This window comes from Plantactinospora sp. DSM 117369, from assembly GCF_053764795.1.
Window position 1 is genome coordinate 4,694,023 of sequence record NZ_CM132446.1, and the last position, 56,845, is coordinate 4,750,867.

Annotated in this window: 49 protein-coding genes and 3 pseudogenes (2 of these 52 running past the window's edge); 28 read left to right on the forward strand and 24 right to left on the reverse strand. The window is 71.6% G+C overall.

What is annotated here, in order from left to right:
• Positions 1–187, reverse strand: the start of a protein-coding gene (locus tag ACSMXO_RS20345) for a TOBE domain-containing protein (protein WP_455418960.1). It extends 239 nt beyond the left edge of the window; only the first 187 of its 426 coding nucleotides appear in the window; its start codon is at positions 185–187; the stop codon falls past the left edge of the window.
• 67 nt (positions 188–254) lie between these two features.
• Between ACSMXO_RS20345 and ACSMXO_RS20350 the strand changes: the two genes are divergently transcribed.
• Both ACSMXO_RS20350 and ACSMXO_RS20355 read left to right on the forward strand, forming a co-directional pair.
• Positions 255–479, forward strand: a complete 225-nt coding sequence (locus tag ACSMXO_RS20350; protein WP_455418961.1) for a hypothetical protein — start codon at positions 255–257, stop codon at positions 477–479.
• Positions 480–586: 107 nt separating this feature from the next.
• Positions 587–2,956: a hypothetical protein gene (locus ACSMXO_RS20355; protein ID WP_455418962.1), complete on the forward strand. Its 2,370-nt coding sequence runs from the start codon at positions 587–589 to the stop codon at positions 2,954–2,956.
• 192 nt (positions 2,957–3,148) lie between these two features.
• Here the strand turns inward: ACSMXO_RS20355 and ACSMXO_RS20360 are convergent, their stop codons facing one another.
• Genes ACSMXO_RS20360 through ACSMXO_RS20375 form a run of 4 tightly spaced genes read right to left on the reverse strand, consistent with a single transcriptional unit; the run spans position 3,149 to position 6,244 of the window.
• A complete protein-coding gene (locus ACSMXO_RS20360; RefSeq protein ID WP_455418963.1) occupies positions 3,149–4,333 on the reverse strand; it encodes an alpha/beta hydrolase family protein in 1,185 nt (394 codons plus the stop codon).
• Positions 4,318–4,476, reverse strand: coding sequence for a hypothetical protein (locus ACSMXO_RS20365; RefSeq protein ID WP_455418964.1), 159 nt, complete (start codon positions 4,474–4,476; stop codon positions 4,318–4,320). Before ACSMXO_RS20365 ends, ACSMXO_RS20360 begins: the two co-directional genes overlap by 16 nt.
• A 14-nt stretch (positions 4,477–4,490) precedes the next feature.
• Positions 4,491–5,336, reverse strand: coding sequence for a hypothetical protein (locus ACSMXO_RS20370; RefSeq protein ID WP_455418965.1), 846 nt, complete (start codon positions 5,334–5,336; stop codon positions 4,491–4,493).
• Positions 5,333–6,244 (reverse strand): ABC transporter ATP-binding protein, encoded by a 912-nt coding sequence (locus tag ACSMXO_RS20375; protein WP_455419266.1) that lies wholly within the window; start codon positions 6,242–6,244, stop codon positions 5,333–5,335. The genes ACSMXO_RS20370 and ACSMXO_RS20375 overlap by 4 nt, the downstream gene beginning before the upstream one ends.
• 47 nt (positions 6,245–6,291) lie before the next feature.
• Here ACSMXO_RS20375 and ACSMXO_RS20380 point away from each other — a divergent pair, with 47 nt between their 5' ends.
• The gene (locus tag ACSMXO_RS20380; protein WP_455418966.1) at positions 6,292–7,578 is read left to right on the forward strand and encodes a sensor histidine kinase; all 1,287 of its coding nucleotides are present in this window, start codon (positions 6,292–6,294) and stop codon (positions 7,576–7,578) included.
• Positions 7,578–8,246: a response regulator gene (locus ACSMXO_RS20385; RefSeq protein WP_455419267.1), complete on the forward strand. Its 669-nt coding sequence runs from the start codon at positions 7,578–7,580 to the stop codon at positions 8,244–8,246. The genes ACSMXO_RS20380 and ACSMXO_RS20385 overlap by 1 nt, the downstream gene beginning before the upstream one ends.
• A gap of 193 nt (positions 8,247–8,439) precedes the next feature.
• Here ACSMXO_RS20385 and ACSMXO_RS20390 read toward each other — a convergent pair whose 3' ends face one another.
• Positions 8,440–9,318, reverse strand: coding sequence for an alpha/beta fold hydrolase (locus ACSMXO_RS20390; RefSeq protein WP_455418967.1), 879 nt, complete (start codon positions 9,316–9,318; stop codon positions 8,440–8,442).
• A gap of 115 nt (positions 9,319–9,433) precedes the next feature.
• On the opposite strand from ACSMXO_RS20390, the gene ACSMXO_RS20395 reads away from it, so the two are divergent.
• Positions 9,434–11,410: a BTAD domain-containing putative transcriptional regulator gene (locus ACSMXO_RS20395; protein WP_455418968.1), complete on the forward strand. Its 1,977-nt coding sequence runs from the start codon at positions 9,434–9,436 to the stop codon at positions 11,408–11,410.
• A gap of 123 nt (positions 11,411–11,533) precedes the next feature.
• Positions 11,534–12,616, forward strand: a complete 1,083-nt coding sequence (locus ACSMXO_RS20400) for an aldo/keto reductase (protein WP_455418969.1) — start codon at positions 11,534–11,536, stop codon at positions 12,614–12,616.
• Here the strand turns inward: ACSMXO_RS20400 and ACSMXO_RS20405 are convergent.
• From ACSMXO_RS20405 to ACSMXO_RS20415, 3 genes and pseudogenes are all read right to left on the reverse strand, one after another.
• Positions 12,580–12,888 (reverse strand): annotated as a pseudogene (locus tag ACSMXO_RS20405) (NlpC/P60 family protein); the annotation flags it as partial. The gene ACSMXO_RS20400 and the pseudogene ACSMXO_RS20405 sit on opposite strands and share 37 nt — an antisense overlap.
• A 79-nt stretch (positions 12,889–12,967) precedes the next feature.
• Positions 12,968–13,321 carry a hypothetical protein gene (locus ACSMXO_RS20410; RefSeq protein WP_455419466.1) on the reverse strand — a complete coding sequence of 118 codons (354 nt, stop codon included), beginning with the start codon at positions 13,319–13,321 and terminating at the stop codon, positions 12,968–12,970.
• A gap of 440 nt (positions 13,322–13,761) precedes the next feature.
• Entirely contained in the window at positions 13,762–15,552 is a 1,791-nt protein-coding gene (locus ACSMXO_RS20415) for a bifunctional metallophosphatase/5'-nucleotidase (protein WP_455418970.1), read from the reverse strand.
• Between the two features lie 389 nt (positions 15,553–15,941).
• Between ACSMXO_RS20415 and ACSMXO_RS20420 the strand changes: the two genes are divergently transcribed.
• Positions 15,942–17,159 carry a M20 metallopeptidase family protein gene (locus tag ACSMXO_RS20420; protein ID WP_346262680.1) on the forward strand — a complete coding sequence of 406 codons (1,218 nt, stop codon included), beginning with the start codon at positions 15,942–15,944 and terminating at the stop codon, positions 17,157–17,159.
• A gap of 78 nt (positions 17,160–17,237) precedes the next feature.
• On the opposite strand, the gene ACSMXO_RS20425 is transcribed toward ACSMXO_RS20420, so the two are convergent.
• Positions 17,238–18,308 carry a hypothetical protein gene (locus ACSMXO_RS20425; RefSeq protein WP_455418971.1) on the reverse strand — a complete coding sequence of 357 codons (1,071 nt, stop codon included), beginning with the start codon at positions 18,306–18,308 and terminating at the stop codon, positions 17,238–17,240.
• Between the two features lie 135 nt (positions 18,309–18,443).
• On the opposite strand from ACSMXO_RS20425, the pseudogene ACSMXO_RS20430 reads away from it, so the two are divergent.
• Together ACSMXO_RS20430 and ACSMXO_RS20435 are read left to right on the forward strand one after the other, a co-directional pair.
• A pseudogene (locus ACSMXO_RS20430) lies at positions 18,444–19,457 on the forward strand (gamma-glutamyltransferase); the annotation flags it as partial.
• Positions 19,458–19,469: 12 nt separating this feature from the next.
• Positions 19,470–20,495 (forward strand): tetratricopeptide repeat protein, encoded by a 1,026-nt coding sequence (locus tag ACSMXO_RS20435; protein ID WP_455418972.1) that lies wholly within the window; start codon positions 19,470–19,472, stop codon positions 20,493–20,495.
• Positions 20,496–20,573: 78 nt separating this feature from the next.
• Here ACSMXO_RS20435 and ACSMXO_RS20440 read toward each other — a convergent pair whose 3' ends face one another.
• Positions 20,574–21,533, reverse strand: coding sequence for a hypothetical protein (locus ACSMXO_RS20440; RefSeq protein WP_346262684.1), 960 nt, complete (start codon positions 21,531–21,533; stop codon positions 20,574–20,576).
• A complete protein-coding gene (locus ACSMXO_RS20445) occupies positions 21,530–21,910 on the reverse strand; it encodes a hypothetical protein (RefSeq protein WP_346262685.1) in 381 nt (126 codons plus the stop codon). The genes ACSMXO_RS20440 and ACSMXO_RS20445 overlap by 4 nt, the downstream gene beginning before the upstream one ends.
• Positions 21,911–22,096: 186 nt before the next feature.
• Here ACSMXO_RS20445 and ACSMXO_RS20450 point away from each other — a divergent pair, with 186 nt between their 5' ends.
• The gene (locus tag ACSMXO_RS20450) at positions 22,097–25,864 is read left to right on the forward strand and encodes a CHAT domain-containing protein (RefSeq protein WP_455418973.1); all 3,768 of its coding nucleotides are present in this window, start codon (positions 22,097–22,099) and stop codon (positions 25,862–25,864) included.
• A 55-nt stretch (positions 25,865–25,919) separates the two neighbouring features.
• On the opposite strand, the gene ACSMXO_RS20455 is transcribed toward ACSMXO_RS20450, so the two are convergent.
• On the reverse strand, positions 25,920–26,666 hold the full coding sequence (locus tag ACSMXO_RS20455) for a CTP synthase C-terminal region-related (seleno)protein (RefSeq protein ID WP_346262687.1): 747 nt from the start codon (positions 26,664–26,666) through the stop codon (positions 25,920–25,922).
• A 75-nt stretch (positions 26,667–26,741) separates the two neighbouring features.
• Between ACSMXO_RS20455 and ACSMXO_RS20460 the strand changes: the two genes are divergently transcribed.
• Together ACSMXO_RS20460 and ACSMXO_RS20465 are read left to right on the forward strand one after the other, a co-directional pair.
• Positions 26,742–27,632 (forward strand): LysR family transcriptional regulator, encoded by an 891-nt coding sequence (locus ACSMXO_RS20460; RefSeq protein ID WP_455418974.1) that lies wholly within the window; start codon positions 26,742–26,744, stop codon positions 27,630–27,632.
• Between the two features lie 315 nt (positions 27,633–27,947).
• Positions 27,948–28,640, forward strand: coding sequence for a hypothetical protein (locus ACSMXO_RS20465; protein WP_455418975.1), 693 nt, complete (start codon positions 27,948–27,950; stop codon positions 28,638–28,640).
• Positions 28,641–28,750: 110 nt separating this feature from the next.
• Here the strand turns inward: ACSMXO_RS20465 and ACSMXO_RS20470 are convergent, their stop codons facing one another.
• Positions 28,751–29,638, reverse strand: coding sequence for a LysR family transcriptional regulator (locus ACSMXO_RS20470; RefSeq protein WP_455418976.1), 888 nt, complete (start codon positions 29,636–29,638; stop codon positions 28,751–28,753).
• 127 nt (positions 29,639–29,765) lie between these two features.
• Here ACSMXO_RS20470 and ACSMXO_RS20475 point away from each other — a divergent pair, with 127 nt between their 5' ends.
• The 3 genes from ACSMXO_RS20475 (at position 29,766) to ACSMXO_RS20485 (ending at position 31,884) form a co-directional block, all read left to right on the forward strand.
• Positions 29,766–30,113, forward strand: coding sequence for a YybH family protein (locus tag ACSMXO_RS20475; RefSeq protein WP_455419268.1), 348 nt, complete (start codon positions 29,766–29,768; stop codon positions 30,111–30,113).
• Positions 30,114–30,346: 233 nt separating this feature from the next.
• Positions 30,347–30,676, forward strand: a complete 330-nt coding sequence (locus ACSMXO_RS20480) for a nucleoside triphosphate pyrophosphohydrolase family protein (RefSeq protein ID WP_455418977.1) — start codon at positions 30,347–30,349, stop codon at positions 30,674–30,676.
• Between the two features lie 509 nt (positions 30,677–31,185).
• The gene (locus ACSMXO_RS20485; protein ID WP_455418978.1) at positions 31,186–31,884 is read left to right on the forward strand and encodes a hypothetical protein; all 699 of its coding nucleotides are present in this window, start codon (positions 31,186–31,188) and stop codon (positions 31,882–31,884) included.
• On the opposite strand, the gene ACSMXO_RS20490 is transcribed toward ACSMXO_RS20485, so the two are convergent.
• From ACSMXO_RS20490 to ACSMXO_RS20500, 3 genes and pseudogenes are all read right to left on the reverse strand, one after another.
• Positions 31,881–33,017, reverse strand: a complete 1,137-nt coding sequence (locus tag ACSMXO_RS20490; protein ID WP_455419269.1) for an MMPL family transporter — start codon at positions 33,015–33,017, stop codon at positions 31,881–31,883. The genes ACSMXO_RS20485 and ACSMXO_RS20490 overlap by 4 nt on opposite strands.
• A pseudogene (locus tag ACSMXO_RS20495) lies at positions 33,009–33,725 on the reverse strand (MMPL family transporter); the annotation flags it as partial. The pseudogene ACSMXO_RS20495 and the gene ACSMXO_RS20490, both read right to left, overlap by 9 nt.
• A 69-nt stretch (positions 33,726–33,794) precedes the next feature.
• Complete coding sequence (locus ACSMXO_RS20500) at positions 33,795–34,376, reverse strand: anthrone oxygenase family protein (RefSeq protein WP_455418979.1); 582 nt, start codon at positions 34,374–34,376, stop codon at positions 33,795–33,797.
• A 260-nt stretch (positions 34,377–34,636) separates the two neighbouring features.
• Here ACSMXO_RS20500 and ACSMXO_RS20505 point away from each other — a divergent pair, with 260 nt between their 5' ends.
• The 3 genes from ACSMXO_RS20505 (at position 34,637) to ACSMXO_RS20515 (ending at position 37,531) form a co-directional block, all read left to right on the forward strand.
• Positions 34,637–35,818, forward strand: coding sequence for a sensor histidine kinase (locus ACSMXO_RS20505; RefSeq protein ID WP_455418980.1), 1,182 nt, complete (start codon positions 34,637–34,639; stop codon positions 35,816–35,818).
• On the forward strand, positions 35,815–36,489 hold the full coding sequence (locus ACSMXO_RS20510) for a response regulator (protein ID WP_455418981.1): 675 nt from the start codon (positions 35,815–35,817) through the stop codon (positions 36,487–36,489). Before ACSMXO_RS20505 ends, ACSMXO_RS20510 begins: the two co-directional genes overlap by 4 nt.
• Before the next feature lie 343 nt (positions 36,490–36,832).
• Positions 36,833–37,531, forward strand: a complete 699-nt coding sequence (locus tag ACSMXO_RS20515; RefSeq protein ID WP_455414941.1) for a hypothetical protein — start codon at positions 36,833–36,835, stop codon at positions 37,529–37,531.
• A gap of 87 nt (positions 37,532–37,618) precedes the next feature.
• On the opposite strand, the gene ACSMXO_RS20520 is transcribed toward ACSMXO_RS20515, so the two are convergent.
• Positions 37,619–38,635: a DUF5937 family protein gene (locus tag ACSMXO_RS20520; protein WP_455418982.1), complete on the reverse strand. Its 1,017-nt coding sequence runs from the start codon at positions 38,633–38,635 to the stop codon at positions 37,619–37,621.
• A gap of 165 nt (positions 38,636–38,800) precedes the next feature.
• Between ACSMXO_RS20520 and ACSMXO_RS20525 the strand changes: the two genes are divergently transcribed.
• The 4 genes from ACSMXO_RS20525 to ACSMXO_RS20540 all read left to right on the forward strand — a co-directional run bounded on the left by ACSMXO_RS20525 (position 38,801) and on the right by ACSMXO_RS20540 (position 41,918).
• A complete protein-coding gene (locus tag ACSMXO_RS20525; RefSeq protein ID WP_455418983.1) occupies positions 38,801–39,199 on the forward strand; it encodes an ArsR/SmtB family transcription factor in 399 nt (132 codons plus the stop codon).
• Positions 39,196–39,855 carry an SRPBCC family protein gene (locus ACSMXO_RS20530; protein ID WP_455418984.1) on the forward strand — a complete coding sequence of 220 codons (660 nt, stop codon included), beginning with the start codon at positions 39,196–39,198 and terminating at the stop codon, positions 39,853–39,855. Before ACSMXO_RS20525 ends, ACSMXO_RS20530 begins: the two co-directional genes overlap by 4 nt.
• 51 nt (positions 39,856–39,906) lie before the next feature.
• Complete coding sequence (locus ACSMXO_RS20535; RefSeq protein WP_455418985.1) at positions 39,907–40,593, forward strand: DUF998 domain-containing protein; 687 nt, start codon at positions 39,907–39,909, stop codon at positions 40,591–40,593.
• Between the two features lie 626 nt (positions 40,594–41,219).
• A complete protein-coding gene (locus tag ACSMXO_RS20540) occupies positions 41,220–41,918 on the forward strand; it encodes a hypothetical protein (RefSeq protein ID WP_455414941.1) in 699 nt (232 codons plus the stop codon).
• Positions 41,919–42,016: 98 nt separating this feature from the next.
• On the opposite strand, the gene ACSMXO_RS20545 is transcribed toward ACSMXO_RS20540, so the two are convergent.
• From ACSMXO_RS20545 to ACSMXO_RS20555, 3 genes are all read right to left on the reverse strand, one after another.
• Positions 42,017–43,180, reverse strand: a complete 1,164-nt coding sequence (locus ACSMXO_RS20545) for a low temperature requirement protein A (RefSeq protein WP_346263330.1) — start codon at positions 43,178–43,180, stop codon at positions 42,017–42,019.
• Between the two features lie 129 nt (positions 43,181–43,309).
• Positions 43,310–43,969 (reverse strand): nucleotidyl transferase AbiEii/AbiGii toxin family protein, encoded by a 660-nt coding sequence (locus ACSMXO_RS20550; protein WP_455418986.1) that lies wholly within the window; start codon positions 43,967–43,969, stop codon positions 43,310–43,312.
• A complete protein-coding gene (locus ACSMXO_RS20555; RefSeq protein ID WP_455418987.1) occupies positions 43,966–44,322 on the reverse strand; it encodes a hypothetical protein in 357 nt (118 codons plus the stop codon). Before ACSMXO_RS20555 ends, ACSMXO_RS20550 begins: the two co-directional genes overlap by 4 nt.
• A 314-nt stretch (positions 44,323–44,636) precedes the next feature.
• Between ACSMXO_RS20555 and ACSMXO_RS20560 the strand changes: the two genes are divergently transcribed.
• The gene (locus ACSMXO_RS20560; protein ID WP_455418988.1) at positions 44,637–45,401 is read left to right on the forward strand and encodes a hypothetical protein; all 765 of its coding nucleotides are present in this window, start codon (positions 44,637–44,639) and stop codon (positions 45,399–45,401) included.
• A gap of 146 nt (positions 45,402–45,547) precedes the next feature.
• On the opposite strand, the gene ACSMXO_RS20565 is transcribed toward ACSMXO_RS20560, so the two are convergent.
• From ACSMXO_RS20565 to ACSMXO_RS20575, 3 genes are all read right to left on the reverse strand, one after another.
• The gene (locus tag ACSMXO_RS20565; RefSeq protein ID WP_455418989.1) at positions 45,548–46,576 is read right to left on the reverse strand and encodes a magnesium transporter CorA family protein; all 1,029 of its coding nucleotides are present in this window, start codon (positions 46,574–46,576) and stop codon (positions 45,548–45,550) included.
• 130 nt (positions 46,577–46,706) lie between these two features.
• On the reverse strand, positions 46,707–47,306 hold the full coding sequence (locus tag ACSMXO_RS20570) for a maleylpyruvate isomerase mycothiol-dependent enzyme family protein (RefSeq protein ID WP_346263325.1): 600 nt from the start codon (positions 47,304–47,306) through the stop codon (positions 46,707–46,709).
• Positions 47,307–47,431: 125 nt separating this feature from the next.
• Positions 47,432–48,700, reverse strand: a complete 1,269-nt coding sequence (locus ACSMXO_RS20575; RefSeq protein ID WP_346263324.1) for a cytochrome P450 — start codon at positions 48,698–48,700, stop codon at positions 47,432–47,434.
• Positions 48,701–48,947: 247 nt separating this feature from the next.
• On the opposite strand from ACSMXO_RS20575, the gene fdh reads away from it, so the two are divergent.
• The 5 genes from fdh to mmsA all read left to right on the forward strand — a co-directional run.
• Positions 48,948–52,310, forward strand: a complete 3,363-nt coding sequence (fdh, locus tag ACSMXO_RS20580; RefSeq protein ID WP_455418990.1) for a formate dehydrogenase — start codon at positions 48,948–48,950, stop codon at positions 52,308–52,310.
• A gap of 2 nt (positions 52,311–52,312) precedes the next feature.
• Positions 52,313–53,362, forward strand: coding sequence for a 4Fe-4S dicluster domain-containing protein (locus ACSMXO_RS20585; protein WP_455418991.1), 1,050 nt, complete (start codon positions 52,313–52,315; stop codon positions 53,360–53,362).
• Positions 53,363–53,402: 40 nt separating this feature from the next.
• Positions 53,403–54,494 carry an NrfD/PsrC family molybdoenzyme membrane anchor subunit gene (nrfD, locus tag ACSMXO_RS20590; protein WP_455418992.1) on the forward strand — a complete coding sequence of 364 codons (1,092 nt, stop codon included), beginning with the start codon at positions 53,403–53,405 and terminating at the stop codon, positions 54,492–54,494.
• 44 nt (positions 54,495–54,538) lie between these two features.
• The gene (locus ACSMXO_RS20595) at positions 54,539–55,828 is read left to right on the forward strand and encodes an L-lactate MFS transporter (RefSeq protein ID WP_455418993.1); all 1,290 of its coding nucleotides are present in this window, start codon (positions 54,539–54,541) and stop codon (positions 55,826–55,828) included.
• A 592-nt stretch (positions 55,829–56,420) separates the two neighbouring features.
• Positions 56,421–56,845: the 5' end (the start) of a multiple monosaccharide ABC transporter ATP-binding protein gene (gene mmsA / locus ACSMXO_RS20600; protein WP_346263320.1), read on the forward strand. The gene runs 1,123 nt beyond the window's last position; the window shows 425 of its 1,548 coding nt (coding positions 1–425); it begins with the start codon at positions 56,421–56,423; the stop codon falls past the right edge of the window.

Below are 56,845 nucleotides of genomic sequence, written 5' to 3' on the forward strand. Positions count from 1 at the left end.
CCTCCGTGCGCTCCGCCGGCTCACCTCCCTGCGCCTGGACGAATCCGGCGAGCGCCGCCCCGTCGATCAGCCGGTGCCCGTAATCGTCGCGCAGGGCGGGCAGGCGTCCGGCGTCGATCCAGCGGCGCACCGTGTCGACGCTGACGCCGAGCAGTTCTGCGGCCTCACCGATCCGGAACATCGTCACCCGGCCAGGTTACCGATCCGCATCTGCGATGTGAAGGTGGCTGAGCGGCCCGCGTCTGCCGTACTGGGTGGCGGGATGCCTGTGGCACCTGCTGCCCGCCTACGCCGCCGCGGTCGCGCAGGCGCGACTGCCGGCCGGGGGAGTGGCGGTGGACGTCGGCTGTGGCACCGGCCGCGCTGCCCGCGGTCCGGCACGCGGTCGGGCCCGCCGGGCCGTGATCGGCCTCGACCTCGCCCCGCAGACGGTGACCCGCCCCGCCGTCCACAGTGGTGGGGGCGACCCGGCGCATTGATCGTGATGGCTCTGTCGCTCTAGGATGGGCGGCGCACCGACGTGGGAGCGCTCCCGAGCCGGGTGGCGCCCGCGTCGACAGCGGAATACACACGGGGGAGGACGTCTATGCACGTCGGCAGAGCGGTGATGGCTGTCGCGGTTTCGTTAACGTTGAGTCTCGGCGGCGGCGCCGCATGGGCGAGCCCGGCAGATCCGTCCGGTCGAGCGACGGCCGACGCCCGCACCCCGTTGCCGGACGGCTGGAAGCTGACGCAGACCGCGTCCGGGTGGGAACTCGAATGGCGCCGGACGCAACCGGTCCGGACCGGCGACGCCGTGATCGAGTTCTACGCCGGCAACCGGCCGCTCGGCCGGCCGGGAGCAGCGAGCGACCAGCGCCGTTTCCACCTTCCCATCGACGACGTCACCGCACGGAACCTGACGGATCTCCAGGTACGCGCCAGCGGGCGGCGCCTCGACGTGCCGGTCGACCCGGGCGACGCGCGCGGGAGCGGCGTACCGCCGACGTTCGCGGCGACCCAACTGCCGCCGAACCCGGTCGACCCGGGCGTGCCCGGCCCGTACCCGACGATCAGCGGCGAGTACACGCTGCCGGACGTGCCGTTGCCGGGGCTGGCGGTACCGGTGGAGATGCGCGGCTACGTCGTGGCACCGCAGGGAACCTCCGGCCAGCGCCCGCTGGTGCTGATCCTGCACGGCCGGCACCCCACCTGCTACCAGGGCACCGCCGAGCCGACCACGGTCTGGCCCTGCCCGAGCGGCTGGAACCCGCTGCCCAGCCATCGGGGGTACGAGCGGATCCAGCAGGTACTGGCCTCGCAGGGGTATGTCACCGTCTCCATCTCGGCCAACGCCATCAACGCGCAGGATGGCGCCGGCCTGCCGCCGCAGGACGCGGGTGCGCAGGCCCGCTCCTCGCTGGTCCGGCTGCACCTGGGCCGCTGGGCCGACTGGGCCGGCACCGGTCGGCCCAGCGCGCCCGACGTGGTGCGGTCGGCGCCGGTGCCGAACATGTCCAACGTGCTGCTGGTCGGGCATTCCCGAGGTGGCGAGGGCGTCAGCCGGGCCGCCGTGGACAGCCTCACCCGGCCACCCGCCGGGCAGGACGGCTACCCGGGGACGGTGCGCTGGCAGATCCGCGGGCTGGCGCTGATCGCCCCGTCGATCTACAGCCACAACCCGGCTCCGGACGTACCGTCGATGACCATCCTGCCGAGCTGCGACGGTGACCTGTCCGACCTGGAGGGCCAGCTCTACGCGGACGCCACCCGTGGGGTGGGTCGCGGGTCCGCCCTGCACGGTGTCGTCTTCGCCGTCGGCGCGAACCACAACTACTTCAACACGGAGTGGACTCCCGGGCTCTCCGTCGCGAAGTCCTGGGACGACTACCCCAGCCCGCACGATCCGGTCTGCCGGACGGTCTCGCCGATGCGCCTGACCCCGGAGCAGCAGCAGAACGTCGGCGCCACCTACGTCGCCGCCGCCGCGGCCACCTTCGTGGCCGGCAACGACCAGGTACGCCCGCTGCTGGACGGCTCGGGATTCCGGGCACCCTCGACGGACCCGGCGACCGTGCTCAGTCACGCCGTGGGCGGCAACCGGACGCGTCTGCTCGTGCCCGACGCCTCCACCGTGCTCAGCGGCGCCGCCGCCCGGCTCTGCGAGCAGATCGCCCCGGCGAGTTCGCCCGCCTGGTGCGGCAACTCCAACTCGCCACACTTCGCGACCTTCGACCCGATCGTCCCCGAGCCGGGCCGGTACGCCATCGAGGTGGACTGGCGGGCACCGGGCAGCCCGGTCGGTCTCCGGCCCCCCGCCGCGGTCTCGCTGTCGACGGCGGAGTCGGTGGCGTTGCGGGTGGTGGTTCCGGGCGGATCCCCGGGTACCCAGTTCGACGTCGCCATCGCCGACTCGGCGGGCCGGCAGGCGACGCTCGGCACCACCACCCTCGACCCGATGCCGATGCCCACACAGACCTCGGACGACTGGGCCCAGGAGGTGCGGATGCCGTTGACCAACGCCAGAACGGCCGGGCTGGACCTCGGCCAGATCACCACTCTGGTGCTGGTACCACGGGCCGGTGAGACCTGGGCCAGGATCTGGCTGATCGACGCCTGGGGCTGGCGGCCCGGCACGCCCGCCCCGCAGCCGGTGTCGCTGCCCCGGGTCGACCTGGGCGAGCGGACGGTCCAGGAGGGCAACTCCGGGACGGTTACCTACCAGGTGCCAGCCCAGGTCTCCGGCAGCGGCAACGGCCAGGTACGGGTCTTCGTGGTGGACCCGCTGACCGGGCTCGCCACGACCAGCGTGCTGACCGTCACGCCCGGCAGCACCACCATCGCCATCCCGATCGCGGTGACCGGCAACACCCAACCCGGGGACGGCCGGCGCTACGTGGTCGCGGTGAAGGCCGTCCAGGGGGTCTCCGTCGGCGACGCCTACGGCCTGCTGACCGTCCAGGACGACGACGCATGACCTGACCCGCACGCCGACCTCCGCCGAGGGCGTCCCGCCGACCCGGGTACGCCCTCGGCGGGTCCGCGTCCCGGGACCGCGAGTTCGTCGGAAGCGAACGATCCTAACCGGACCCCCTACCCTTTGCGGGGCGGCCGGCGGCAACTCGGCCAGCGGGGAGTGGCTGGCTGAACATTCAGCTCGGAGTGGGGGTCAGGGGATGAATTGCGCCTCCGGGAAGGCCGGGTTCGGGCCTTCGAGCAGTCGCTGCCGCCGGTGGCGTAGGTGCAGGTCGAAGAATGCGAGTGGGTACGCCTGCCGGATCCGTACCGCCCGGGCCGGGTCGAGGGTGCCGATCCAGTTCGCGAGTTCCTCGTCGCTCATTCCGGTGATCCTGGCCAGTTGTGGGATCAGCCACTGATGATCGCAGTACGACCCGTGGGCTGCGCCGTCGGCGTGTACGTTGAGCCGCCATCCGCGCAGGTGCGACCAGTACTGGTCGACGCTCGGCTCGGCGGCCCGGGTGAACTCGGCGGTCATCAGCATGAACGGCCGGTCGAGGTCGGTGACCGGTGGTTGCGACTGCATCGGGCCGTCGAAGCCGAGCCCGGCCCGGACGCGCTGGTCGGTGTTCATGACGAGGGCGGTCGCGGTCGCGCCCTTCGACCAGCCGAACATGCCGATGCGGCGCGGGTCGAGCGCGGCGCCTAGGCCGGCCGGCAGCGCTCGGTGTTCGGCGTCGGGGTTGCGGCCGGCGGCGAGGTCCTCGATGCGGTCGAGGACGAACCGGATGTCGTGGGCGTGGTCCCATGGGGTGACCGGCAGATCGCCGGGGACGGTGAGGCGGCCGTCGGGGAATTCGCTGAACGCGTCGTACGTGTGATCCACCGTGACCACGATGTAGCCGTGACTGGCGAGTTCCTGTACCACGATGGTGGCTTCGGAACGGTGACCCCCGGCGCCGTGGGAGAACACGATCACGGGCAGCCGTCCGGGCGTCCGTAGCACCGCAGCGCCCTCGTGGCCGGCCGTGCGGGGTGCCGCCGCGGCATCGGCGTCGAAGCCGGCGGACCCGAGCAGCGCGCGCAGGGGCGCGGCAGGCACCCATGGTGCCACCGGATGACGCCCGGCGTGCCGGGCGGCCGGATACCAGATGCTGGCCATCAGTTCGCGGTGGCGCCCCGGGCCGGCGACCGGATCCGGGCGGGAGGTGTCGACGAGGTACAGCGACACGGTGCCGACACGGTGCGGCCCGGTGGGTGGCGGCAGCGTGAGCCCTGCCGGGCCGGGCGGCGCTGACGCCGGTGCCGCCCAGCCGCGGCCGGTGCCGAGCGGCACGGCGACCCCGGTGGCGAGCGCGGCTGCGAGCAGATGCCGGCGGGTCAGTTCGGTATCCATCGGTCCTCCGGTGGGTTGGTGGTCGTCTCGACTCGCGGGATGAGCAGCTTGAGCCGCCCGATCTCGTCGGCGAGCGCGGTGTCGCCGGCGGCGGTGAGGGTGATCCAGGTCCGACCGCGCTTGGCCTGCCGGAGGCCGTGCACGATGCTGGCGGGTTCTACGGGTCACGGCGGTGGACCGCGACCACGGCGACAACGACGGCCGCGACGGCCCAGGCTGTGAACACGATCCACGCTTCGGTGACGGTGACCGGGTACTTGGTCATGGCGACGAGCGCCGGCCGTCCTGGGTCTGGGTTGTGCCGTGCCGGGTTCTCGACCAGGGCCTGCCATGCGGTGTAGGGCATGGCGTTCCCTATCTCCTTGACCCACCGGTACGTTTCACCCTGGAATAGGGCCGGCAGGAGTAGGAGCAGCCCGATGGCGGCGACGATGGTGCCGGCGGCGTGCCGGATGACGGCGCCGAGAGCCATGCCTACCAGGGCGCACAACGGGGCCAGCAGCGCGGACGCGGTGACTGCCCGCAGCGCGCCCGGGGCGCCGATCGACAGGCCGATGCGGTGCTGGTGGTAGATCGCCTGGGTTACGCCGAACGACGCCACCGAGACGAGCGTGCCGAAGACGAGCATGACCGCTGACACGACGAGGACCTTGGCCGTAACCACCTGTCTGCGGGCCGGAACGGCCGCGAACGTGGTGCGGATCAGCCCGGTGGTGTATTCGCCGAAGATTGTGATGGCTCCCACGCTGCAGGCGATGATCCCGAGGATCTGAAAGGCCTCCGTGACGAAGGCGGCATGCATCGGGTCGATCGCGAGGCGCTGCAACGGGTTTGGGCTTCTGCTGATGAGCGCGACGTTGGAGCGGGCGGAGTTCGTGGTGATGCCGACGCAGATCAGCACGCCGACCGCGAGTACCCCGTAGGTGGAGCGAAGCGACCAGAGCTTGATCCACTCGGAGACGAGCAGGTCGTGGAACCTGGCGCGGGTGTCGATGGCCGTCACCGCTGTTCTCCTGCCAGGTATTCGACGCTGTCGGCGGTCAGTTCCATGAACGCCTCCTCCAGGGAGGCGGCGTGGGTGGTCACTTCGTGCAGCATGATCTGATGGTCGAAGGCGAGCTGGCCGATGCGGGCCGCGGTCAGCCCGGTGACGGTGCGGCTGCCGTCGTGGTGTTCGGTGACGGTGGCACCTTCGGTGGTCAGCACGGCTGTCAGGGCGCGGGGGTCGGGTGTGCGGACGGTGACCTGTTGCCGGGTGCTGCGAGCGGCGAAGTCAGTCAGCGGCTCTGCCGCGATCAGTTTGCCGCGGCCGATGACGATGAGCTGGTCGGCGGTGTTCTCCATCTCGCTCATCAGGTGGCTGGAAACGAACACGGTGCGTCCCTCGACGGCCAGCCGGCGGAACAGGCTGCGCGCCCACAGGACGCCTTCGGGGTCTAGGCCGTTGACCGGCTCGTCGAAGATCAGCACTGGTGGGTCGCCGAGTAGGGCGGTGGCGATGCCGAGCCGCTGTTTCATGCCGAGGGAGAATCCGCCGATCCGACGCCGCGCCACGCCGGCCAGTCCCACCTCCCGCAGCACCTCGTCGACCCTGCGGCGGGGCAGGCCGTTGCTGCGGGCCAGTGCCGACAGGTGGGCCCGCGCGCTGCGGCCGCCGTGCACGTCGCCGGCATTCAACAGCGCGCCGACGTGACGCAGCCCGCGCGGGCGGTCGCGAAACCGGCGCCCGTCGACGGTGGCGGTGCCGCTGGTGGCCTCGGTGAGGCCGAGGATCATCCGTAGCGTGGTGGACTTGCCAGCCCCGTTCGGCCCGAGGAACCCAGTGACCTGCCCGGTGCGTACCGTGAATGTCAGGCCGTCGACGGCCGTGACCTTCCGGTAGCGCTTGGTCAGTTCGTTGACTTCGATCATGCACTTAACACTGTCGCCGGGCGCGTCCGCACCGCATCCTGCTGCCGGTGACAATCGCGGCGGGAGGCTGTCGACCGTGGTTGTACAACCACGGGCCGACGCCCCCGTCGCAGCGGCAAGATTACGATCGGTGCGTGTCCACCGCTGCGAAGCTGCCGCTGCCCAAGGCCGTGCCGCCGGGCGTGTGGACGGCGTTGACCTGGTGTGCCGCCACGGCGTATGCCCTCGTCATGTTTGTCCGGTTGCCGGGCGAGGTGCCCACTATTCCGTTCAGGGATCCCTTTGACCGTTCGGCCGCGTCCTGGTCGTACCTGGCGGTAGCCACCGTGGTCGCGCTGGCCGGCAGCGCTCTGCTGCGCCGCCGGCCACTGGCGGCCGTCGCACTGCTGCTGGTCGGGTCCGTCGCGGCAGCGATGGCGCTGAACTCGACCCGGATCGCGTTCCTGCAGTTCCTGGCGGTCGACGTGGCGCTATGTTTCATCGCCGCGGCCCAGCCGCGCCGTACCTCGATCGCCGCCAGCGCTATGGCATTGGCTGTGCTGGCTGGCTACGCGGTCACCAGAGTGCTGCTTGGTTTCCCGATTGGTACCTCGACCCAGTTGGCCGTCGCCTTGAGCGCGGCCGTCGCCTGGCTGGTCGGCAACACGATCAGGCAGACCCGCGACCACGCCCACCAGGTGGCTGCCAGCCACACGGCTGAAGCGGTCACCGCCGAACGGCTGCGGATCTCCCGGGAGTTGCACGACAGCGTCGCGCACAGCCTTGGCATCATCGCCCTGCAAGCCGGCGCGGCCAGCCGGGTCATCGACACGCAGCCGACCGCGGCGCGCAGCGCGATGAGGGCAGTGGAAGCTGCCAGCCGGCAGACGCTGTCCGAGCTGCGGCGGATGCTCGGTGTGCTCCGGGAAGCCGAACCAGGCCATGACCGGGCACGGCTCGACGAGCCCACGCCCGGCGTGGCCGACGCCGAGCGGCTGGCCGCGACAACCAGCGCCGCCGGTGTCAGCGTCGATCTCCGGTGGCGCGGGGAGCACCGGCCGCTGCCGCCCGACATCGACATCGCCGCGTACCGCATCATCCAGGAGTCGCTCACCAACGTGGTACGCCACGCCCACACCACCAACTGTCGCGTCTTGATCGACCAGCGAGACGACTGGCTGTCCATCGTGATCGAGGACGACGGACACGGCACCGGACACACCACAGGCACCGGACACGGCATCGCCGGCATGCAGGAACGGGTCGACCTGCTGCACGGCCACTTCCACGCCGGACCGCGCCCAGAGGGCGGCTTCCGCGCCACTGCCCGCATCCCCATACCAGCGGCGCCGTGATGACCATCCGCGTTGTCCTCGCCGATGACCAACCCCTCGTGCGCACCGCCCTACGCATGGTCATCACCGACGCCCCCGACCTCGACGTCGCCGCCGAGGCCAGCACCGGCGCCGAAGCGATCCGGCTCACCGCAGACCTCCAACCCGACGTCGTCGTCATGGACATCCGCATGCCCGGCATGGACGGCATCGAAGCCACCCGCCTGATCACCACGAACCCCGGCACGGCCGCGGTACGCGTCATCGTGCTCACCACGTTCGACCACGACGAGTACGTCTACGCCGCGCTGCGCGCCGGCGCGTCCGGATTCCTCGTCAAAGACATGGCACTAGAAGACATCCTCGCCGCTATCCGCGTGGTCGCCGCCGGAGACGCCCTCATCGCACCCACCGTCACCCGCCGCCTGATCCAAGAGTTCGCCAGCCGACCCGAGCCCGCATCACCACCGCAGCCCGCGATCGAGGGCATCACGGAACGGGAACGCGAAGCACTGGCCCTTGTCGGGCGCGGCATGTCCAACACCGAGATCGCCGCCGCCATGTTCATCAGCCCCGCCACCGTCAAGACGTATGTGACACGACTCCTCGCCAAGCTCGACGCACGCGATCGGGTACACCTCGTCATCATCGCGTACGAAACCGGCCTCGTAGTCCCACGTCGCTCCTGACGACACCGCCACACGCACAAGGTCGGGCAGACCCGCCGGAAAGGCCACCCACCTCGCGGACCCGTCGGCGGCGGTGTCGCACAGCGACTGGTAGGCGTTCAGGGAGCGATCCCGCCGACGGATGCGGAACGGCGCGCCGGCTGCCACCCGCCAGTAGACCTCGGCGAACGCGTTGGCGCCGCCAGTCGGTGCGTTAGCGGGCGACGAGCGCGCGGAGTACCTTGCCGATCTCCTCCGGTGCCTCCTCGGCCATGAAGTGGCCGGCCGAGGTGGTGTGGTGCACCAGGTTCGGGGCCCAGGCCCGCCACAGCGCGGCGGCGTCGTAGCCGAGCGCCGCCCCCCAGTCCTGCTGGACGACCGTGACCGGCATGGCCAGCCGGCGGCCGGCGGCCCGGTCCGCCTCGTCGTGCGTGACGTCGATCCCGGCCGAGGCGCGGTAGTCGGCGACGATGGACGGCACCGCCTCGCGGGACGCCCGGAGATACTCTGCCCGCACCTCCGGCGGGATCGCCCGCGGGTTCCGGGCCCAGCCGTCCAGGAAGTAGCCGAAGAAGGCATCCGGACTGGCCGAGATCATCTGCTCCGGCAGGCCCGGCGGCTGGGCCATCAGGTAGAGGTGGAAGGCGACCGCGGCGCGGGCGCCGTGCAGGACGTCCCACATGTCGAGAGTCGGCAGCACATCGAGCGCGGCGAGGTGTGAGATCGCGTCCGGGTGGTCGAGGCCGGCACGGACGGCGACCAGGGCACCCCGGTCGTGGCCGGCGAGCGCGAAGCGCGGGTGGCCGAGTTCCCGGGCCAGGGTGACGACGTCGGCGGCCATGGTCCGCTTGGCGTACGTCTCGTCGTCGCGGGCGGCGGGCTTGTCGCTCGCCCCGTAGCCGCGCAGGTCGGGGCAGATCACGGTGTGCTCGGCGGCCAGGTCGGCGGCGACGTGCCGCCACATCAGGTGGGTCTGCGGAAAGCCGTGCAGCAGCACGATCGGGCTGCCCGCACCGCCCACCGCCACCGACAGCGTCACGTCGTCGTCGACCGTGACCCGACGGTAGTCGAAGCCGGAAATGGCAGCAGCCATGATGTTGTCCTCTCCTGGTCGGTCCTGCCCGGCTGGGCCCGTCCAGCGTGCCGATCGCCGATGAGCAACCGATGAGCGCGATACGTTGGTCGCCTCGGTGCGGAAGGGTGGATCGGTGCAGGTCAGCTTCGGGGTGCTCGGGCCGGTCGTCGTCTGGGACGCCTCCGGCGCGCCGATCGACGTGAAAGGGCCGAGACACCGCGCCGTGCTGGCCCGGCTCGTCGTCGCGCGCGGTCGGGTCGTCCCGGTCGACCGGCTCGTCGACGATCTGTGGCAGGAGCCTCCGACGGGTGCGGTGAGCGCGGTCCGGACGTTCGTGTCGGCGCTGCGGCGCGCGCTGGAGCCGCACCGGCCACCGCGCGAGCCGGCCCGGCTGCTGGTCACCGAGGGACCGGGGTACGCCCTCCGGGCCGCGCCGGACACGGTCGACGCCTGGCGGTTCGAGGAGGCGGTCGCCGCCGGCCCTGCCGGACCACCCCAACCGGCCCTCGATCGCCTCGACCAGGCCCTCGGCTGGTGGCGAGGGCCGGCGTACGCCGGGTTCGACGACGAGTCGTGGGCCCGCCCGGAGCGCAGCCGGCTCGAAGAGCTACGGCTGCACGCGGTCGAGTCCCGGGCCGAGGCGCTGCTGGCGCTCGGCCGGGCGGCCGAGGTCGTGGCGGACCTCGACGCCCATGTGGCCGAGCATCCCTGGCGGGAGGAGGCGTGGCGGCTGCTGGCCCTCGCCCTCTACCGCACGGACCGGCAGGGGGACGCGCTGGCCGTGCTGCGCCGGGCCCGCGGTCTCCTCCTCGATCAGCTCGGTGTCGACCCGGGTCCGCGGCTGCGCCGGCTGGAGACCGACATCCTCCGGCAGACCGACCCGGACGCCGGCCCCGCGCCGTGGGCGGCCGACCGGGTCTGGGCGGAGGCCACGGCGGCCTACGACCGGACGGTGGCGTCCAGCGCCCGGGTCAGGCTGGAGTCCACGGTCGGCCTGCTGCGAAGTCTCGCGGTGGCCGGCGCGGGCGGACTCGAAGCCGCCCGGGAACAGCGGTTCGCGGCCATCGCCGCCGCCGAGCAACTCGGTGACCCGGAACTCACCGCGCGGGTGATCGGCGGCTACGACGTACCAGCGATCTGGACGCGTTCCGACGACCCGGAACAGGCGGGCCGGATCGTGGCGGCGGCCGAACGGGCCCTGGCCGCCCTGCACCCCGGCGCGTCCGCCGCCACCCGAGCCCGCCTGCTCGCCACGATCGCCGTGGAGTCCCGGGGCACCCGGGCGGCACGCGGGCCCGAGGCGGCCCGGGAGGCGGAGCGGATCGCCCGCCAGCTGGGCGATCCGGCCCTGCTGGCCTTCGCGCTCAACGGCGTGTTCATGCAGAGCTTCCGGCGCGCGGGGCTCGCCCCGCAGCGCGACCAGGTCGGCGCGGAACTCGTCGCGCTCGCCACCCGCAACGACCTGCCGACCTTCGAGGTGCTCGGCCACCTGATCCGGCTCCAGGCCCGCGGCGCGCTCGGGGACTTCGCCGCCGCGGACGCGCACGCGGCCGAGGCGGACCGGGTCGCCGAACGGCACGAACGGCCGCTGGCGGCCGTCTTCACCGGGTGGTACCGGGCGATGCGGCTGGCCGCGACCGGGGCGCCCGCGCCGGAGGCCGAGGCCGGCTACCGGGCCGCGGCGGCACAGCTCGCCGGCGCCGGCATGCCCGGGGTCGAGCGGGGACTGCTGCCGCTGGCCCTGCTCTGCCTGCGGGTCTGGCACGGTCAACCCGCCTCCGCCGACCAGCACACCGACTGGGGCCCGTACGCGCCCTGGGCCCGACCACTCGTCCTGCTCGCTCAGGACCGCCCGGGCGATGCCGCGGTGGCGCTGCGCCGGACCCCGGAGCCGCCGCACGACCTGCTTTTAGAGGCGCTCTGGTGCCTTACCGGCCAGGCGGCGATCATGCTGGAGGACCGGGCGATGCTGGAGCGCGCCCACGCCGCACTCGCACCGGCGGTGCACGAGCTGGCCGGAGCCGGCAGCGGCATGCTCACCGCCGGCCCGGTCGCCCAGCACCTCGACCGCCTCGGCACCGCCCTCGGCCGTGCCAGTGGTGATCACTAACTCGATTCAGCAGCAACAAGCAGGATCGTGCAAGAGGTAGCGAGGATCGTTAAATCGGTGCGGCGGGTCGGGCTGCTGTAGTGGAGTGGTCCACTTCTGCGCCAGAACCTTGGGGAGCCACACATGTCGCTCGATTCCTACCTCACCCTCGGCCGCTCCGGGCTGCGGGTCAGCCCCTTCGCCCTCGGCGCGATGAACTTCGGCGAGGAAGGCGGCTGGGGCTGCTCGGTCGAGGAGTCCGAGAGGATCCTGCAGACGTACCTCGATCGCGGCGGCAACTTCGTCGACACCGCCAACTTCTACACCAACGGCCATTCCGAGGCGATCCTCGGTGACTTCTTCGCGGCCCGCCCGGGCCTGCGTGACCGGGTCGTACTGGCCAGCAAGTTCTTCGGCAACATGTACCCGGGCGACCCGAACGGCGGCGGCGCCGGCCGGAAGGCGATCGTCGCCCAGCTCGAGCAGACGCTGCGGCGGATGAAGACCGACTACCTCGACCTGTACTGGCTGCACAACTGGGACGCGCACACCCCGGTCGAGGAGACCATGCGGACCCTCGACACGCTGGTCACCGCCGGCAAGATCCGCTATGTCGGCTTCTCCAACACCCCCGGCTGGTACACCGCGCAGGCGCACACCATGGCACTGCTGCGGTCCTGGACACCGGTCATCGCCCTCCAGGTCGAGTACTCGCTGCTCGCCCGTACCGTCGAGGGGGAACTGGTCCCGCTGGCCCGGGACACCGGGATGGGGCTGACCCCGTGGAGCCCGCTGGCCGGCGGATTCCTCTCCGGCAAGTACCGTCGCGGCGTCGCCGAGGTCGCCGACACCCGGCGTGGCCAGATCACCGGCGGCCCCACCGAGGCCCAGTACGTCGTCATCGACGCGCTGACCGCCGTCGCCGCCGAGATCGAGGCGAGCGAGGCCGCGGTGGCCCTCGCCTGGCTGCGCGCCCGCCCCACGGTCACCGCACCGATCCTCGGGCCGCGCCGCGTCGCACACCTGGAGGCGAACCTGGCCGCACTGGACGTCCGGCTCAGCGAGCAGCAGATCGCCGTACTCGACGAGGCGTCGGTGCCGAAGCTGAACTACCCGTACGACCTCAACCGGCAGACCGGTGCGATGTTGCAGTTCGGCGGCGCCACCGTCGACGGCGTCTCCTCGGCCGGCTATCCGCCGCTGGTCCAGGACAGCACCCGGTACTGAGCCGGCCTCGCCGAGGCGCCCGGCCGGACCTGGCTACAGGTACCTGCGCGCTCCGGCGTACTCGTGGGCGTACCGGTGCTCGTCGAGCTTGACGTACTCGACGCCGCTCTTCTCGGTGTCGGTGTTGGTCGGCGCGCGTCGACCCGGTAGCCGTCACCGGCGTACATGCCGACGTGGTGCACCCGTCCGGTGCCGTTGGTGCGGGCGAAGAAGACGAGGTCGCCGGGGGCGAGCTGGTCCCTGGCGACCGGAGTGCCGGCGTTGGCCTGGTCCTGCGCGTCCCGGCGGTGGCCACCAGCACCGCCCGGTCGAGCCGGGCCAGCTCTGGCTACCGGGCGCCCCGGCGGACGGCTATCGCGACCCGGTCGCCCTCCGGGCCGCCGTCGTCTTCGCCGTACTCCTGCGGGCGCTCGCCGCCGTGGCCCGCTTCGCGGCGGCCTTCTTCGCGGTGGCCTTCCGCGGGGCGGCTTTCCGGGCCGTGGCCTTCTTCGCGGCGGCTCTCTTCGCCGGCTTCGCGGTCGTCGTCTTCGCGGCGGCACTCTTCGCCGGTACCCGCTTCGACGGCGCGGTCCGCTTGGCCGGAGCGGCCTTCTTCGCCGCCTTCGCCGCAGAGACCGCCCGCTTCTCCGGGGTCTTCGCGGCGGTCGCCCCGGTGGCCCGTCGGGTGGCGGTGGCGACCTTCTTCGCCCTCGCGCTGCTCTTCACCGGGGCCTTCTTCGCGCCGGTGGCCTTGCGGGCCGCGGCCGGCCTGGTGGGGGTGCGCTTGCTGCCGCCTCGACCGTCCGCCGGCCGTCTCCCTTGGGTGACGGTGGATCGGATCGGGCCTGCTCGTCGTGCGTCGGCCACCTCGACTCCTCCTCGTCCGGTACCACCCCGGCGGACCGGTACCGCCGCAACGGCGGATCGTCCGGCGGGTGGGTCCCCCGTCCGGAGACGCTGTCTCCCCTCCGCGCGAGCCGCTAAACACCCTCCGGCTCGCACCCGACCTGCCCGGTCGGGCCCGGCGGTCGGGCACGCCGGAATGCGAGGCGCCCGGCCGGGATCTCCCAGCCGGGTGCCTGCCCGAACACCCGCCGCCGTCACCGGCCGACCGGCCATGCCCCGGCAGGGCCGCCGAGCCGTCCCGGACCACCGGACGGCCCTGCTCAGAAGACCGGTACGCCCTCGCGGACCAGCCGCCAGTTCGGCTGGAAGAAGTCGGCCGGGTCGATGCTGCCCTTGGCCTGTGCCCAGTCGATCAGCAGTTGGCGGATCTCCTGCTGCTCGTTGTAGATCTGCGGCTTCACGATGCCGGGGAAGTTGCCGCCGCCGCTGCGCCGGTAGTTGTTCACCGCGATCACGAACTGGTCGGTGTCGGTGACCGCCGCCCCGCCGCCCGGGTGGGTCAGCCTGGTGATCCGCTGGCCCACCGGCCTGCTGATGTCGATGTCGTAGTCGACTCCGGAGATGGTGTCGTAGTTGTAGTCCGGCACGCTCGGGTCGGTGAGCTGCGCCGGGTCGACCGGCGCGCCCGGGGAGAGGGTGCGGAAGTACTTCGCCGAGTACTCCAGGTAGGCGCGCAGCTCGGCGCCGCTGACCAGTACGGCCTCCAGAGTGTTGTCGTAGATGTAGAGCCCGGCCACGTCCTTGATGCGTACGTCCCCGGCCGGGAAGACCGCTGTCCGGCTGAACGGTGCGGCGATCGACAGCACCGGCAGGTCGGCGTACTGGCCGCCGGCCAGCGCGGCGGTGACGGTGTCGGTCTGCACCTTGTTGATGTAGTCGAGGATCGGGGTGTCCTGGTAGCGGGACTCCGCCGCCGACAGTTCGACCGCCGAGGTGGCGACCACCTGGTTGACGTACGCGACCGTCTTTCCGTGTTGCCGGCGTACCGCCGCGAGCACCTTCGGGTCCTCCGGCACGGTGTTGCTGTTCAGCATCGTGGCCCGCTTGCCGGTGATCCGCCAGCGGTTGCGGTCCCGCTCCAGGGTGAAGTCCATCCGGGTCAGCCGCTGGCCCCACTTCGACGGCTCCGACATCAGTACCCGCTCGCCGGTCCGGGTGTTGGTGACGAACCGCTCGACCACCTCGGCGTGGGCGTGCCCGAACAGGATGGCGTCGATCCCGGGCACCTGCTCGGCGAGCATCGCGCACGGGTTCTCGTTCGGCAGCTCGGGTCCGTAGCTCGACGTACCGCTGTCGCCGCCGTGCGCGGAGATCAGCACGACGTCGGCGCCGCGCTGGCGCATCACCGGTACCCACTTCGCGGCGGTCGCGACCATGTCCTCGAAGCGGAGCCTGCCCTCGACGTGCCCCCGGTCCCAGATCGCGGTGCCGGGGTTGGTCAGGCCGAGGATGCCGACCCGCAGCGTCGGTGCCCCGGGCCCGAGCGACACCTTCTTGATGAGGTACGGGGTGAACGCCGGCTTGCCGGTGCGCTCGTTGACGGCGTTGGCGGCCAGGGCCGGGAAGCCGAGCTGCTTGATCCACTTATCCAGCAGCGGCAGCCCGTAGTTGAACTCGTGGTTGCCGAGCGTCACCGCGTCGTAGTCGAGGATGTTCATCGCCCGGGCCATCGGGTGCGTCTCACCGGTTTCGGTGATCGGTTCCTGCTTGGCGTAGTACGTCGCCAACGACGTGCCCTGGATGGTGTCACCGGCGTCGAGCACCAGCGTCGCCCTGCCGCGCCGCTCGGCCCGGATCTGCTTGACCAGGCTCGCCAGCTTCGCCACGCCGACGTCGTTGTGCGCGCTGTCGTCGTATTCGGCGTCCCGGTAGTAGTCCCAGTTGTAGACGTTGCCGTGGGTGTCCGAGGTGCCGAGTACGGTCAGGTCGTAGGTCTTCGGCCTGGTCTGCCGATGGGCCTGCGCCGGTGCGGCCCCGACGAGCGGTGCCGCCGCGGCGGCCGCGGCGACGGCGAGCACCTGGCGTCGCGAAGGGCCGGGAGGAGGGGTCATGCCGCGCCTTTCCTAGACATGGGGGAGCGCTGGGTAGCCGCGCCGACGGCACCATAACGACCGGTCGCGGGTCACGCCAGCCGAGCCGCCGGTGGACGACCACCGGCCATCCGGGCTCCGACCGGCGGACGGCTGCCGGTCACCCGCCCGTCAGGTCGACCAGCCCGTTCCGCTCCGGCCGAGGCCGCCACCGGGAAACCCAGGGCCACCAGGGACGGGTGCCGTTCGTCACGTCCGGCGCCCGCGCATGATCATGAGACTTGATCGCCCGGGCCGGCTCCGTAGGATCTCGATATCCCCGAGGTCGGGGCGCGGACCAGCCACGACGGAGGCGTCCGAGACCTCGGCGGCAGCGGCCACGGCGGTACGACCAGGGCGGGGAGAGACGGATGAGCCTGCGCGAGGATGCGGCGGAGATCCAGGACGAGCTGGCCGGGCTGCGCCGGGAACTGCACCAGATCCCGGAGGAGGGCCTGCACCTGCCGCGTACCCAGGAACGGGTGCTGGCCGCGCTCGCACCCCTGCCGTTGGAGATCAGCACCGGAACCGGACTCTCCTCGGTCACCGCCGTGCTGCGCGGCGGTGCGCCCGGACCGGCGGTGCTGCTTCGGGGCGACATGGACGCGCTGCCGATCACCGAGAGCAGCGGCGTCGACTACCGTTCCCGGCACGACGGGGTGATGCACGCCTGCGGGCACGACCTGCACACCGCCGGGCTGGTCGGGGCCGCCCGGCTGCTCGCCGCCCGCCGCGACGAGCTCGCCGGCGACGTGGTGTTCATGTTCCAGCCCGGCGAGGAGGGTTACAACGGCGCCGGACACATGATCGACGAGGGGGTGCTGACCGCCGCCGGCCGCCCGGTCGAGGCCGCGTACGGGCTGCACGTGCTCTCGTCCATCCTGGACCGGGGGGTCTTCTCCTCCCGCCCCGGCCCGCTGATGGCCGGCTCGGCAGGTCTTTTCGTCACCGTCGTCGGGGCGGGCGGGCACGGTTCCCGGCCGCACGTGACCCTGGACCCGGTGCCGGTGGCCTGCGAGATGGTCACCGCGCTACAGACGATGGTCACCCGCCGGTTCGACGCGTTCGAACCGGTGGTGCTCACCGTCGGCACCTTCCACGCCGGAACCCGGCGCAACGTCATCCCGGACGAGGCGAGTTTCGAGGCGACGGTGCGGGCTTTCGACCCCGCGGTGCACGCTGAGCTGGGCCGGCACGCCGTCCAGCTATGCGAGCAGATCGCGGCGGCACATGGCCTGCGCGCCGAGGTGCGGTACGAACCGGAGTATCCGGTCACGGCCAACGACCCCGACGAGCACGAGTTCGCCGCGTCGACCGTCCGGGAGCTGTTCGGCGCGGAGCGGTTCGTCGACATGCGCCACCCGATGACCGGCTCGGAGGACTTCTCCCGGGTGCTCGGCCGGGTGCCCGGAGCCTTCGTCTTCCTCGGTGCCTGCGCCACCGACGACCCGGAGACGGCGCCCGGCAACCACTCGCCCCGTGCCGTCTACGACGACAGCGTGCTGGCCGACGGCGCCGCGCTCCTCGCCGAGCTGGCCACCCGGCGACTCGCTCGACCGGCCGCCGGCCCGCTTTCGCGTACGCCCTGACCCGGAGCGGGGAGCGGGGCGGGCGGTCCCTGTCGCCGGCCCACCCCGCGATCGTCTTCGGTTACCTGCTGCCGCCGCTCAGTCGACCAGGGCGAAGGCGGCGTAGAACTCACCGCGCGCGTCGCGCGGCGCCGTGCGGTCCGGGCTCACCTCCGTGCCGACCCAGCCTCGGAAGGCGCCGGAGTCATCGATGACCTGCAACAGCGGCCGGACGTGGCTGTTGTACTCGTAGCACGACTTGTACGACAGGCACTCGCACCAGAACTCGTACGTGTTCCGGCGTCCGCCGAACGCGTTGCTCAGGTAGTAGAAGCGCCGGTTCTGCGCCGCCAGCTGGTCGACGCAGGCCTGGTACCCCGGGCCCGCGGCACAGCACGAGGCCGGGGAACAGCCGGCGTTGTCCTGCACGGAACCCAGGCACGAGCCGTCGTCGCACAACTGCCAGGTGTTCATGGTCAGCCCACCCGCGCTGCCCCGGGTGTAGTTGACGATGCTGTTTCCGTTCCAGGCCTGCCCCTCCAGCAGGAACGTCTCGGACCTGGTCCGCACGCTGGCCATCGACGCCTTGGTCTCCTGGTTCAGGCCGGCGTTGCTGCCGTACCCGATGCCGCTGGTCAGCGAGTAGTTGTCGCTCGCCAACTGCATCCGGCCGAGGGTGCTGCGTGGGCTCGACACCGTCCACGTCTCGACCAGGTTGACCGCGTTGGTGGTGCCGTCGACCGTGCTGCTGGTCCAGGTGATGGTCACCTCTCCGGCCGGCTGGTCGTACTGGTAGGTGCCGGTGAACCGGCCGTTCGGCTCCCCGGTGAAGCCCGGTGCCGTCTTGATGTGGCAGTTGTTGCGCGGGTTGCGACCGGGCACCCAGTCACCGCAGTAGTAGACGTCGCCGCTGCGGATCGGCAGCGGGTGGTCGGCCTGGTTCCAGGTCCAGAAGTTGTGCTCCACAGTGCTGCCCGTGGTGCCGAAGACCAGATAGCCGAGGCGTACGTAGTTGCGGTAGGCGTCCGTACGGAAGCCGGCCGTACTCACCACCCAGTTCTGCTTGCCCAACGGTGCGGGCGCGGCCTGCGCCGGCTGTACTGCCACGAGTTGGGTGACGGCGGTCAGGATGACAACGGCGAGTGCCGACAATCGTGTCGTGCGGCGCACTGCGATACCTCCCTGGTCCAAGATGGTCGAAGCGCAGGGGTGCGAGGCAAGCCTACCGATGTTGACCAACCTGAGGTCCATGTCGACCAACCTATCGTCCTAGGATGCCCTACGGGTGGTGCGGGCAAGCACGCCGGCGGGATGACCCGGGCCGACCTCGCCCGCTACGAGCTGCGGTTCCCCGCGCCGACCCGGTCGGACTACCGGGGCCACCAGGTGTACGGCATGTCGACGCCGTCCAGCGGCGGTGTCGCGGTCGGCGAGGCGCTGAACGTCCTGGAGCGGTTCGACCTGTCGAAGCTGACCGTCACCGAGGCGCTGCACCACTACCTGGAGGCGAGCGCCCTGGCCTTCGCCGACCGCAACCGGTACGTCGGGGACGGCACCTCCCGGCGGATCCTCGGCGAACTGCTCGACGACCGGTACGCGGCCGAGCGCGCCTGCCGGCTCGACCCCGCCCGGGCCGCACCGAAGCCGGTACCGCCCGGCGACCCCGACGGCCGGTACGGCGACTGCGCGACCGTGACGGCCGGCATCGAGGCCAACCCCGGGCAGAGCACCAGGAACCTGACGGTGGCCGACCGCTGGGGCAACGTCGTCGAGTACACCCTGACGATCGAGCAGACCGGCGGGAACGCGATGGTGGTGCCCGGGCGGGGATTCCTGCTCAACAACGAGCTGACCGACTTCACGTTCGCCCAGACCCCGGGTGCGGCACCGGACCCGAACCTGCCCGCGCCGGGGAAGCGCCCCCGCAGCTCGATGTCGCCGACCATCGTGCTCGACGACGACGGCCGCCCGTTCCTGGCGCTCGGCACCCCCGGCGGCGCCACCATCATCACCACCGTGCTGCAAATCCTGGTCAACCGGATCGACCTCGGGATGTCCCTGCCACAGGCGTTGGCGGCACCCCGGGCCTCGCAGCGCAACAGTGCCGCACCGCAGGCGGAGCCGGCCTTTGTCACCGCGTACGGCGGTGCCTTCGGCGCGCTCGGCCATCCGGCGTTCGCCGCCACCGCCGAGCTGGGTGCGGCCACCGCGATCGAGTTCACCGGTCGACGCGGTCTGCTGGCGTCGGCGGAACCGGTACGGCGCGGCGGCGGGGCGGCCGGCGTCGTCCAGCCCGGTCGGTGGGCGGCGTCGGGGTGAGAGGATGTCGGGATGCCGGCGCTGACGTTGCCCAGGGTGACCTATCTCGGCGGGCATCCCGACCGGACCGACCAGACCAGGCAGCTCACCGTCGTCCTCGACCGTCCCGGCATCGTGCTACGCGGGCGGTTCCGCCGCTTCCTTGAGTTCCGCTGGCCCGACCTGCGCGGACTCGACGTACGGTCACCGGACATCGTGACCTTCGTGCTGGCGACGTCGCTGTCCGAGGTGGACGGCGACGGCGCCACGCTGCACCTGGAGACCGACCGGGGGCGGGCCCGGCTGCACGTCAACGGCGTCCGCCAGGCTGACCTGCGGGCGACCCTCGCCGGGTGGGTGACCCGGGAGGCCGGGCCGGACGCCCCGTTGCCGGCGACGCCACCGCCCGCCCCGCGCCAGGTCGACGGCCAGCTCGGTACGGTGCGGATGGCCCTGGACGTCTGGCGGGCGGCCAGCCTCGGCCGGGAGCCGCTCGCCGACCGCAGCACCCTGGCCTACCGGCTGGCCGTGGCCGAGAACCACCGGCTCGGCGGGGCGTTCACCGAGGCCGTCGCCGTGCTCGGGCCGCTGGCGGCCGAGGCCGCCCGGGCGCTCGGCCCGACCGACGACGACACGTTGAAGGTCCGCAACGCGCTCGGCCAGACGTACCTCGCGGCCGGCGAGCTGGACGACGGGTTGGACGTGCTGCGCGAACTGGTGGCGGTGACCGAGCACCTGCACGGCGTCGACGGCGAACTCACCCTGGTGTTCCGGAACAACCTGGCGGTCGGCTACCAGCAGGCCGGCCAGTACGCCCTCGCCATCGACCTGCACGGGCAGAACGTCCGGCACACCGAGCGGCGGCGCGGGCCGGCCGACCTGGAGACGATCGGCCGGCGCAACAACCTGGCCGCCGCCCTCGCCCTCGCCGGCCAGCGGGAACGGGCGATCACCGCGTACTGGGCGGTGCTCGACGCGCTGGCCGGCGCCGATCACGCGCTGGCGGTCACCGCCCGGCAGAACCTGGCCATCCTGCACAACCCGTCCTGGCGGCCCTGACCGTCGCGGCGCCTCGGCCGCGCCGTCGGCAACCGTAGGGGCGCCGGAGCACGTGAGTAGCGTGCGGCCGGCACGCCGTCAGCCGTGCAGCAGCGGCAGCGGGGGAGGAGCGCCGGCCGGTGCGACCGGGCGGAGTTGGCGTACCACGTCGTCCTTGCGGACGATCGCGCTGATCTCCGCCCCGGTCTCGGCGGTGAGCCGGCCCTGGCCGGACAGTCCCAGGTGGGTGGCGAGCTTGCGACCGTAGAGGTCCACCGCGGCCTCGACCAGGTCGGTGTAGACGCCGACGGCGAGCCGGGCACGATACCGGGCGGTGAGCAGGGCCACCGCCCCGACGAACAGGGCCGGCCACCAGAGCGCGCCGAGCAGGACGTACAGCACACCCCAGCCGGCGAGCCGGGCCGCCGAGGCGCAGCGGTCCTGCACCGCCGTCAACTCGCCGCGTACCGGCTCGGGCAGTACCAGCCAGAGTCGCGGCCACACCGCTGCCAGGTCGATCGCGTAGCTGCGGTGCACCCGGACGTCGGCCGCGTGCAGCCGGTCGCCGATCCAGGTCGGCCGCTCCGCCGCTACCAGGCCGATGGCGTCCCGCCGGGCGATCGCCCGCCGGGCCCGGGCCCGGGCCGCCGGATCGGCCGGATCGGCCAGCAGCGCGCGTTCCGCCTCCGCCACCTCGGCGTCCGCCGTGGCCCACCGCCGCTGCCGGGACCCGGCGAGCCAGCGCAGCACCGGCGCCGAGCCGGTCAGCCCCCAGGTCCACTCGACGAGCAGGCCCACCGCGCCGGCCAGCAGCCCGGCCGCGGCGGCGCCGAGCAGGAACCCGGCCGCGGCGATCAGCAGGGCCGCGTTGCGCCCGCTGGCCGGGGTGGCGCCGACCGTGTCCAGCCAGGTGCCGAGCACCCGACGGTCGACCGCATGGCGGTGCCCGAGCACCTGCGCCAGCACCACCGCCCCGGCGAAGAGCGCCCCCGGCACCATCAGGGTGGCGGTCCACCGGGTCACCAACTGCTTGCCGAGCTCGGCGAGGAAGGCGGTCACAGCGTGATCCGGGTCTCGACGAACGGCAGCCCGGTCAGGGCGCAGGTCGGCCGGTCACCGTCACCGGCCCGCTCCGCCCGGGCACACGCCTGCCGGTTCGGGCAGGTCCAGCCGGTGACCGTGGGATGCCCACCGCCGCCCCGCCAGGTCTCGAAGCCCCGGCTGCCGGTGGTCAGCCCGTCGATGCCGTGCCGGGCGAACACGACGTCGAGCCGGTCGAGGTCGGCTTCGAGTTGCCGGTCCAGCCGTCCCTGCCCGATCGCGTCGGCGATCCGGCCCAGCACGTCGGCGGCGCCGAACCGCTCGGCGTACTCCCGGAGTTGTCCGCCGCCGGCCTGGCCGCAGAGCCGACCGATGCGCTGCGCGACGAGTTCCATGTCCGCTCCCCGTGCGTCGGCCGGCCGGATTCCGCTGACACAGTAACGCCCGGCGCACCGCATCGTCGCGAGGCGCGGGCACCGGGTGGCGTCGCCGCGCACCCGCCACCCCGGTCGGCGAGACTGTGTGCCGGAAGGCGACCGCGGAGCAGCCTCGGTAGCCCGGCCGCACGATGGGACGCAGCGATGTCGAGAAGCGACCTGGATCTGATCACCGCCGCCCTCGACGAGTACGAGCGCAGCGCCGATCCGTCGATCCCGCTCGACGCGGAGCTGGCCGACGCGGCGCAGCGCCTCGGCCCACAGGTCGGTGACCGGGGCCCGGGTTGGCAGGTGGCGGGGGTGCTGGCTCGGCTGCACTGGCGCCGTTATCTGCTGCTGCCCGGGCTGGACGGGCTGCGGGAGCGCCAGGCGGCGGTCGAGCTGTTCCGCCGGCTCCAGCGCCGGGAACCGGATCTGGTGCCCGAGCCGCTGCGCGACGAGTGCCGTGAGCCCGGTCCGTCCGGAGTCGACGAACTCTCCGCCGTCCTGTTGAGCCGGCAGCAGGCCGAACGGGTCGACCGCCTGCGGCAGCGGCACCTGGCCGGCGACGATCGGGCGCTGCGGATGCTGGTCAGCCTCTACCGGGAGTGGCTCCCGTATGCGGCCCGGCAGCGTGGCTGGCCCGGCGTCCTGCTCCAGGCCGCGCTGCTGACCGACCTCGCCGACGCGCTGCTCGCGGTCGCCGAGCACGCCCTTGACGGACGCAGGTACGACGACGCGCTGGACACTGCCACGAAGGCGCTGACGGTCACCGCCGCCCGGGACCCGCACCGGCCGGCCCGGCTCACCTTCCGGGGCCGTCTCTTCGAGTTGTACTTCGACGAGGGCGCCGGCCCGAGGGCGCTGGAGATGGCGGTCGGCGACTACCGTCGGGCCGCGCAGCTCGGCTGGCACCGGCGGCCGACCGAGCTGGACCTCGTCGGTCGGCTCGGTGCCGCGCTGCGCCGGCTGTCGGAGCTTCCGGAACAGCCGTCGGTGGAGATCCTGCTCGAGGCGACGGCGGCCTGGCGGGACGCGGTGACCTCGTCGGCTTCGGAGGATCCGGAGCTGCCGTCCCGACTGGAGCGGCTCAACGAGGTCGGCAACCTGCTGGCCCATGCGGTCGGCCTCGAACCGGTGCGTACCGTGCTGGGCGCTGCCCAGCAGCCAGGGCTGCTGGACCGGCTGTTCCGGCGTACCGGGGAACTGGCCGACCGGGTCGGCGTCGACACCTCGCCGGAGGTACTGGCCGAGCGGCTCGACTCGGCCCTGGTGCTGTGCGCCGCGGTACCCGCCTTCGACCCGGCCCGGCCGCGTGCCCTGCTCCTGCTCGGCCAGGCGGAACACGACCGCTGGCAGCACGGCGGTGAACTGGACGGGGCCGAGCGGGCCGCGATCTGGGCCCAGATCGCCCTGGACGCCGCCGGCCCGGAGCACCCGCTGCGCCGGGAACTCCTGAACCTGCTGGCCGGGGCGGCCGGTGACGCGGGACTGCACAGGCGGTCCGACGCGCTGGTCGAGGCGGCCGTCAGCGCCGCCCGGGCCGCTCTGGAGCTGGCCGACGCGCACCCGGAGGCCCGACCGACCCAGCTCGGCGTGCTCGCCGACGCGTACGCCCGGGCCGGACGGCTGGCCGGCGACCGCGACGCCCTGGATCAGGCGGTGCGGCACCAGCGGGAGGCGGTCGCGCACACCTCGGCCGACCAGGAGGTGTACCCGGTGCGGCTGATGAGCCTCGCCAGCATGCTGGTGCATCGCGACGCCCTGGCACCGGACGACGCGCTGCTCGCCGAGGCGGTACAGGCAAACCGGAGTGCGCTCGCCGCCCTGCCCGCCGACGACTCCCGCCGGGTCGGCTTCACCTACAACCTGGCGAGCAGCCTCTCCCAGCACGCCCTCCGGCGTAAGGACCCGGTGGAGCTGCTGGCGGCGGAGCAGATCTTCGCGGAGGCGTTCGCGCTGCTGCCGCCGGGCCATCCCGACCAGCCGCGGATCCGCAGTTCGATCGCGGAGATGCGGTACCAGCGGTTCGTGCTCGGCGGTGACCTGGACGCGCTCGCCGGAGCCGTGGCACTGGCCCGGCAGGCGCTCGACGAGACTCCGGCCGGGCATCACTGGTGGCCGATCCGGGCCCTCATCCTGGCTCGGGCATCGGCCGAGCTGGCCGGCCTCGGCGGGCCCGACGCGGCGGCGGCGCGCGCCGAGGCGATCGCCACCTACGCCGCGATCGCCGCCTCGCCGGTGGCCGATCCGCAGCGCCGGATCGACGCCGAACGCCGCCAGGCCGAACTCGCCGACGAGGCGGCGGATCCGGCCGCCCGACTGGCCGCGCTCGAACGCGCCGTCCAGCGGATCCCCTCGGTGATCAGTCGGTCGACCGCCGGCCGGCGCCGGCTGGACGCCATCGCCCGGCTCGGCGGGCTGGCGTCCGAGGCCGCCGCGGTCGCGGTCGCGGCGGGAGATCCCGACGCCGCCGTCGAACTCCTGGAACGGGGGCGCGGCCTGCTCTTCAACGAGGCCCTGGACATCCGCGTCGGCGGAGCGGAGCTGGCTGCCGTCGATCCGCTGCTCGCCGCGGACCTGGCCAGGGTCGAACGTGAACTGGCCGAGGCGGACGCGTACACGCACGTCCGCACGTTCATCATCGAGGTGGAGCGGACCACGGCGTCCGGCGAGTCGCTGGCCAAGAGCACCCGGGAGTGGGATCCCCGGACCAGTTGGCTGCCTCGGACCCGCGAACTCGCCGCCGAGCGGGACCGGCTGGTGGCCCGGATCCGCGCGTTGCCGGGCTTCGCCGACCTGCTGCGGCCACCGTCGCTGCCGGTGCTCCGGGAACGGCTCCGCGGTCTGCCGGTGGTCGTCGTCAACACCTTCGGCGACCGGGGCGACGCCCTGCTGGTCCCGGCGGAGCCGGGACGGCCGGTGGAGCTGGTCCGGCTGCCCGAGTTGCGTGAGGCCGCCGTCCAACGCCAGGTCACCCGGATGTACGCGGCCGTGCTCGACGCCACCGAGCCGGCGGTACCCTTCGACCGGCGGGTCGCCGCCCAGGAGGATCTGCTCGACGTGCTGGCCTGGCTGTGGGACGCCGTCACCGGGCCGGTACTCGACCGGATCGCCCCGGCGGAGGGTCCGCCGCCGAGGATCTGGTGGTGCCCGGTCGGCTCGCTGGCCCGGCTTCCGCTGCACGCGGCCGGTCACCACCGGGCTGCGGACCGGTCGCGTACGGTGCTCGACCGTACCGTGTCGTCGTACACTCCGACACTCAACGCGCTCGCCCACGCGGCGACCGGGCGGCCCCGGCCACCGGCCGCCGCCACGGCGGTGGTCGTCGGCGTACCGGGCGCACCGCGATCGTCGGCGTTGCCGGAGGTACGCGCCGAGGTCGAGCACGTCGCCCGGCTGATTCCCGGCTCCGCCCTGCTCAGCGGGACGGAGGTGGCGCTGCGCGATGTCGAGGACCTGCTCCGGGTCCACCCGATCGCGCACTTCGCCTGCCACGGCGTCGCCGACACCAGCGCCAACGCGATGCTCGGCGGTGGACTGCGACTCGGTGCGGCGACGCTCAGTCCGCACCTGGTCCGCTCGTACCGGCTGGACCGGCCGGAACTGGCCTTCCTGTCGGCGTGTAGTACCGCCGAGGCCCATCCGACCTTCACCGACGAGCCGCTGCACCTGGCGTCGGCGTTCCAGCTCGCCGGGTTCCGCGGGGTCGTCGGCACAATGTGGCGTACCACGGACAGCGCCCGGGTCGCCGAGGCCTTCTACCGCACCCTGACCGGCGGTGGCACCAGGCCACCGGCGACGGCCGACGCGGCCCGGGCGCTCACCGACACGGTACGGGCGCTGCGCGACGAGTTCCCGTCGACTCCGACCAGATGGGCCGGATACCTCCACGTGGGGCTGAACCGGCCACTCTCCCCGGCTCCGAGCTGACGGGCCACCGGGCGGTCGGGCGGGTCAGGGGCGCGCGCGGACCGGGCGGCGACAGTCAGGTCGCGGGTATCGGATCGGGACTGCCGGCGTGCAGGGCGGCGGCCGTGGCGAAGGCGCGGATCATCGGGTGCACGACCGTGCCGTCCCCGGCGAGTTCGGGCTGGAAGAGGGTACAGAGGAAGAACGGGTGCCCCGGCAACTCGGCGACGCGTACGTCTCCGGCCTCGTCGAAGCCCGTCAGATGCAGCCCGTGCGCCCGGAGGACGTCCAGATAGGAGGGATTGACCCCGTAGGAGCACTGGTAACGCTCGACGCTCCGGCCGGCACCGAGCACCCGTTCGGCCAGCGAGCCGGCGGCGATCCGTACCGTCCCCTCGTGCCCGGCGAGCGAACAGGCCAGCGGTTCGATCAGCAGTTCCCCGGTCGCCTCCGGGTTGTTCTCGCCGTGCGCGGCCCCGGACAGCCCGCACACGTCACGCGCGTACTCCAACAGGGCATGCTGGAAGCCGCCACAGGTACCGAGGAACGGTATGCCCTGCTCGCGTGCGGTGCGGACGGCGCTGATCGCACCCACCTCACTCCGGTACGGGCTGCCCGGAGTGAGCCAGATCCCGTCGAAGCCGGCCAGCGTGCCGCCGTCCGCCGCCTCGGGCGTCGGGATCCAGTACAGGTCCAGGTCGAGCCGGTCACGCAGCCGCAGCGCGTCGAGGAGCACGGGCATGCGGGCATGGGCGCGGACGTGCGGAGAACGGTCACCGACGGCGGCGACCCGGGCGGTGAAGGCGGATCGGGTCTCGGACATGGCATCATCCTGGCCCGCCGACCCCGTGCAGCACCAACGATGATCAGTACTGGTCTGATAAGCAACACTGATGCGGTGGACCCGCACCTGCTGCGTACCTTCGTCGTGGTGGCCGACTGCCGCTCGTTCTCGGCGGCCGCCCGGCGACTCGGTTACACCCAGTCCGCGGTCTCGCAGCACATCGCCGCGCTGGAGGGCGATCTCGGCACCATGCTGCTGTACCGCCGTCCGGTGGCGCCGACCGAGGCGGGGGAGCGGCTGCTGGAGCACGCCGGCCCGATCCTGCTGCGGCTGGACGCGGCCCGGGTCGACGTCCGGCAGGCGGCCGCGGAGCCGACCGAGCCCCTGCGCCTCGGCATGACCCCGCTGGCCGCGACGGCCCGGGTCGCGACCGCACTCACCGCCGTACGCCGGACCCGGCCCGGCCTCGACGTGACCGTACGGGTCGCAGACCGGCAGTCGGTGGCTGCCGGTTTCGCCACCGGCGAGTACACCATCGCCCTTGTGGACGGCGTGGTCGCGCCGAGCGACCCGTTACGGCTGCTCGACTCCGGCGCGCTTGTCGGCGTCGCGGTCGCCGAGCAGCCGCTCGTCGTGCTGCTTCCGGAGGGCCATCCGCTCGGCCCGCGTCCCGGGCTCACGCTGGACGATCTGCTGGATGCCCGGTGGATCGACGCACCCGACGTGACGGCCGCGTTATCGGACCTGAGCGCCGTCGCCCGCTCGGACAACCCGCGACCTTCGATCCGGTACGCCGGCACCGACATCGCCGCGCTGGTCGCGCTGGTCGCGGCCGGGCACGGGCTCGCGGTACTGCCCCGGTCGGCGGTGCCGTCCTGCGCCGGGATCGACCAGGTGCCGCTGGTCGCTCCACGTCTGGTGCACCGGACGGAGTTGCTCAGACCTCGCGCTGGCGGATCGCTGGCCACCGCGCTCAGCGACGCCATCACCGGGCAAACCGGATAACCGGCAGTGTGCCACGTCCGATTTCATGATCGAGTCGGTTCGGTGGAATGTTGGTGGGCTGCCGGTCGTTACATCTCACGTACGGCCGAGTACCACCGCCTGTGACCTGGGCTGGTGGTCGGGTCTCCGGGAATGATCCGGGGCCGCCGGTCGTTACATATGGTGTTCGCTCGAGTACCAGCATCCCCCGCGAGGTGCCGGGCGTTCTGCTGTCCCTTGGAGACCAGCGTCAGCGTGTGTCTCGGGACGAGTTTTCCAATGACACCCCGGATCCCTCCGGTGGGTGTTGTTCCCCCGATTGGAAGGTGGACCATCATGAACACGACTCTGTTCAGCCGATGGCTCCCGGCCGTCGAGCAGACTTCTCTGGTTCGTAAGACCGCTCTGGGTGTGGCTGGTCTGGCGTTCGTTGGTGGCGCTGTCGCCGGCCCGGCGGTGGCCGCGCAGGCTGCTGCGGAGCATGCCGGGTCGCCGGTGTCGCAGTCGGTGATGCAGGCCGACAAGGGTGACAAGGGTGACAAGGGCAAGAGCGACAAGGGCAAGGATCGTAAGGGTAAGCCGTCGCGGGACCGGTTGGTGCCGCGTGGTGTGCAGGGTGAGCAGTCGAGGATTGCGGTGTCGGGTGAGCAGTCCGACAACGTGCGGGCGATTGTGAAGGCGACGAAGAAGGCTGGTCTGGACGAGCGTGCCGCGGTGATCGCGGTGGGTACGTCGCTGCAGGAGTCGAAGTTGGAGAACCTGGGTCATCTGGGTGATCGCAACGATCATGACTCGCTGGGGCTGTTCCAGCAGCGTCCGTCGTCGGGTTGGGGTTCGCCGGATCAGATCACGGATCCGGAGTACTCGACGACCGCGTTCCTGAAGGGTCTGAAGCAGGTTGATGGTTGGCATGACCTGCCGTTGACGGTGGCGGCGCAGAAGGTGCAGGTGTCGGCGTACCCGGACGCGTACGCGCAGTGGGAGGACCAGGCTGCTGACCTGGTCGCCAACGCCTGGAACAACAGCTAACCGAACAAGCAAGCGACGCATCCGCTGGCCGGGTCCCCACCACGGGGACCCGGCCAGCGGCGTCTCCAGCCGACGGAGGGCTTCGGTCGATAGTCCTTGCGCTGCGATCTCTATGCCCGGTTGGTGCCGAAGGCGTCTCGGCTGTATCGGACCAGTCGGGCAAGAGCAGGGCTCTGAGTGGCCGTCCAGACCAGAGCCAGCAGGGCGGGCGCGTCGATGTCCGTCACCCGCAGCACGGTCAACCGGTCCTCGTACTCGTCGGCCATGGACTCGCTGAGGATCGCGACCCCAAGCCCTCGGGTGGCGAGGTCTGCGATGGTGGCGGCGGCGCTCGCCTGCAACGCGATGGTCGGCTGGACACGGCGGGCGGCGCAGGCCCGATCGAAGACCATTCGGATCCCGGTACCCTCCGGCATGCAGATGACCGGGTGCGCCGCGATGTCGGCCAGTCCGACGGTCTCCTGCCCGGTGAGCGGATGTTCCGGGGGCACCAGCGCCACCAGCCGTTCGCTGACGATCGTCAGCGCGTTCAGCCCGGGCGGCGTGGCCTCGGCCGTGCCGACCAGGGCCAGGTCGACCGCGGCGGACCGGACGCCCTCGATCAGCCGTTCGGAGTTGTCCTCAAGCAGCGTCAACTCGACCTGCGGATGGGCCCGGTGAAACGCTTCGAGTGCCTCGAAGAGCGGGGTCACCGTGCATCCGGTGACCATGCCGACGGTGAGCTGGCCACGGATCAGTCCGGTCACCTCGCCGACGGCCTGCCGGATCGCATCGGTGGAGACGAGCGCGGCGCGGGCATGTTCAAGAGCCACTCGGCCAGCGGCTGTCAGGGTGGCCGTCCTGGTGGAGCGGTCGATGAGGGTCGCCCCGAGTTCGCGTTCGAGCTGCCGGACCTGCGCGCTCACCCCGGACTGGCTGATACGTACGCGCTCGGCGGCGCGGGTGAAGCTCGCCTCCTCGGCGACCGCGACGAAGTACTCCAGTTGCCTCAGCTCCATAACTGCTGATTCTAGTTCTCATCAGAATTAGATGTTGTACTTCTACTCCTGAACCGCGCATCCTCGACCTGTAGGCGTTACCGCAGGCACCATCGAGGGGATCAGCATGTCGAACTACGAGAAGGCGATGCGGCCGGAGGACATCACCCGACTGTTCGTCGAGCGCTCCAACGCGGGAGACGCCGAGGGCGTGGCCGCACTCTATGCCGAGGACGCGGTGCTGGCGTACCCGCCGGGCGGCCAGACGGTCGGCCGGTCCGCGATCCAGGCGCTCTGGGCGAAGGTACTCGCGAACCGTCCGCATTTCGAGTTGGAGGAGTCGCTTCCGACGCTTGTCAGCGGCGATCTCGCCCTCACCTCGACGGCGCCGAAGGATGGTGCGGGTGCCCGCGCGCAGGTGGTCCGCCGCCAGCCGGACGGCTCCTGGCTGCGTGTACTCGACCAGCCGGAGTTCACCCCGTCGACGTCCCGCTGACAGGCATCCACCCTCCGTGGTCCGTCCTTCGACGGGTGTCCCTATGGGTTACGTCGAATGGCGAGTGCGGGCGACCGGTCCCGGGGGATGTGGTTGCGGAGCATGGCGTGGAGGATGTCGATGCGGCGTCGGGCCAGGCAGATGATCGCGGCGTTGTGCTGTGCCGGCGGCTTCTTGCGGTCGTCGTAGACCCCGGCCGGTCGGCTGGGAGGGTTCGGCCATACTGGTCCGCCATGGACCTGGATGAGTATCAGCGCGGCGCCCTCCGTACCGCCGCTCCACGTGACAAGCGGAACGAGCTACTCCACCTGGTGCTCGGGCTGGTCGGCGAGTCGGGTGAAATCGCTGAGAAGTTCAAGAAGTGGGTCCGCGACCTTGACAGCGAGGAGTCGCTGATCGACCGGGCCGACATCGCCAAGGAACTCGGTGACGTGCTCTGGTACGTGGCGGTGCTCGCCGACTACCTCGACCTGTCGCTGGATGACATCGCGACGGCCAACCTGGCCAAGCTAGCCAGCCGCCAGGGCCGTGGCGTGCTGGGTGGTCGCGGCGACAACCGCTGAACCGGCCATGCATGCCGGACTCTGATTGTCGGTCCGCCGCCGACCGACGATGACGTGCGGAACGCGCGGATAGTTACCTCGCGTTCGGCCAGAGTGTCGCGAGACGGGCATGCCGTCCGTTCGGCGGTCGGTCCTCGCCAACGCGTAGAAGCCCAGGGCCGGGACGGGGTCACTCAGTTCCATACCCGAGGTGTACGCCAGGCTGTCCGGTTCGATTTCATGATCGAGTCGGTTCGGTGGAATGTTGGTGGGCTGCCGGTCGTTACATCTCACGTACGGCCGAGTACCACCGCCTGTGACCTGGGCTGGTGGTCGGGTCTCCGGGAATGATCCGGGGCCGCCGGTCGTTACATATGGTGTTCGCTCGAGTACCAGCATCCCCCGCGAGGTGCCGGGCGTTCTGCTGTCCCTTGGAGACCAGCGTCAGCGTGTGTCTCGGGACGAGTTTTCCAATGACACCCCGGATCCCTCCGGTGGGTGTTGTTCCCCCGATTGGAAGGTGGACCATCATGAACACGACTCTGTTCAGCCGATGGCTCCCGGCCGTCGAGCAGACTTCTCTGGTTCGTAAGACCGCTCTGGGTGTGGCTGGTCTGGCGTTCGTTGGTGGCGCTGTCGCCGGCCCGGCGGTGGCCGCGCAGGCTGCTGCGGAGCATGCCGGGTCGCCGGTGTCGCAGTCGGTGATGCAGGCCGACAAGGGCGACAAGGGCAAGAGCGACAAGGGTGACAAGGGCAAGGATCGTAAGAGTGAGGGTAAGCCGTCGCGGGATCGGTTGGTGCCGCGTGGTGTGCAGGGTGAGCAGTCGAGGATTGCGGTGTCGGGTGAGCAGTCCGACAACGTGCGGGCGATTGTGAAGGCGACGAAGAAGGCTGGTCTGGATGAGCGTGCCGCGGTGATCGCGGTGGGTACGTCGCTGCAGGAGTCGAAGTTGGAGAACCTGGGTCATCTGGGTGATCGTAACGATCATGACTCGCTGGGGCTGTTCCAGCAGCGTCCGTCGTCGGGTTGGGGTTCGCCGGATCAGATCACGGATCCGGAGTACTCGACGACCGCGTTCCTGAAGGGTCTGAAGCAGGTTGATGGTTGGCATGATCTGCCGTTGACGGTGGCGGCGCAGAAGGTGCAGGTGTCGGCGTACCCGGACGCGTACGCGCAGTGGGAGGACCAGGCTGCTGACCTGGTCGCCAACGCCTGGAACAACAGCTAACCGAACAAGCAAGCGACGCATCCGCTGGCCGGGTCCCCACCACGGGGACCCGGCCAGCAGCGTCTCCAGCCCCGGCAGCCCGTCAGGTGCTGGCTGCGCCGGCCGCTGCCTCGGCGGTGTCGTCGTCCCTGGACCGCACCGTCGGACCAGCCCGGTCCGCCTCGCGGAACAGTCGGTGTGGCCACCACAGGTACCGGCCGACGTCCAGGCTCAGTGCGGGTACCAGTACGGACCGGACGATGACGGTGTCCAGCAGGATGCCGAACGCCACCGCGAAGCCGAGCTGGACGATCATCGTCAGCGGTAGTGTGGTCGGCGAAGGTACCGGCGAGCACCAGGCCGGCGGAGGTGATTACCCCGCCGGTCGCGGCCAGCCCGATCAGGGTCGCCCGCCGGGCTCCGTGCCGGACGGTCTCCTCGCGTACCCGGGTCATCAGGAAGATGTTGTAGTCGACGCCGAGCGCGACGAGGAAGACGAACAGGTAGAGCGGCAGTGAACTGTCCTCGCCGGTGAACCCGAAGACGTGCCGGAACACCAGTACGCTGGCGCCGAGCGCCGCGCCGAACGAGAGCACCACGGTGCCGACCAGCAGCAGTGGTGCCACGAGTGATCGCAGCAGTAGCACCAGGATGGCGAAGACCACCGCGAAGACGATCGGTACCAGGAGGTTTCGGTCGCTCCGGGCAGTCCGCTGCACGTCAAGCCGGATCGCGGTCTCCCCGCCGACGAGCGCCTGCGCCTCGGGTACCGCACGCAGCGCCGCGCGCACCCGGTCGACCGTGTCGTACGCCGGGCGGCTGTCGGCGGGATCGGTCAGCGTCGCCTCCAGGTACGCCTGCCCGGCGCGCAGCTCTGTTGGAGTCAGCGACCCGGAGTCCACCCCGGGTACGGCGGCAAGTGTCGCCCGTACCCGCTCCGCCCGGCCGGGGTGGCTGACCACCGCGATCGGGGTGCCGACGCCGGCCGCGAAGTGCCGGGCCAACACCTGTGCGCCGCGTTCCGATTCGTGGCTGCCCCGGAACGACTCCGACGAGGTCAGGCCGGTCGCGTCGAGCTGAATGGTGCCCAGGGCCAGCGCACCGAGCGCGAGGCTGGTCGCCAGCCATGCCACCCGGGGCCGGCGGGCGATCACCCGCCCGATCCGGGTCCACCAGTCGATCGTGCCGGTCCCGGTCTGCGCGCGGACGTCGGCTACCGGGCCGGACCGCGCCGTCGCCGCGCCAACCCCGGTCGACGGGACGGCCTCCACCTCGACCTCCGAGCCGCCGTACCGCGGCCGGACCGGCCAGAAGACCCAGCGGCCGCACCGGACCAGCAGAGCCGGGAACGCGGTCAGCATCACCACCAGTCCGGTCAGCACGCCGACGGCCAGTACCGGGCCGAGTCCCCGGGTCCAGCTCAGCTCGGCGAGCAGCAGACACGACATGGCGGCGGCCGCGGTACCGGCACTGTCCAGGAGGGCCGGCGCGGACCGGCGCAGCGCGAATCCCATCGCGTCGTGCCGGTCCCGATGGCGGCGCAATTCCTCGCGGTAGCGGGCGATCAGCAGTAGTCCATAGTCGGTGGCCGCGCCGAAGACGAGGATGGTCAGGATCGCGCCGCTGTCCGCGGTGACGGTCAACTGTGCGTACCGGGCGAGCAGGTAGACCACCGCCCGCGCGGCGATCAGCGCCAGGCCGGCGCAGAGTACCGGCAGCAGCCACAACACCGGGCTGCGGTAAGTGACCAGCAGGATCAGCACGACGACGGCGACGGTGGCCAGTAACAGGCGGCCGTCGAAACCGCTGACCGCCGCGCTCTGGTCGGCGAGCGAGCCGGCGGCACCGGCGACGTACACGCTCGTTCCCGCCGCGTCCTGCCGCCCGGCCGGCCGACCCGCGCCGCGCCGGCCGCTCGACGGTCGGCACCGTCACCGCCGCCGCTCCGGCTGCGTGTGCCGCCCGGCGGCGATGGCCGTGGCGCGGTCGACGATGAGCAGCAGCAGGACGAAGGCGGTCAGCGCGGTGCAGGTGCGGAGATAGTTCAGCAGCTCCCAGCGTTGCAGGATCGCCGCGTGGTCGGCGGGAACCGAGCCGGCGAGCCACTCCCTGATCTGGCGGTTGATCGGCACGTTGCCGAGCCGGGTGACCAGGAACGTGGTCAGGGTCAGCAGGCTGGCTCCGGCGGCGAGCATCCGTGGCGTGTTGCGGAACAGGACGGCCAGGACCAGTGTGCTGAGGAAGGCTACGCCCATCGTCGACTGCATCACCGGGCCGTTCATCCGCATCAGGGCGGTGTGGAAGGTCAGCCGTACCTCGAGCGGGACGGACTGGAACGCCTGCACGACGTTGACCGCCCCGTAGCAGAACGCACCAGCGAGCAGGCCGCTGGAGAGCAGCGCGAGCCCACGGACGACCCGGACCGTGCCGCCGGGCGCCCCGGCCCGGGCGCCGTCGGGCACGTCGGCCCCGCCGCCCTGAGGTCGGGTGCGCTGAGCAGGTGTGCTGGTCATGGTCTCCTCCTCGATTCGCCTGGCGGTCGCGCCGACGCACGGTCGACGTGCCGTCCGGCAGCGTCGGCAACCGGCCGGGGTGCCGGCGCCACACCTGTCGACGATGCCGTCCGGACCGGGTCCCGGTCGTCCGTCCAGCGCGGACAACCGCCACTGCCGACGGTGACGCAGGCCGGTAGAGGAGTACGCCCCGGGCGGTAGTACCCGGCTACATCCCCGGCCCGACGCGGTGTGCGGCGACGGTCGTCTACCGTTCGGGGATGCGCGACGGAAGCAGGCGCGGATGGTGGCGCGGCACGGCGACGACACAGCGGGACTGGCTGGTCGCCGCCGGTGTCGCGGTACTGGTGCTGCTCGGCGCCCGGACCGCACCGCCCGGCCGGGTGGATCTCGACCTGGGCGGCTACCTCCTGCTGCTGCTCGCGGCCGCGACGCTGGCGTTCCGGCACCGGTCACCCCGGCTGGTGCTCGGTGTCGCCACCGCCTGCCTGCTCGGTTACCAGCTCCGCGGCTATCCCGGGGTCATCCCCGCCGTACCGGTGCTGTTCGTGCTGTACGCGGCGGTCCGTGCCGGGCACCGCCGGGCGGCGTTTGTCGCCCTCGGGGCCGTCCTGGTCGGTGGCTTCGCCGGTGAGGTGGCCCTCGGCGGTGGTGCCGAGTCGCCTTCCGACGTCTTCCAGCGGTGGTTCCTGCTCGTCGGCTGGATGGTCGCGGCCTGCACTCTCGCCGAGGTGGCCCGGCACCGCCAGGCGTACCTGGAAGAGGTGGAGCAGCGGGCGGCCGACGCGGAACGGACCCGTGAGGAGACCGCCCGCCGCCGCGCCGACGAGGAGCGGCTGCGGATCGCCCGCGAACTGCACGACTCGTTGACACACAGCATCTCGATCATCAAAGTGCAGGCCGGTGTCGCCGTGCACCTGGCTCGCAAGCGCGACGAGCCGATTCCCGACGCGCTGCTCGCCATCCAGCAGGCCAGCGGCGAGGCGATCCGGGAACTGCGGGCCACCCTCGAGGTGCTGCGCAGCGACGACGACAATCCCGGAACCGGTCTGGACCGGCTGGAACACCTGGTCGGCGGGGCCCGCCGGGCAGGTCTGCCGGTCACCGTGCGGATCACCGGGCAGCCGCGTACCCTGCCCGCCCCGGTCGACCGGGCCGCGTACCGGATCATCCAGGAGGCGTTGACCAACGTCGCCCGGCATGCCGGACCGGCCACCGCCGCGATCGAACTCGACTACCGTGCCGAGTCGCTGACCGTACGGGTCGACGACGACGGGAGCGGCAACGGAAGCGGTAACGGCGGGTCGGATGCGGTGCCCGGCGTTGGCCTGGTCGGCATGCGGGAGCGGGTGGCGGCCCTCGGGGGCTCACTGCACGCCGGGCCACGCGACGGCGGTGGTTTCGCCGTCCGGGCCGACCTGCCGTGCGGAGCGGCCGCGTGATCCGGGTGCTGCTCGCCGACGACCAGGCGCTGATCCGTGCCGGGTTCCGTGCGCTGCTTGCCGCCGAGGACGACATCGAAGTGGTCGCCGAGGCGGCTGACGGTGAACAGGCGGTCAGGCTCGCCGTGCAGCATGTGCCGGACGTCGCCCTGGTCGACATCCAGATGCCAGTGCTCGACGGTATCCAGGCGACCCGGCAGATGGTCGCCGATCCCCGGCTGACCGGTACCCGGGTGGTGATGCTGACCAACTACGGCCTCGACGAGTACGTCTACACCGCGCTGCGGGCCGGCGCCAGCGGCTTCCTCGTGAAGGACACGGAGCCGGAGGACCTGCTGCACGGCGTACGCGTCGCCGCCCGGGGCGACGCGCTGCTGTCACCCACCATCACCCGCCGGCTGATCGACGAGTACGTCTCCCGACCGCCGCAGGGGCAACTCTCGTCCGCGCTGGACGTGCTGACCAACCGGGAACGTGAGGTGGTGGCGCTGGCCGCGCGAGGTATGTCCAACGATGAGATCGCCGCGCAGATGGTGATCAGTCTGGCCACTGCCAAGACCCATGTCAGCCGGGCCATGACCAAGCTCCGGGCGCGCGACCGGGCCCAGCTTGTGGTGCTCGCCTACGAGTCCGGCCTGGTCACACCAGCTCGCCGCCCGGACACCCGGTAGCTGGGTGCTATCCGCCCGTCTGCGAACCGCGTCCCGGCTGTCCGGTTCGATTTCATGATCGAGTCGGTTCGGTGGAATGTTGGTGGGCTGCCGGTCGTTACATCTCACGTACGGCCGAGTGCCACCGCCTGTGAGCTGGGCTGGTGGTCGGGTCTCCGGGAATGATCCGGGGCCGCCGGTCGTTACATATGGTGTTCGCTCGAGTACCAGCATCCCCCGCAGGTGCCGGGCGTTCTGCTGTCCCTTGGAGACCGGCGTGAGCGTGTGTCTCGGGACGAGTTTTCCAATGACACCCCGGATGCCTCCGGTGGGTGTTGTTCCCCCGATTGGAAGGTGGACCATCATGAACACGACTCTGTTCAGCCGATGGCTCCCGGCCGTCGAGCAGACTTCTCTGGTTCGTAGGACCGCTCTGGGTGTGGCTGGTCTGGCGTTTGTTGGTGGCGCTGTCGCTGGTCCGGCGGTGGCCGCGCAGGCTGCTGCGGAGCATGCCGGGTCGCCGGTGTCGCAGTCGGTGATGCAGGCCGACAAGGGCGACAAGGGCAAGAGCGACAAGGGTGACAAGGGCAAGGATCGTAAGAGTGAGGGTAAGCCGTCGCGGGATCGGTTGGTGCCGCGTGGTGTGCAGGGTGAGCAGTCGAGGATTGCGGTGTCGGGTGAGCAGTCCGACAACGTGCGGGCGATTGTGAAGGCGACGAAGAAGGCTGGTCTGGATGAGCGTGCCGCGGTGATCGCGGTGGGTACGTCGCTGCAGGAGTCGAAGTTGGAGAACCTGGGTCATCTGGGTGATCGTAACGATCATGACTCGCTGGGGCTGTTCCAGCAGCGTCCGTCGTCGGGTTGGGGTTCGCCGGATCAGATCACGGATCCGGAGTACTCGACGACCGCGTTCCTGAAGGGTCTGAAGCAGGTTGATGGTTGGCATGATCTGCCGTTGACGGTGGCGGCGCAGAAGGTGCAGGTGTCGGCGTACCCGGACGCGTACGCGCAGTGGGAGGACCAGGCTGCTGACCTGGTCGCCAACGCCTGGAACAACAGCTAACCGAACAAGCAAGCGACGCATCCGCTGGCCGGGTCCCCACCACGGGGACCCGGCCAGCAGCGTCTCCAGCCCCGGCCGAGGTGCGGGTCAACCGCCCGTCGGGGCGTCCACCGGCCCGGTGAGCAAGGCATCCCCCAGGGGCGTGCGGGCGTAGAGGACCGAGCGACCGTCCCGTCGTGCCGACAGGATCCCGGCCGCCGTCAGCGCCTTCAGGTGGGAGTTGAGCGTGGGCGGGGTCACCGTCACCTGACAGGCGAGTTGGGTCGTCGACATCGGCAGGTCCAGTTGGGCGAGGATCGTGGCGCGGGTACGCCCGAGCACCCCGGCGAGCGGGGATTGCTGCTGGATGGTCGGGGCCTCCCAGAGCCGGCCGAGCCCGCGCGGCGAGTACGTGACGGTCGGCGGGCCGGGGTCACCCGTGCGGACGATTACGTCCGGCCAGGCGAAGACGCAGGGCACCAGCAGCAGTCCACGATGCCGCAGGTCGGCGTGCCCCTCGTAGTACTTGACGACGCGCAGCGTGTCGCGGTCGAAGCTGACCAGCGGGTGCAGCGTACGGAAGAGTTGCTGTACCCCGCCGGCGGCGAGTTCTTCGAGCCGATACCCCAGGTCGGCCTGCAAGAGGGCGCGGATCCGTGGCCAGTACGGCACGATGACCACCTGCCAGTAGTGTTCGAGCGCGACGACCAGGCGGGCCACTGCCGCCTCCGGGTCGTCGACGAGTTCCCGCAGCAGCCGCTCCCGTCCGGGCCGACCCGCGCCCTGCTGGGCAACCCGGTGTCCGGCCAGATGCGATAGCTGCGCGACCACGGTGTCGAGGTCGGCCCCGGCCACCTCGTCGAGGCTCGCCTCGATGCTGGACAGTCGGGTCGACGGCGGCGGGACGAGGAAGTCGGGGATGTATCCGGTGGGCCGTACCACGGCGGTCAACAGTTCCAGGTCGACCTCGTCGAGTCGCGCCGCCACCTGCCGTATCCAGGGGGCGTGCAGTCGGGCCGCCGTGCTGGCGGACAGCGTTCGTACGCTGGTCACGGCCTCCATCAGCGGTGAGAAGGCGAACCGGATCCGGCCCAGGTCGTCCGCGCTGAAGTGCAGGTGGATCACCAGGCAGAGGCTAGCGCCCCAGTGACAGCCCGGCCCGGTCCGTGCCGTGCGGTGGCTGGTGCACCGGCCACCGCACATCCCTGCCCGGCGGAACCGGACGCAGCCCGGCCGAGGACCGAAATTCAGACTTGACTTATATAAGTGGCAGGTGACATTCTCTCTGCCGTGCAGGCGTTCGACGTGCTCAGCGATCCGGTGAGACGCCGGATCCTGGAACTGCTCGCCGACGGCGAACAGGCCGCAGGCGCAGTCAGCAGGGTCATCCGGACGGAGTTCGGGATCTCCCAGCCGGCGGTGTCGCAGCACTTGCGGGTGCTGCGGCAGTCCGGGTTCGCGACCGTCCGCCCGGACGGCACCCGCCGCCTGTACGCCGTCGATTCGGCGCCACTCCGGGAGGTCGACATCTGGCTGGAGCGCTTCCGCCGGTTCTGGACCCAGCGCCTGGACGCATTGGGCACCGAACTCGCCCGCGGCAGGCGCGAGCGCCGCGAACTACCCGACAAGGCTGCCGGGACGTCGTCCGCGGGCAGCCGACCATCCACGAAGAGCGAGGAAGAAACGTGATCGACATCATCAAGCAGGTGAACGCCACCCACCGGGAGATCGGCAATCAGGCCGTCGCCACCGGCGAAGGGCGGTCGCTGCTGCTGCGCCGCAGCTACGACGCACCGATCGAGGACGTGTGGAGCGCCTGCACCGACCCCGAGCGGATCAGCCGATGGTTGGCCCCGGTCGAGGGTGACCTGCGGCTCGGCGGCAAGTACCAGCTCAAGGGCAATGCCGGCGGAGAGATCCTGCGCTGCGAGGAGCCCCGCCTGATCAAGGTGACCTGGATGCTCGGCGAAGGAATGTCCACCGAGGTCGAAGTCCGGCTCGCGCCCGACGCGGACGGCGGTACCGTACTGGAGCTGGAGCACGCGTCACCGGCCCAGATCGTCGACGAGATGGTGGCCAACTACGGCGCCGGCGGCACGATCGGCATCGGTGGTGGCTGGGACATCGCCCTGCTCGGCCTCGACCTGTTCCTGGGCGGTAGGGAGTTCGACCCCGCCACCTGGGAGGACACCCCCGAGGTGCAGGAGTTCGCCCGGCAGAGCTGCCACGCCTGGGGACCGGCGGTGCAGGCCGCCTGGGGGACCGGTGCCGAGGACCTCGCCGCGGCCATCGCGTTCGCGGTGCAGCACTTCGCCCCCGACACCAGTGGCGACGACAATGGCTGACCGGCGGTGGGCCGGAGTGGCCCGTCCGGTACCGGCGGACGGGACAGATCGGTGACCGGGACCGTCAGCGCCGAGCCCGGCAGGGTGCCCGGGACGGTCGTCGGGTCGACGAGGGCCCTGCTGGCCTGCGGTGTCGTCGCCGGCCCGCTATACATAGTGGTGGTCGTGCTACAGATGCTCACCAGGGACGGGTTCGACATCGGCCGGCACCCGGCCAGCCTGCTGAGCAACGGTGCCCAGGGATGGATCCAGATCGTCAACTTCGCGGTCACCGGCCTGCTGTTCGTGGCGTACGCGATCGGTCTGCGCCGGCTCCGCGAGCCGGGGGCGGGGCGGGCTTGGGCACCCCGGCTGGTCGGCGTCTTCGGTGCCGGGATGGTCGGTGCGGCGCTCTTCTCCGCCGACCCGGTCGACGGCTTCCCGCCCGGCACGCCGACCGGCCCGCCCACCAGCGTCAGTTGGCACGGGATGCTGCACTTCCTGGTCGCCGGGGTCGCCTTTTTCGCTCTGATCGCCGCGTGCTTCGGGTTCGCCCGGCGGTTCGCGTCGGCCGGTCGTTACGGTTGGGCGGTGTTCAGCGCGACTACCGGGGGGCTCTTCCTGGCCGGCTGGATGTCGATCTTCGTGCTGGCGGGGTCCCGACCGGCCAACGTCGCCTTCGCCATCGCGATCGGGCTCGTCCTGACCTGGACGTCCCTGCTGGCCGCGTACCACCTCGGCCGAGCCCGCGAGGGCTAGGAGCCGGGCCGCTAGTCCGAGACGAAGGGCGCGCAGTGGCCGGGGGAGTGCAAGTGGAGAGCAGCCAGCGTTGCGTATGGCGGTCGTGCGGGCCAGCCGGGTCGCGACGGTGGCTGCTCCACCCGGACGATTGGGCGCTGCGCTCATCGTCGCCCCGGACGGCGTCGAACGAGAACCTCGTACGCAGGGACACCGAACTTCTCCCACCGGGCGCAGCTGGAGGCTTACCTCGGCCGACTGGTCAACCGTCTGACGAGGGCGGATTAGCCGAGCACGTTGGGTAAGCGCCCGGTGTGCGGGATGTCCGGCCCGTCCCGAATATCCGGTTCGATTTCATGATCGAGTCGACCTCGGTGGAATGTTGGTGGGCTGCCGGTCGTTACATCTCACGTACGGCCGAGTACCACCGCCTGTGACCTGGGCTGGTGGTCGGGTCTCCGGGAATGATCCGGGGCCGCCGGTCGTTACATATGGTGTTCGCTCGAGTACCAGCATCCCCCGCGAGGTGCCGGGCGTTCTGCTGTCCCTTGGAGACCAGCGTCAGCGTGTGTCTCGGGACGAGTTTTCCAATGACACCCCGGATGCCTCCGGTGGGTGTTGTTCCCCCGATTGGAAGGTGGACCATCATGAACACGACTCTGTTCAGCCGATGGCTCCCGGCCGTCGAGCAGACTTCTCTGGTTCGTAGGACCGCTCTGGGTGTGGCTGGTCTGGCGTTCGTTGGTGGCGCTGTCGCTGGCCCGGCGGTGGCCGCGCAGGCTGCTGCGGAGCATGCCGGGTCGCCGGTGTCGCAGTCGGTGATGCAGGCCGACAAGGGCGACAAGGGCAAGAGCGACAAGGGTGACAAGGGCAAGGATCGTAAGAGTGAGGGTAAGCCGTCGCGGGATCGGTTGGTGCCGCGTGGTGTGCAGGGTGAGCAGTCGAGGATTGCGGTGTCGGGTGAGCAGTCCGACAACGTGCGGGCGATTGTGAAGGCGACGAAGAAGGCTGGTCTGGACGAGCGTGCCGCGGTGATCGCGGTGGGTACGTCGCTGCAGGAGTCGAAGTTGGAGAACCTGGGTCATCTGGGTGATCGCAACGATCATGACTCGCTGGGGCTGTTCCAGCAGCGTCCGTCGTCGGGTTGGGGTTCGCCGGATCAGATCACGGATCCGGAGTACTCGACGACCGCGTTCCTGAAGGGTCTGAAGCAGGTTGATGGTTGGCATGACCTGCCGTTGACGGTGGCGGCGCAGAAGGTGCAGGTGTCGGCGTACCCGGACGCGTACGCGCAGTGGGAGGACCAGGCTGCTGACCTGGTCGCCAACGCCTGGAACAACAGCTAAGGCTGGAAACCGAAGGCCGGATCCCACCCGGGTCCGGCCTTCGGCGTTTCCGGGTCGACCCCGGGCTCGGCCCGGTGTGCCCGGTCTGGCCGCCGGGTTCAGCCGGCCGACGTGGCCGCCCGGGTGGAGCGCCTGCGGCTGCGCAGTGCGTCCGTGACCGCGACTCCGGCCAGCACCAGCGCGGCCACGGTCGTACCGGCGAGCGGCGGCAGCCGCAGCACGCCCGGCACCGCCGCGACCAGTACCAGCATCGCGGCGGGACGTACCGGGGAGACGCGACCGAAGACCTCGTACTCGAAGAGGGCCCGACCGGCCAGGAAGAGTGCCGGACCGCCCAGGGTCGTGGCGACCCACCCGGTTGTCGGCTCGCCGGTCGGATCCACGATGACGAGTTCGAAGCCGGCGGCGGTGGCGGCGACTCCGGCGACCATCACCAGGTGGTTGTAGGGCGAGCTCTGGCTGAACCGCGCCGGGCGTCTGGACGCGCCGATCGCGGCCGGCAGCACCTGCCCGGCGCGGTGCACGTAGATCCGCCACAGCAGGACGGTGCTGCCGAGGGTCACCCCGAACCCGGCCAGGTGTATGGCGGTGAACTCGGTACGACTCATCGCCAGTCCGATGATCAGGATCGCGTCGCCGAGCGAGACGATGAAGAACTGCTGGAACCGCTCGCCGAGGTGTTCGGCGACGCTGAGGAGTTGGGCGGCCTGGCCCCTGCCCAGCCCGGGTACCGGGTACCGAAGACCGAGCCCGAGGGCGTCGATGGCCAACGCGACCGTCCAGAGCGCGATCTGCCCGGTCCCGCCGACCACACCGCCGGCCAGCCACGGCACGGCGGAGACGGAGAACCAGATCAGCACGTGGACGGCCCGCTGGAACTCGCCGGGCTGGCCCCGGAGCGCCGGGATCAACAGGAGCCCGCGCCCGAGATGGATCCCCACGTACGCGACCGCGAAGACCATGCTGTGCCGGTCGTAGGCGCCGGGTATCGAGGCGGCCATCAGCAGGCTGCCGACGATCGCCACGATCGTGGCGCCCTGGATCAACGGCTGGGCCGGGTCGTAGATGTTGGTGATCAGGACCGTCGCGCCCCACACCCAGCAGAGCCCCGCCAGCAGGAGCAGGGCGCGGACCGCGTCTGCCCAGTCCGGGTCGCGCATCAGCCGTTGCGAGATGAGGGCGAGGACGACGACGTACACCAGATCGAAGAAGAGCTCCAGCATCGTCGGCCGGCGGGCGTTCTCGGGACGGGGTTCCAGCACTGGTCAACCAGACGGATCGGAGTCGCTGCCCGTTCACCGAGCGGGCCCGGTCCCAGTGTCACATCCGTTGACGGGCGGGGATCGGCAAACGCTAGCCAGGGCGCCGGCCGAGGCGGAGGTGCGACCGGGTCAGCGGGGCCAGTCGGCCAGCTTCGCGCGGATCTTCCGGACCTGCGCGGGGTCCCGGCCGTACCGGGCGAAGCGCTGGTCGGGCAGCCGGTCCAGGTAGCGGCCGGCGGCGGTGATGTCGTCCGGCTCGATCGCCGGATCGTACTCGGCGGCGAGCCGGATCAGGTCGTCCACGGCGTACCGGTCGAGCGCCGCCGCGACGTCGATGTAGTCCCGGACCTCGCGGCGGGTGACCAGGGCGGCGGTCTTGCTGGCCACCAGGTCCTGGACGTGCATGACCGGCCCGAGGTCCATCACCACCGGGCTGCGGTGCCGGTCCAGCCGCCCCAGGCTGAGCCGTAGCCGCCGCCCGCCCCGGCTGACCAGGAAGTCCTTCATGTCCAGCTCGAACCCGCTGAACAGCCCGGCCAGGTCGCTCGACGGGTCCTCGTCGACGACGGCGAAGCCGGCTGCCTCAAGCGCGGCCCGGACCTCCGCCTCGGCGCTGGCGGCCGCGCCGTCGACGTCGGCGAAGAGGTCGACGTCCTCGGTCGGCCGGGAGACCAGCCCGTGCGCCGCCCAGGCCACCCCACCACCGAGCACGAATCCGTGCTTGTCAGCCACGGAGAGGGCAATCCGGGCGACCTGGCGGTAGAAGTCGTCGAGATGGCTGGTGGTCATGCCGCCCGGCGATCACCGGCGGCCAGTGACGGGTGCCGTCGCTCCCACGCCGCCCGGACCCCGCGCGGCAGGTTCAGCGCGGGCCAGACCCGGCGGAGCACCCGGCCGTTGAGGAACCGACGCAGGTCGTCGGAGCGGGTGCTCTCGCGCAGGACGTTCTCGTACATCCAGAGCAGTTGGTCCGGATCGTCCAGGTCGAAGCTGCGCTCCGGCCCCCACATCAGGCGCAGTGGCAGCACGACCGTGCCCTGGGTCGGGCCGGTCAGCTCGGCAACGGTCGGGGTCACCACGGCAGGCCGGCCCGGGCGGGCCAGGTGGACCACGCCGGTTCCGGCCACGGCGGCGTACTGCATGCGCTCAGGGTAGCCGGAAGCTGGCGGGTACGGATCGTCCGTACCCGATTTTGCTGGTCTGTCCGGCCCGCCACCGGCCCCGAACCGGCCCGGAGCCGGCGTCGTGACCGCCGCTGCCGGTCGGGACCGTGGGGCCGGACCGGCGGCCGGCATCGGCCAGGCAAATCCGGAATGCCGGACTGGCCCGGCTGGTTGTTTATCTCGGTACGCCCGCGAGGTCAGCCCCCTGGACCGCGGGCGTACCTCCGTTGTGCGCTGGGGCTGACCCCCCAGAGCCGCGCAGTGCCTCCCGGAATCCAGACGAAAGGGCAACCATGAATCCGATCTTCGGACGATGGCTCCCCGCCATCGCGGAGACCGCTCGCACGCGGTGGCTTCCCGCCATCGCCGCACATCCGGTGACGCGCCGGCTTCCGGCCGTCGCGGAAACCCCGATCGCCCGCCGGTCCGCGCTGGCCGTCGCGGGCCTCACCTGCGCGGCCGCCTGCTCGGCCGTGGCCGGCCCGGTCGGTGTGGTAGCCGCGGCCGGGGACCCGGGCACCCAGTCGGTGGCGTACGGCCAGTCGATGCGGGACGACGACTCGCACGACGACCGCAACCGGCCCGCCGACAGCGGGAACTCGGACGACAAGCCGTCCCGGGACAAGCTGGTCCCGTACGGCGTGCAGGGCTACCAGTCGCGGATCGACCTCGACGACGAGCAGCGGGACAACGCCCGCGAGATCGTCCGGGTGGCCCGGAAGCTGGACATGGGTCAGCGGGGCGCGGTGATCGGCGTGGCGACCGCCCTCCAGGAGTCGAAGCTGCGCAACCTCGGTCACCTGGGCGAGTGGAACGACCATGACTCGCTCGGGCTGTTCCAGCAGCGGCCATCGTCCGGCTGGGGCTCGCCGGACCAGATCCGGGACCGCGACTACTCCTCGGCCGCGTTCTTCGAGGGGCTCAAGCGGGTCGACCGCTGGTGGGACCGGCCGCTGACCGACGCCGCCCAGGCGGTGCAGGTGTCCGCGTACCCCTACGCGTACGCGCAGTGGGAGGACCAGGCCGCGGACATCGTGCAGGACGTCTGGTCCCGGTAACCCGGTCGACGGAACCGTTTCGGGGAGGCCCGGCCACGCGCTGGCCTCCCCGAACCGTCACCTGGCCGGAAACCAGCCGGCCCGGTCCGTCCTCGGTCTGCGCTGGCGAGTGGGCCGGCAGCGGTGCGAGCAGCCGGGGCGGCCGCTCAGATCCAACTCTTCCTGCGGAACACCACGTACAGGGCGATCGCCAGCCCGAACGTCACGACCAGCGAGACGATGAACTCCCCCGGGGTGTGCCGCCAGGGGAAGGCAACGTTCTGCCCGAAGAACCCGGTCACCGCCGTCGGCACGGCGATCACCGCCGCCCAGGCGGTGACCTGCTTGACGATCAGGTTGAGCTGGTTGTTCTGCAGCATCAGGTTCGTCTCGAGCATGGTCGTGTTCAGGTCGCGCAGCGAGTCGCTCCACTCGATCACCCGCAGCACGTGGTCGTACAGGTCCTGGTAGTACGGCAGCATCTCCTCATCGACGGTGTGCATGGTGGGACGCATCAGGGCATTCACCACCTCCCGCATCGGCAGGGTGACCTGGCGGAGCCGGACCAGGTCCCGCCGGGCGAGGAAGATCTGCCGCTGCACCTCGTTGCGGTCCAGCTCGCCGGCGGCACCGGCGTCGCCGCCCCGGCCCGCGCCGGCGGCGACACCCGCCCGACCGTCCTTGAACATCGAGCCCTGCACCCGTTCCAGCGTCGCGTCGAGCTGCTGCACCGCGGAAAAGTGCCCGTCGATCAGGGTGTCGAGCAGGCCATAGAGCAGGAACGCGATGCCGTGCGGGGCGAGTTCGGCGCTCTCGTCCCAGCGGGCCAGCACGTGCCGGATGTCGAACCTGTCGGTGTAGCGGACCGTCACCAGGGCCCGGGGTTTGATGAATGCCGACACCTCGTCGTCGGTCAGCCCGCCGTCCGCGTCGAATCGCACCATGTAGGTGTTGAGGAACAGGTGGGTGTCGTACCGGTCGAGTTTCGCGCGCTGGGCCTGCTGGACGATGTCCTCGACCGCCAGTTCGTGCATCCCGAGTTCCTCGGCGAGCAGCTTCAGGTCGTCCTCGGTCGGCCGGCAGATGTCGAGCCAGATCACCACCTGGTCGTCGCCGGCGAGCCGGTCGCCGACCTCCCGCGCCGGGAAGCCCTGGTCGACGAGGGCGCCGTCCCGGTACATCCGGGTGCTGCTCATCTGCACGCCGTCACCTCCGCCACGCACCTGACGGTAGGCCGACGGTGCCGGCCGGCGTGCTGGTTCGTCGAACCTCGGCCGCCGTTGGTGATGGCGATGCGGACGAGGTCCCGGTGGGTGGCAGAGCCGGTCAGTCGCGCTCGTCCGGCGGCGCCGCCTGCCACTGCCACCGCCGCACGCGGGGCCGGCCGGGCAGTTCGGTCCGGCCGGTGGCCCAGCGCAGTGCCGACCACGGGTCGACCTCGGTCAACTCGGCGGCGACCTGCGGAAACATCCGGGCCAGCACCCGGGCGCAGACCTCGGGCGGCGGCGTGAGGGTCAGCCCGAGGCCCCGGGCGACGTCGTCGCCGTGCAGCAGCGTCTCGACGCAGCCCATCCCGGCGAAACCGGCCGGGTCGCCCATGCCGTAGGGGTGCCAGGCCCGGACCGAAGCCGGGGCGGTCCGGACCATCGCGGCGAGGACCTGCCCGCTGCCTCCGACGAACTCCAGTAGCTGGGCCGGGGTCGCCTCCGGGTCGACGGCGGCCAGGAACCGCACGTACCGGTCCGCGGGGCGGGAGCCGAGCTGCATGGCGTACGACAGCAGGCAGTCGCCGAGGTGCTCCCCGGTGTGCCAGCAGTCCCAGTCCAGCCCGTCCGCCCGGACACGCCAGTCCCGATCGGTGCCGGGACGGAGCGTGTCGACGACACTGGCCACCGCCGTCTCCAGGTCGTCCGCGCTGACGGTCATCGCTACTCCGTACGGTGCATCGGTTGGTGGTCAGCGGAGACCGTACCCGTTCCGGCCGACGGCCGGGCGACCGCCGGGACGTTCCCGGCGACCGCCCGGACCGGCGGCCGGGCGACCTGCGCCGGTCAGTCCGGCATCGTCACGCCGAGCGGTTCGCCCGGGGTGAAGGTCGCCGGCATGCTGCCGAAGCCGTTGATCACCCCGAGGCTCTCGTTCTGCTTGGTGGCCGCCCGGTCGATGACGATGTCCGGCATCCGTTCGAGCACCCGCCGGACCATCAGCGGGAACCAGGCGCGGGCGTGGTTGAGCCCGATGCAGCGGTGGATGCCGAGCCCGAAGCTGGTGTGCCGGTTGGGGGAGCGGTCCAGCCGTACCTCGTCGGGGTCCGGGAAGACCGACGGATCCCGGTTGGCGGCGGCGAACGACATCATCACCCGGTCGCCGGCCCGGATCTGCTGCCCGCCGACCACCACGTCCCGGGTGGCGGTCCGGGCGAAGCCCATCGCGGGCGGGAAGACCCGGAGGAACTCCTCGGTCGCGTGCTCCCAGAGCGCCGGATCGGCCATCAGCGCCGCCCGCTGCTCGGGGTGCTCGGCCAGCCAGAGCATGGTGTGCGCGAACAGCGCGGTGGTGGTGTGCAGGCCGCCCTGGATCACCAGCAGCGCGATGCTCACCACCTCCTCGACGGGCAGCGGTGCGCCGTCGATGGTGGCCTTGGCCAGACCGCTGAGCAGTCCCTCGCCCGGCTCCTCGCGCAGCCTCGGCACCTCGGCGGCGATGGCACCGCCGAGCTGCCCCATGACCTGGACGTTGCGCGGGTAGTCGGGGTCGCTCGGCGGCGACGCCGCGACCCAGTGCATCGGCCCGGCGTACGTCTGCCAGTCGTCCAGCGGGAGCCCGATCAGCTTCATGGTGGCCAGCGCCGGCAGCGGGTTGCCGTAGTCCAGCACGAGGTCGATCCGGCCGCTCGGGCAGACCCGGTCCAGCAGGGCGTCGGCGGCCTGCTCGGCGAAGGGCAGCGAGTCGCGGGCCGCGCTCGGCGAGAAGTACGGGCTCATGATCCGCCGGTACGGGTTGTACTCAGGCGGGTCCAGTTCCAGTGGCACCTGCGTGATGGGGTTCGGCGGGATGACGATGCCCTGCCGCGGGTCCGACGGGTCCTCGGTGTTCCGGCCCGAGCTGAAGGTGGCGTCGTCCCGCATCACCTGACTCACGCCGGCGTGGTCGGAGACCACCCAGAAGCCGCCGTACGCATCGGTCCGGGCCACCGGGCAGCGGGCCAGGTGGTCGTCGGAGATGGCCCGCCAGTTGGCGCGATATTCGGGGGAGTGGTGGTCGAAGTCGATCCGGGGGATGGAATCCGAACCGGTCTCGGTGGATTGATCGACAGACATCGCGTTAGAGTACTGCCCCAATCGCCCTCGGATGTCATGATCATTCGCATTGCCGGTCGGGGTTTTGCCGCCCTTCGTCCCGTTTTCGCAGGCCGGAGGCGCGATCGATGAGGCGAGGCCGGGCGAAAATTTCTCGGTGGATTTCCGGCTCCGCCGGGTTTCGGCGCTTTCCCTCGGGGCACCGTCTGGCTGACCTACCCTCGGGTGGTCGGGCAACCGGCCTCGTCATCGCAGGAGGTGCTGACGTATGGGGGTCCGCACCTGGATCGAGGGGTGGCCGGTCTACCGCCAGCTCACCGGCACCGACCCGCTCGGCCGGGGTGCCGCCGCGAAGTCCGCCCGCTCCGCCGAGCTGATGCCGCGGACCGACACCGCCGACTCGGTCGCCCGGTCCATCTGCCCGTACTGCGCCGTCGGTTGCGGCCAGCGGGTCTACGTCGCAGGCGGCCGGGTCAGCCAGATCGAGGGAGACCCGGACAGCCCGATCTCCCGGGGCCGGCTCTGTCCCAAGGGCGCCGCTAGCCTGGGCCTGGTCACCAGCGAACTGCGGCAGCAGCGGGTGCTCTACCGCCGCCCGTACGGGACCGAGTGGGAAGAGCTGGACCTGCCGACCGCGATGGACATGATCGCCGACCGGGTGCTCGCCGCCCGGGACGCCACCTGGGAGGATGTCGACGACCGGGGCCGGCCGCTGCACCGCACCCTCGGCATCGCCAGCCTGGGCGGGGCAACGCTGGACAACGAGGAGAACTACCTCATCAAGAAGCTGTTCACCGCGATGGGGGCGATCCAGATCGAGAACCAGGCCCGGATTTGACACTCCGCCACGGTCCCCGGTCTGGGGATCAGCTTCGGTCGCGGCGGCGCGACGGAATTCCAGCAGGACCTGATCAACAGTGACTGCGTGATCATCCAGGGCTCGAACATGGCCGAGGCGCACCCGGTCGGCTTCCAGTGGGTGATGGAGGCGAAGAAGCGGGGCGCCAAGGTGATCCACGTCGATCCCCGGTTCACCCGGACCAGCGCGCTCGCCGACACCTACGTCCCGATCCGGGCCGGCACCGACATCGCGTTCCTCGGCGGCATCGTGCGGTACATCCTGGACAACGAGCTGGATTTCCGGGAGTACGTCGTCGCGTACACCAACGCGGCCACCATCGTCAGCGAGGACTTCCAGGACACCGAGGAGCTGGACGGGCTCTTCTCCGGCTACGACCCGGACCGGACCAGCTACGACCAGACGAGCTGGCAGTACGCCGGACACGAGGGGGACGGGGCGAAGGACACCGCCACCGAGCGGAACAGCGCGGCCGGGCTGCGGCACGAGTCGCACGGACCGCCGGTCGCCCGCGAGGCGGAGCGGGACGAGACGCTCCAGCACCCGCGCTGCGTCTACCAGATCCTCCGGCGGCACTACGCCCGCTACACGCCGGAGATGGTCGAGCGGGTCTGCGGGGTACCCCGGGAGAAGTTCGAGGAGGTTGCCCGGGCCTGGGCGGCGAACTCGAACCGGGACCGCACCACCATGCTGGTCTACTCGGTCGGCTGGACCCAGCACACCGTCGGGGTGCAGTACATCCGGACCGGGGCGATCATCCAACTCCTGCTCGGCAACATCGGCCGGCCCGGCGGCGGGGTGCTGGCGCTGCGCGGGCACGCCAGCATCCAGGGCTCGACCGACATCCCGACGCTGTTCAACCTGCTGCCCGGCTATCTGCCGATGCCGAACCACGCCCAGCATCCGACCTTCGACAAGTGGTGCGACAGCATCCGGCACCCGGGCCAGAAGGGCTTCTGGGGCAACGCCCGGGCGTACGCGGCGAACCTGCTCAAGGCGTACTGGGGAGCGGCGGCCACCCCGGAGAACGACTTCTGCTACGACTACCTGCCGCGGATGAGCGGCGACCACGGCACGTACCAGACCGTGTTCAACATGATCGACGGCAAGGTCAAGGGCTACTTCCTGCTCGGGCAGAACCCGGCGGTCGGCTCGGCGCACGGCCGCGCCCAGCGCCTCGGCATGGCCAACCTGGACTGGCTGGTGGTCCGCGACCTCTTCATGATCGAGAGCGCGACGTTCTGGAAGGACAGCCGGGAGGTGGAGACCGGCGAGATCGCCCCGGAGCGGTGCCGTACCGAGGTGTTCTTCCTGCCGGCCGCCTCGCACGTGGAGAAGCCCGGCAGCTTCACCCAGACGCAGCGGCTGTTGCAGTGGCGGGAGAAGGCCGTCGAGGCACCCGGCGACTGCCGCTCGGAACTCTGGTTCTTCTACCACCTCGGCCGGATCATCCGGAGCAAGCTCGCCGGCTCCACCCGACCCCGCGACCGGGCCCTGCTCGACCTGGCCTGGGACTATCCGACCGAGGGCCCGCACGCCGAGCCGGATGCCGAGGCGGTGCTGCGGGAGATCAACGGTTACGAGGTGGCCACCCGCCGCCCGCTGAGCTCCTTCGTGGAGATGAAGGACGACGGTTCGACCCTCGGCGGCTGCTGGATCTACACCGGGGTCTTCGCCGACGGGGTCAACCAGGCGGCCCGGCGCAGGCCGGGCGGGGAGCAGAACTGGGTCGCCGCCGAGTGGGGCTGGGCCTGGCCGCTCAACCGGCGGATCCTCTACAACCGGGCCTCCGCCGACCCGGAGGGGCGGCCGTGGAGCGAGCGCAAGCGGTACGTCTGGTGGGACGCGGAGCGGGGCGAGTGGACCGGGTACGACGTACCGGACTTCGAGAAGACCAAGCCGCCGTCGTACCGGCCGGACCCGGACGCGACCGGGGTGGCTGCGCTGGCCGGCGACGACCCGTTCATCATGCAGGGCGACGGGAAGGGCTGGCTGTACGCGCCGGCCGGAATACTGGACGGGCCGCTGCCGACCCACTACGAACCGGTCGAGTCCCCGGTACGCAACCCGCTCTACGGCCAGCAGGCCAACCCGACCCGCAAGACGTACGAGCGGCCGGAGAACCCGACCAACCCGAGCCCACCCGACCCGGGCACGGACGTCTTCCCGTACGTCTTCACGGTCAGCCGGCTCACCGAGCACCACACCGCGGGCGGGATGAGCCGCAACGTCCGGCACCTGGCCGAACTGCAACCGGAGATGTTCGTCGAGGTCGGGCCGGAGCTGGCCGTCGAGCGCGGCCTGACCCACCTGGGCTGGGCGCACCTGGTCAGCAGCCGGGGCGTGATCGAGGCGCGGGTGATGGTGACCGACCGGCTGACCCCGCTGCGGATCGAGGGCCGGATCATCCACCAGGTGTGGCTGCCGTACCACTTCGGCAACGCCGGGCTGGTCCGGGGCGAGCCGGCCAACGACCTGTTCGGGGTCACCCTCGACCCGAACGTGCTGATCCAGGAGAGCAAGGTCGGCACCTGCGACATCCGGGCCGGGCGGCGCCCGACCGGACCGGGGCTGCTCGACTACCTCGCCGATTACCGGCGGCGGGCCGGCCTCGACGGGCACCACCCGCCGATCGTGACCGCCGGCCGGGGCGTCCCACCGGGCGACGGACCCGCGCCGGGGGATCCGGCGTCGACCGGGCCCGGGGGCGGCGGCGACCCGGGATCGGCGGGGACTCGGGCAGGCGGCGGCGACCCGGAACGGGAGGGATGAGCATGGTCGAGATGCGGCGCCCGGACGCGCCGGTCAACCCCGCCGAGCAGGCCGGTCACCTCGACCCGCCACCCCGGATGGGATTCTTCACCGACACCAGCGTCTGCATCGGCTGCAAGGCATGCGAGGTGGCCTGCAAGGAGTGGAACCTCGTACCGGAGAGCGGGCTCGACCTGCTCGGCATGTCGTACGACAACACCGGGGCGCTGACTGCCAACTCGTGGCGGCACGTCGCCTTCGTCGAGCAGCCCCGGCCGGCCGGCTGGCAGTCGTCACCGCCGCTGGCCGGTACCCCGGGCGGGCCGCCGATCACCCCGGCCACCGCCGAGGCGGCCGCCGGTACCACCACCGACCAGGGGAGCAGTCCCGGGGTGCCGCCGGCCCCGGAACCCGGCCCGGCCGGGCGGATGGCGGACGGCACCCAGTTCCTCGGCATGCCCGGCACCGACCTGCCCGGTCGGGAGCAGGACCGGGACGGGCGTACCGACCTGCGCTGGCTGATGATGTCGGACGTCTGCAAGCACTGCACCCACGCCGCCTGCCTGGACGTCTGCCCGACCGGCTCGCTGTTCCGCACCGAGTTCGGCACGGTGGTGGTGCAGCAGGACATCTGCAACGGCTGCGGCTACTGCATCCCGGCCTGCCCGTACGGGGTCATCGACCAGCGCAAGGACGACGGCCGGGCGTGGAAGTGCACGCTCTGCTACGACCGGATCGGGGCCGGGCGCACGCCGGCCTGCGCCCAGGCCTGCCCCACGGAGTCGATCCAGTACGGCGAGCTCGACGAGCTGCGCGAGCGGGCCCGGGCCCGGGTCGAGCGGCTGCACGCCGACGGCGTCCCCGAGGCGCGGCTCTACGGGCACGACCCGGACGACGGTGTGGGCGGGGACGGCGCGTTCTTCCTGCTGCTCGACGAGCCCGAGGTGTACGGCCTGCCGCCGGATCCCGTGGTGACCACCCGGGACCTGCCCCGGATGTGGCGCCGGGCCGGGCTGGCCGCGCTGACCATGACGGCCGCCGTGGTGGCGGCGTTCGTCGGGCGGCCGTCATGATCCGGCGGACCGGCGGGCCCGCTGTGGAAGGTGGGACGGCATGACCGGACCGGGCCCCGACAGCGGCGGCGGGCCGCTGGGCGAGCACCGTCGGGAGGCCGGGGCGAGCCTCGACCAGCCGGACGGCGCGGAGCTGCGGCGCCGGTCCGGGCGGCGGGGTGGGCCGGGAGTCGTCGCCGGGCAACCAGTGGTCGTCCCGCCGGCCGAGTTCAGCTCGTACTACGGGCGGCCGGTGGTGAAGGCGCCGGTGTGGCGCAAGGACATCGCGGCGTACCTCTTCACCGGCGGGCTGGCCGCCGGATCCGCGCTGCTGGCCGCCGGTGCGGACCTGACCGGTCGGGCGGCGCTGCGCCGGGCCGGCCGGCTCGTCTCGCTCGGCGCGGTCGGCGTGAGCGCGTACTTCCTGGTCAACGATCTCGGCCGGCCGGCCCGGTTTCACCACATGCTGCGGGTCGCCAAGCCGACCTCGCCGATGTCGATGGGTACCTGGATTCTGGCCGCGTTCGGGCCGGCGGCGGGGCTTGCCGCGGTGAGCGAGATCGCCCCGGTGCTGTCCCGGCGCGGCGGGCTGGGACTGGCCCGCCGGCTGCTGCCCCCGGCCGGCCGGGTCGCCGGACTGGCCGCTGCGGCGGCGGCACCGGGGCTGGCCACGTACACCGGGGTGCTGCTCGCCGACACCGCGATGCCGGCCTGGCACGACGCGTACCCGGACCTGCCGTTCCTGTTCGGCGGCAGCGCGCTGGTGGCCGGCGCGGGCGCCGGACTGGTCGCCGCGCCGACCGCGCAGAGCGGCCCGGCGGCCCGGCTGGCGGTGGCCGGCGCGGTGGTCGAGACGCTCGCCGAGCGCCGGATCGCCCGGATGGGGCTGACCGGCGAGCCGTACCGGACCGGCCGGCCGGCCCGGCTGATCCGGGGCGGGCAGTTGCTGCTGGCCGCTGGTACCGCCGGCGCGCTGCTGGCCCGGGGCAACCGGACCCTCTCGGTGCTCTCCGGCGCGGCCCTGCTCGCCTCCTCGCTGCTGACCCGGTTCGGGGTTTTCGAGGCCGGGGTGGCCTCCGCCCGGGACCCGAAGTACACGGTGTTGCCGCAGCGGGAGCGGCGGGCGAGACGGGGGGTCGGCACCGGCCCGTAGCCACGAGCCGGTGCCGTCCATGAGCCGAGACGGGGGTCACGCTCATGGCAGGGACAGTCGAAAGCGTACGGGGAGAGCGCAGCCCGACGGCGGGCCGGTGGGGCCTGGTGGTGGCCGCCGTGCTGGTGCAGCTCGCCCTCGGCGCCGTGTACGCCTGGAGCGTCTTCAACCAGCCGTTGCAGCAGGCGTTCGGCTGGAGCAAGGCCGAGGCGGTACTGCCGTTCGAGGTGGCGATCGGCACGATCTTCATCGGCAGCCTGCTCGGTGGCCGGGTGCAGGACCGGCGCGGTCCCCGGCCGGTCGCGCTGGGCGGCGGCGTGCTGTACGCGGTCGGCAACATCCTCGCCTCGCTGGTCTCCGACGCCGACCAGCTCTGGCTGCTGGTGCTGACCTACGGTGTGCTCGGCGGGATCGGGCTCGGCGCCGCGTACATCACCCCGATCGCGATGCTCACCAAGTGGTTTCCGGACCACCGGGGTCTGATCACCGGGATCGCGGTGGCCGGGTTCGGCTTCGGCGCCGTGATCACCGCCCCGGTGGCGAAGACGCTGCTGGGCAACACCACCGACAAGCCCAGCGTCTTCCTGCCGCTGGGCATCGCGTACCTGGTCGCGGTACTGCTCGGCGCCTCGTTCTTCCGGAATCCGCCGCCGGGCTACCAGGTGCCCGGGTACCGCCCGGTGACCACCGGCCGGGTGCCGGCCGGTACCCGGGTCTACACCCTCGCCGAGGCGCTGCGGACCCCGCAGTGGTACCTGCTCACCGCGATCCTGGCGCTCAACGTGACCTGCGGCATCGCCTTCATCTCGCAGGCCGCCGACGCCGCGCAGGCGATCACCGGGGTGGGTTCGGCCACCGCCGCCACCCTGGTCGCCGTGCTCGGGCTCTTCAACGGCGCCGGGCGGCTCTGCTGGGCGTGGCTGTCGGACCAGACCGGCCGGATGGTCGCCTTCGGCGGGATGCTGGCGCTCCAGGCGGTGTGCTTCTTCATCCTGCCGCACGCGGCCGGCTTCGCCTTCTTCGCGGTGCTCGCCGCGTTGATCTACCTCGCCTACGGCGGTGGGTTCGGCACCATGCCGGCGACCGCGGCCGACTACTTCGGCACCCCGCACGCCGGTGCGGTCTACGGGGCGATGATCGTGGCCTGGAGCATCGGCGGGGTGGCCGGACCGCTGTTGACCGCGACGCTCTTCGAGGCCAGTGGCAACTCCTACACCCTGCCGTTCACGGTCCTCGCGGTGATCGCGGTGGTCGCCCTGGTGCTGCCGCCGATCACCCGGCTGCCGTCCCGAGCCGGCGCCGCCCGGCCGGACGACGAGGTCACCGGCCCGTGACGGGCGCTGTGATCCCGACGATCGGCCGGCGGCGTATCCGGGCGACCCCGTCGGCCGGCGGGGCGCCCCACCGGCGTGACCGGCCGCACGTTCCACCGGCCCGGGGTGGCGCGGTCCGGTGCTGCCGGACGTATGGTGAGCGGGCTCGGACGGCCGGACCGTGACCGGATTTCCCGCGACCGCCGGGCCGCCCCGGACGGGCAGGGCGGGGAACGGACGTCAGGTGCTCGCCCGGCACGGCTGGCGCTTCTCCGGACGCTTCGGTCGAACCTCGTGATCGTCTCCGGTTGCGGACGTTCGATGCCCGCAGTGACGTGGAGCGCCGGCTGATGAGCCGGGACCCTGTGAATTTGTCAAGACCAGGTCACGAAATCTTGCGAAACTTCCTCGCTTTCCAATAAGTTCCTCCAGGCAACAAAAGTATGTCAGCCGGTCTGACGACCTGCCCGGAGGCAACAATGATGTTGATGACGCGGCGCGGCGACCAGCCGCTGGACGCGCGCGGTTCCCTCTGGCGCCCCGACGACGGGCGGCCGGCCCCGGCTGCCCCCCGCCGGCCCGCCGTACCGGCCCGGACCGGGGGGCGTCGGCGATGAGCGACGCTCCCGTGCTGCTGGAGATGCGCGCGATCACCAAGGAGTTTCCGGGGGTCAAGGCGCTCTCCGACGTCAACCTGGTGGTCCGGCGCGGCGAGATCCACGCGATCGCGGGCGAGAACGGCGCCGGCAAGTCGACCCTGATGAAGGTGCTCAGCGGGGTGTACCCGTACGGCAGCTACTCCGGTGAGATCATCTATCGGAGCGAGGAGAGCCGGTTCTCCGACATCCGGGCCAGCGAGCAGGCCGGCATCGTGATCATCCACCAGGAGCTCGCCCTGGTGCCCGGGATGTCGATCACCGAGAACATCTTCCTCGGCAACGAGCCCCGGCGCGGCGGTGCGATCGACTGGAAGAGCGCGAACCGGCAGGCCCTGGAGCTGATGGCCCGGGTCGGGCTGCGGGAGGACCCGGACACGCT

Bases quoted from the DNA above. Each gene is read 5' to 3' on its own strand.
- ACSMXO_RS20355 (WP_455418962.1), top strand. From the start codon at position 587: ATGCACGTCGGCAGAGCGGTGATGGCTGTCGCGGTTTCGTTAACGTTG.
- ACSMXO_RS20360 (WP_455418963.1), bottom strand. From the start codon at position 4,333: ATGGATACCGAACTGACCCGCCGGCATCTGCTCGCAGCCGCGCTCGCC.
- ACSMXO_RS20375 (WP_455419266.1), bottom strand. From the start codon at position 6,244: ATGATCGAAGTCAACGAACTGACCAAGCGCTACCGGAAGGTCACGGCC.
- ACSMXO_RS20385 (WP_455419267.1), top strand. From the start codon at position 7,578: ATGACCATCCGCGTTGTCCTCGCCGATGACCAACCCCTCGTGCGCACC.
- ACSMXO_RS20390 (WP_455418967.1), bottom strand. From the start codon at position 9,318: ATGGCTGCTGCCATTTCCGGCTTCGACTACCGTCGGGTCACGGTCGAC.
- ACSMXO_RS20400 (WP_455418969.1), top strand. From the start codon at position 11,534: ATGTCGCTCGATTCCTACCTCACCCTCGGCCGCTCCGGGCTGCGGGTC.
- ACSMXO_RS20415 (WP_455418970.1), bottom strand. From the start codon at position 15,552: ATGACCCCTCCTCCCGGCCCTTCGCGACGCCAGGTGCTCGCCGTCGCC.
- ACSMXO_RS20420 (WP_346262680.1), top strand. From the start codon at position 15,942: ATGAGCCTGCGCGAGGATGCGGCGGAGATCCAGGACGAGCTGGCCGGG.
- ACSMXO_RS20435 (WP_455418972.1), top strand. From the start codon at position 19,470: ATGCCGGCGCTGACGTTGCCCAGGGTGACCTATCTCGGCGGGCATCCC.
- ACSMXO_RS20445 (WP_346262685.1), bottom strand. From the start codon at position 21,910: ATGGAACTCGTCGCGCAGCGCATCGGTCGGCTCTGCGGCCAGGCCGGC.
- ACSMXO_RS20450 (WP_455418973.1), top strand. From the start codon at position 22,097: ATGTCGAGAAGCGACCTGGATCTGATCACCGCCGCCCTCGACGAGTAC.
- ACSMXO_RS20455 (WP_346262687.1), bottom strand. From the start codon at position 26,666: ATGTCCGAGACCCGATCCGCCTTCACCGCCCGGGTCGCCGCCGTCGGT.
- ACSMXO_RS20465 (WP_455418975.1), top strand. From the start codon at position 27,948: ATGAACACGACTCTGTTCAGCCGATGGCTCCCGGCCGTCGAGCAGACT.
- ACSMXO_RS20470 (WP_455418976.1), bottom strand. From the start codon at position 29,638: ATGGAGCTGAGGCAACTGGAGTACTTCGTCGCGGTCGCCGAGGAGGCG.
- ACSMXO_RS20475 (WP_455419268.1), top strand. From the start codon at position 29,766: ATGCGGCCGGAGGACATCACCCGACTGTTCGTCGAGCGCTCCAACGCG.
- ACSMXO_RS20480 (WP_455418977.1), top strand. From the start codon at position 30,347: ATGGACCTGGATGAGTATCAGCGCGGCGCCCTCCGTACCGCCGCTCCA.
- ACSMXO_RS20485 (WP_455418978.1), top strand. From the start codon at position 31,186: ATGAACACGACTCTGTTCAGCCGATGGCTCCCGGCCGTCGAGCAGACT.
- ACSMXO_RS20500 (WP_455418979.1), bottom strand. From the start codon at position 34,376: ATGACCAGCACACCTGCTCAGCGCACCCGACCTCAGGGCGGCGGGGCC.
- ACSMXO_RS20505 (WP_455418980.1), top strand. From the start codon at position 34,637: ATGCGCGACGGAAGCAGGCGCGGATGGTGGCGCGGCACGGCGACGACA.
- ACSMXO_RS20515 (WP_455414941.1), top strand. From the start codon at position 36,833: ATGAACACGACTCTGTTCAGCCGATGGCTCCCGGCCGTCGAGCAGACT.
- ACSMXO_RS20540 (WP_455414941.1), top strand. From the start codon at position 41,220: ATGAACACGACTCTGTTCAGCCGATGGCTCCCGGCCGTCGAGCAGACT.
- ACSMXO_RS20550 (WP_455418986.1), bottom strand. From the start codon at position 43,969: ATGACCACCAGCCATCTCGACGACTTCTACCGCCAGGTCGCCCGGATT.
- ACSMXO_RS20555 (WP_455418987.1), bottom strand. From the start codon at position 44,322: ATGCAGTACGCCGCCGTGGCCGGAACCGGCGTGGTCCACCTGGCCCGC.
- ACSMXO_RS20560 (WP_455418988.1), top strand. From the start codon at position 44,637: ATGAATCCGATCTTCGGACGATGGCTCCCCGCCATCGCGGAGACCGCT.
- ACSMXO_RS20565 (WP_455418989.1), bottom strand. From the start codon at position 46,576: ATGAGCAGCACCCGGATGTACCGGGACGGCGCCCTCGTCGACCAGGGC.
- ACSMXO_RS20570 (WP_346263325.1), bottom strand. From the start codon at position 47,306: ATGACCGTCAGCGCGGACGACCTGGAGACGGCGGTGGCCAGTGTCGTC.
- ACSMXO_RS20575 (WP_346263324.1), bottom strand. From the start codon at position 48,700: ATGTCTGTCGATCAATCCACCGAGACCGGTTCGGATTCCATCCCCCGG.
- ACSMXO_RS20585 (WP_455418991.1), top strand. From the start codon at position 52,313: ATGGTCGAGATGCGGCGCCCGGACGCGCCGGTCAACCCCGCCGAGCAG.
- nrfD (WP_455418992.1), top strand. From the start codon at position 53,403: ATGACCGGACCGGGCCCCGACAGCGGCGGCGGGCCGCTGGGCGAGCAC.
- ACSMXO_RS20595 (WP_455418993.1), top strand. From the start codon at position 54,539: ATGGCAGGGACAGTCGAAAGCGTACGGGGAGAGCGCAGCCCGACGGCG.